The organism is Duganella sp. GW822-FHT06D06, from assembly GCF_058799615.1.
In genome coordinates this window covers 57672-115342 of sequence record NZ_JBXALQ010000016.1, presented here as the reverse complement: position 1 = coordinate 115342, position 57671 = coordinate 57672, and the positions used below count along the sequence as shown (strand labels likewise).

The 57671-nt window shown below is 64.2% G+C and carries 44 protein-coding genes (2 of these 44 cut by a window edge); 5 read left to right on the top strand and 39 right to left on the bottom strand.

The window, feature by feature from the left end:
• From AC1RMD_RS24490 to AC1RMD_RS24420, 15 genes are all read right to left on the bottom strand, one after another.
• On the bottom strand, nucleotides 1-668 hold the 5' portion of the coding sequence (locus AC1RMD_RS24490; protein ID WP_492930279.1) for a dicarboxylate/amino acid:cation symporter. Its footprint begins 619 nt before the window's first position; 668 of the gene's 1287 nt are visible here — the first part of the coding sequence; it begins with the start codon at nucleotides 666-668; its stop codon lies off the left edge, out of view.
• Nucleotides 669-677: 9 nt separating this feature from the next.
• The gene (locus AC1RMD_RS24485; RefSeq protein WP_492930277.1) at nucleotides 678-1520 is read right to left on the bottom strand and encodes a substrate-binding periplasmic protein; all 843 of its coding nucleotides are present in this window, start codon (nucleotides 1518-1520) and stop codon (nucleotides 678-680) included.
• Nucleotides 1517-1771 carry a hypothetical protein gene (locus tag AC1RMD_RS24480; RefSeq protein ID WP_492930275.1) on the bottom strand — a complete coding sequence of 85 codons (255 nt, stop codon included), beginning with the start codon at nucleotides 1769-1771 and terminating at the stop codon, nucleotides 1517-1519. Before AC1RMD_RS24480 ends, AC1RMD_RS24485 begins: the two co-directional genes overlap by 4 nt.
• Nucleotides 1772-1793: 22 nt before the next feature.
• Nucleotides 1794-2180 (bottom strand): DUF4280 domain-containing protein, encoded by a 387-nt coding sequence (locus tag AC1RMD_RS24475; protein ID WP_492930273.1) that lies wholly within the window; start codon nucleotides 2178-2180, stop codon nucleotides 1794-1796.
• Entirely contained in the window at nucleotides 2180-2902 is a 723-nt protein-coding gene (locus tag AC1RMD_RS24470; RefSeq protein ID WP_492930271.1) for a toxin-antitoxin system YwqK family antitoxin, read from the bottom strand. Before AC1RMD_RS24470 ends, AC1RMD_RS24475 begins: the two co-directional genes overlap by 1 nt.
• Nucleotide 2903: 1 nt before the next feature.
• Entirely contained in the window at nucleotides 2904-4895 is a 1992-nt protein-coding gene (locus AC1RMD_RS24465; RefSeq protein ID WP_492930269.1) for a type VI secretion system Vgr family protein, read from the bottom strand.
• Nucleotides 4892-7579 (bottom strand): type VI secretion system ATPase TssH, encoded by a 2688-nt coding sequence (tssH, locus tag AC1RMD_RS24460; RefSeq protein WP_492930267.1) that lies wholly within the window; start codon nucleotides 7577-7579, stop codon nucleotides 4892-4894. Before tssH ends, AC1RMD_RS24465 begins: the two co-directional genes overlap by 4 nt.
• Before the next feature lie 5 nt (nucleotides 7580-7584).
• Nucleotides 7585-8601, bottom strand: a complete 1017-nt coding sequence (gene tssG, locus AC1RMD_RS24455; protein ID WP_492930265.1) for a type VI secretion system baseplate subunit TssG — start codon at nucleotides 8599-8601, stop codon at nucleotides 7585-7587.
• On the bottom strand, nucleotides 8589-10340 hold the full coding sequence (gene tssF / locus AC1RMD_RS24450; RefSeq protein WP_492930263.1) for a type VI secretion system baseplate subunit TssF: 1752 nt from the start codon (nucleotides 10338-10340) through the stop codon (nucleotides 8589-8591). The genes tssG and tssF overlap by 13 nt, the downstream gene beginning before the upstream one ends.
• A 25-nt stretch (nucleotides 10341-10365) precedes the next feature.
• The gene (tssE, locus tag AC1RMD_RS24445) at nucleotides 10366-10824 is read right to left on the bottom strand and encodes a type VI secretion system baseplate subunit TssE (RefSeq protein WP_492930261.1); all 459 of its coding nucleotides are present in this window, start codon (nucleotides 10822-10824) and stop codon (nucleotides 10366-10368) included.
• Nucleotides 10825-10897: 73 nt separating this feature from the next.
• Entirely contained in the window at nucleotides 10898-11383 is a 486-nt protein-coding gene (locus AC1RMD_RS24440; protein WP_036623157.1) for an Hcp family type VI secretion system effector, read from the bottom strand.
• A 76-nt stretch (nucleotides 11384-11459) separates the two neighbouring features.
• Nucleotides 11460-12953: a type VI secretion system contractile sheath large subunit gene (gene tssC / locus AC1RMD_RS24435; protein WP_332851530.1), complete on the bottom strand. Its 1494-nt coding sequence runs from the start codon at nucleotides 12951-12953 to the stop codon at nucleotides 11460-11462.
• 51 nt (nucleotides 12954-13004) lie between these two features.
• On the bottom strand, nucleotides 13005-13538 hold the full coding sequence (tssB, locus tag AC1RMD_RS24430; RefSeq protein WP_026335101.1) for a type VI secretion system contractile sheath small subunit: 534 nt from the start codon (nucleotides 13536-13538) through the stop codon (nucleotides 13005-13007).
• Between the two features lie 254 nt (nucleotides 13539-13792).
• Nucleotides 13793-17764 carry a coiled-coil domain-containing protein gene (locus tag AC1RMD_RS24425; RefSeq protein ID WP_492930258.1) on the bottom strand — a complete coding sequence of 1324 codons (3972 nt, stop codon included), beginning with the start codon at nucleotides 17762-17764 and terminating at the stop codon, nucleotides 13793-13795.
• Nucleotides 17765-18403, bottom strand: a complete 639-nt coding sequence (locus tag AC1RMD_RS24420; protein ID WP_492930256.1) for a hypothetical protein — start codon at nucleotides 18401-18403, stop codon at nucleotides 17765-17767.
• 151 nt (nucleotides 18404-18554) lie between these two features.
• On the opposite strand from AC1RMD_RS24420, the gene AC1RMD_RS24415 reads away from it, so the two are divergent.
• Genes AC1RMD_RS24415 through AC1RMD_RS24405 form a run of 3 tightly spaced genes read left to right on the top strand, consistent with a single transcriptional unit; the run spans nucleotide 18555 to nucleotide 22415 of the window.
• Nucleotides 18555-20168: a transporter substrate-binding domain-containing protein gene (locus tag AC1RMD_RS24415; RefSeq protein ID WP_492930254.1), complete on the top strand. Its 1614-nt coding sequence runs from the start codon at nucleotides 18555-18557 to the stop codon at nucleotides 20166-20168.
• A complete protein-coding gene (locus tag AC1RMD_RS24410) occupies nucleotides 20165-20818 on the top strand; it encodes a polar amino acid ABC transporter permease (RefSeq protein ID WP_492930252.1) in 654 nt (217 codons plus the stop codon). The genes AC1RMD_RS24415 and AC1RMD_RS24410 overlap by 4 nt, the downstream gene beginning before the upstream one ends.
• 34 nt (nucleotides 20819-20852) lie before the next feature.
• Nucleotides 20853-22415, top strand: coding sequence for a hypothetical protein (locus AC1RMD_RS24405; RefSeq protein ID WP_492930250.1), 1563 nt, complete (start codon nucleotides 20853-20855; stop codon nucleotides 22413-22415).
• A 9-nt stretch (nucleotides 22416-22424) separates the two neighbouring features.
• On the opposite strand, the gene AC1RMD_RS24400 is transcribed toward AC1RMD_RS24405, so the two are convergent.
• The 8 genes from AC1RMD_RS24400 to AC1RMD_RS24365 all read right to left on the bottom strand — a co-directional run bounded on the left by AC1RMD_RS24400 (nucleotide 22425) and on the right by AC1RMD_RS24365 (nucleotide 28201).
• A complete protein-coding gene (locus tag AC1RMD_RS24400; RefSeq protein ID WP_492930248.1) occupies nucleotides 22425-22781 on the bottom strand; it encodes a hypothetical protein in 357 nt (118 codons plus the stop codon).
• A 139-nt stretch (nucleotides 22782-22920) separates the two neighbouring features.
• Nucleotides 22921-23268 (bottom strand): energy transducer TonB, encoded by a 348-nt coding sequence (locus AC1RMD_RS24395; RefSeq protein WP_116993399.1) that lies wholly within the window; start codon nucleotides 23266-23268, stop codon nucleotides 22921-22923.
• Nucleotides 23269-23334: 66 nt separating this feature from the next.
• Complete coding sequence (locus tag AC1RMD_RS24390; RefSeq protein ID WP_217945846.1) at nucleotides 23335-23673, bottom strand: energy transducer TonB; 339 nt, start codon at nucleotides 23671-23673, stop codon at nucleotides 23335-23337.
• A 102-nt stretch (nucleotides 23674-23775) separates the two neighbouring features.
• Nucleotides 23776-25524, bottom strand: coding sequence for a methyl-accepting chemotaxis protein (locus tag AC1RMD_RS24385; protein ID WP_492930246.1), 1749 nt, complete (start codon nucleotides 25522-25524; stop codon nucleotides 23776-23778).
• Between the two features lie 347 nt (nucleotides 25525-25871).
• Nucleotides 25872-26897, bottom strand: a complete 1026-nt coding sequence (gene dusA, locus AC1RMD_RS24380; RefSeq protein ID WP_492930244.1) for a tRNA dihydrouridine(20/20a) synthase DusA — start codon at nucleotides 26895-26897, stop codon at nucleotides 25872-25874.
• Between the two features lie 66 nt (nucleotides 26898-26963).
• The gene (locus AC1RMD_RS24375; protein WP_492930242.1) at nucleotides 26964-27203 is read right to left on the bottom strand and encodes a type II toxin-antitoxin system HicA family toxin; all 240 of its coding nucleotides are present in this window, start codon (nucleotides 27201-27203) and stop codon (nucleotides 26964-26966) included.
• Nucleotides 27204-27205: 2 nt separating this feature from the next.
• Entirely contained in the window at nucleotides 27206-27532 is a 327-nt protein-coding gene (locus tag AC1RMD_RS24370; RefSeq protein ID WP_492930240.1) for a hypothetical protein, read from the bottom strand.
• Nucleotides 27533-27619: 87 nt separating this feature from the next.
• Nucleotides 27620-28201 carry a helix-turn-helix domain-containing protein gene (locus AC1RMD_RS24365; protein ID WP_492930238.1) on the bottom strand — a complete coding sequence of 194 codons (582 nt, stop codon included), beginning with the start codon at nucleotides 28199-28201 and terminating at the stop codon, nucleotides 27620-27622.
• 35 nt (nucleotides 28202-28236) lie between these two features.
• Between AC1RMD_RS24365 and AC1RMD_RS24360 the strand changes: the two genes are divergently transcribed.
• On the top strand, nucleotides 28237-28704 hold the full coding sequence (locus AC1RMD_RS24360; protein ID WP_492930236.1) for a GNAT family N-acetyltransferase: 468 nt from the start codon (nucleotides 28237-28239) through the stop codon (nucleotides 28702-28704).
• Here AC1RMD_RS24360 and AC1RMD_RS24355 read toward each other — a convergent pair whose 3' ends face one another.
• The 16 genes from AC1RMD_RS24355 to AC1RMD_RS24280 all read right to left on the bottom strand — a co-directional run bounded on the left by AC1RMD_RS24355 (nucleotide 28705) and on the right by AC1RMD_RS24280 (nucleotide 54523).
• Nucleotides 28705-30942, bottom strand: coding sequence for a DUF3141 domain-containing protein (locus tag AC1RMD_RS24355; protein WP_492930234.1), 2238 nt, complete (start codon nucleotides 30940-30942; stop codon nucleotides 28705-28707).
• A 137-nt stretch (nucleotides 30943-31079) separates the two neighbouring features.
• Complete coding sequence (locus tag AC1RMD_RS24350; protein WP_492930232.1) at nucleotides 31080-34205, bottom strand: TonB-dependent receptor; 3126 nt, start codon at nucleotides 34203-34205, stop codon at nucleotides 31080-31082.
• A 572-nt stretch (nucleotides 34206-34777) separates the two neighbouring features.
• A complete protein-coding gene (gene typA / locus AC1RMD_RS24345; RefSeq protein ID WP_492930230.1) occupies nucleotides 34778-36610 on the bottom strand; it encodes a translational GTPase TypA in 1833 nt (610 codons plus the stop codon).
• Between the two features lie 141 nt (nucleotides 36611-36751).
• Nucleotides 36752-37675: a tRNA pseudouridine(55) synthase TruB gene (truB, locus tag AC1RMD_RS24340; protein ID WP_492930228.1), complete on the bottom strand. Its 924-nt coding sequence runs from the start codon at nucleotides 37673-37675 to the stop codon at nucleotides 36752-36754.
• 13 nt (nucleotides 37676-37688) lie between these two features.
• Nucleotides 37689-38105, bottom strand: a complete 417-nt coding sequence (rbfA, locus tag AC1RMD_RS24335) for a 30S ribosome-binding factor RbfA (RefSeq protein WP_116993391.1) — start codon at nucleotides 38103-38105, stop codon at nucleotides 37689-37691.
• Nucleotides 38106-38195: 90 nt separating this feature from the next.
• Nucleotides 38196-41066, bottom strand: a complete 2871-nt coding sequence (gene infB / locus AC1RMD_RS24330; RefSeq protein ID WP_492930225.1) for a translation initiation factor IF-2 — start codon at nucleotides 41064-41066, stop codon at nucleotides 38196-38198.
• 46 nt (nucleotides 41067-41112) lie between these two features.
• Nucleotides 41113-42678: a transcription termination factor NusA gene (nusA, locus tag AC1RMD_RS24325; protein ID WP_008445733.1), complete on the bottom strand. Its 1566-nt coding sequence runs from the start codon at nucleotides 42676-42678 to the stop codon at nucleotides 41113-41115.
• Nucleotides 42675-43163, bottom strand: a complete 489-nt coding sequence (gene rimP, locus AC1RMD_RS24320) for a ribosome maturation factor RimP (RefSeq protein WP_492930335.1) — start codon at nucleotides 43161-43163, stop codon at nucleotides 42675-42677. Before rimP ends, nusA begins: the two co-directional genes overlap by 4 nt.
• A 286-nt stretch (nucleotides 43164-43449) precedes the next feature.
• Nucleotides 43450-45690 (bottom strand): pseudouridine synthase, encoded by a 2241-nt coding sequence (locus AC1RMD_RS24315; RefSeq protein WP_492930224.1) that lies wholly within the window; start codon nucleotides 45688-45690, stop codon nucleotides 43450-43452.
• Nucleotides 45677-46450 carry an SMC-Scp complex subunit ScpB gene (gene scpB / locus AC1RMD_RS24310; RefSeq protein ID WP_492930222.1) on the bottom strand — a complete coding sequence of 258 codons (774 nt, stop codon included), beginning with the start codon at nucleotides 46448-46450 and terminating at the stop codon, nucleotides 45677-45679. The genes AC1RMD_RS24315 and scpB overlap by 14 nt, the downstream gene beginning before the upstream one ends.
• A 320-nt stretch (nucleotides 46451-46770) precedes the next feature.
• Nucleotides 46771-47796, bottom strand: coding sequence for a glucokinase (locus AC1RMD_RS24305; protein WP_492930220.1), 1026 nt, complete (start codon nucleotides 47794-47796; stop codon nucleotides 46771-46773).
• Between the two features lie 222 nt (nucleotides 47797-48018).
• A complete protein-coding gene (locus AC1RMD_RS24300; protein ID WP_492930218.1) occupies nucleotides 48019-48972 on the bottom strand; it encodes a VTT domain-containing protein in 954 nt (317 codons plus the stop codon).
• A 25-nt stretch (nucleotides 48973-48997) separates the two neighbouring features.
• Nucleotides 48998-50695, bottom strand: coding sequence for an ABC transporter ATP-binding protein (locus AC1RMD_RS24295; RefSeq protein ID WP_492930216.1), 1698 nt, complete (start codon nucleotides 50693-50695; stop codon nucleotides 48998-49000).
• Nucleotides 50692-51795, bottom strand: a complete 1104-nt coding sequence (locus tag AC1RMD_RS24290; RefSeq protein ID WP_492930214.1) for an ABC transporter permease — start codon at nucleotides 51793-51795, stop codon at nucleotides 50692-50694. The genes AC1RMD_RS24295 and AC1RMD_RS24290 overlap by 4 nt, the downstream gene beginning before the upstream one ends.
• Nucleotides 51792-52742 carry an ABC transporter permease gene (locus AC1RMD_RS24285; protein WP_492930212.1) on the bottom strand — a complete coding sequence of 317 codons (951 nt, stop codon included), beginning with the start codon at nucleotides 52740-52742 and terminating at the stop codon, nucleotides 51792-51794. The genes AC1RMD_RS24290 and AC1RMD_RS24285 overlap by 4 nt, the downstream gene beginning before the upstream one ends.
• Nucleotides 52739-54523, bottom strand: a complete 1785-nt coding sequence (locus AC1RMD_RS24280; RefSeq protein ID WP_492930210.1) for an ABC transporter substrate-binding protein — start codon at nucleotides 54521-54523, stop codon at nucleotides 52739-52741. Before AC1RMD_RS24280 ends, AC1RMD_RS24285 begins: the two co-directional genes overlap by 4 nt.
• A 492-nt stretch (nucleotides 54524-55015) precedes the next feature.
• Here AC1RMD_RS24280 and AC1RMD_RS24275 point away from each other — a divergent pair, with 492 nt between their 5' ends.
• Nucleotides 55016-57671, top strand: partial view of a TonB-dependent receptor domain-containing protein gene (locus tag AC1RMD_RS24275; RefSeq protein ID WP_492930208.1) — the 5' portion only. It continues 188 nt past the right edge of the window; the window shows 2656 of its 2844 coding nt (coding positions 1-2656); its start codon is at nucleotides 55016-55018; the stop codon falls past the right edge of the window.

The window sequence follows — 57671 nt, the reverse complement described above, 5'->3', positions numbered from 1 at the left end:
CAGACCAGCACGAACGGTATCGGCAGGTTGACCCAGCGCGTCAGCGTCTGGCAGGCGTGGTAGACGGTCTCCAGCGCCTGGTGCAAGCCGCCCGAGATGCGGCTCGGCACCTGGCCGGCGGCAAAGCCGAACAGCAGCGCGAACACCAGCGCCTTCAGCGTCTCGCCGTTGGCCAGCGAGGCGAAGATGTTTTGCGGAATCAGCGATTGCAGCACGTCCTTCAGGTCGGTACGGTGCGGCGGCGCCTCTTCCGCCCGCAGCGCCATCTGGGTGTTGCTGCTCTCGCCGTCGGCGCTAATGATCTTGCCCAGCGCGGCGCGGGTCTCGGCCGGCAGGTTGCCGCCCGGCCGCACCAGCAGCGAGCCCAGCGTCGCCAGCACCGCCACGATCAGCGAAAAGCCGATGAACACCACCACCACCCGCTTGAAGATGCGCGCCGCGCCGCCGTCGCGGTACAGGTTTTGCAGGCTGAAGATCACCGCCGATATCATGAACGGCAGCACGATCATCTTCAGCAGGTCGACATAGACCACGCCCACCGCGCCCAGGTGGCGCGACAGCGACGGTGCGGCCCAGCCCAGCAGTCCGCCGGCCAGCACGCAGCCGACCACCGTCCACGGGTTCAAGGCCCAGTGCTGGAAACGCTGCATGCCGGTTGGAGCGTCCACGTGGTTTCCTTATTTGATGGCTTTGAGCACGCTGCTGGCGGTGGGCTTTTCAGCCCGCTGCGCGATCAGCTCGTTGACGAAGGACAGCAGGGTCAGGTCGCGGATGCCGACCATGATGCTGAGCGGCGACTCCAGGTCGTTGAAGGTGACGGTGCGCAAGGTCAGCGCCAGGCTGGGGTCGTTGTTCACGATCTGCATCACCTCCAGCTCGTCGCGATAGGCCGCCACCACCTCGCCCTTCTTGGCGGCGTTGACGGCGTCGCTCCAGGTCGGATAGCGGACCAGCTTGGCCTTGGGGAAGTTGCGGCGGCCGAACTCCTCCCACGACGAATTGGCGATCACGCCGATGCTGCCGGTGAAATGGCGTATCACCTGCGGCAGCGGCTGGTCGCCGGCGATCTCGGCGAAGCGGATGCGGTTGATCAGCAGCGCGTGGCCGAGCCGCATGTAGGCGACGGAAAAGTGTACCGACTGGCCGCGCTTGAGCGTGCGCGCCAGGCGGCTGATGCCGAGGTCGGCCTGGCCGACGGCCACCGCGTCGGCCACGCCGTCGAAGGTCCTGGGGCTGCGGTCGAAGCGCACCGGCACCCCCAGCTCCTTGCCGATCAGCCTGGCGAGATCGACGTCGGTGCCGGCCAGCTCGCCGTTCTTGACCGAGAAGAAAGGCGGATTGTCGGCCGCCAGCATGGCGATCACCAGCTCGCCGCGCGTGACGATGCGGGCGATCTCCGGCGCCAGCAGGCGGCCGTCGGCCACCTTGACCAGCGGCGAGCGGTCCGGTTCGGCGGCCGCGCTGAACAGGCACAGGCACAGCCCGGCCAGCAACACGATGAATTTGTGCACGCGCTTCATTGCGCGGCCTTTTGCGCGGCGTTCACGCGCTCGGTCACGGGCGCGGCGGCCGCGGCGGCCTCGCCGGTGATCTTGCCCTTCAGCTGCTGGCGGGCGCGGCTGGCCGCATTGTCGGCCACCGCCGGCGCGGGCCGCTCGGCCATGCTCTGGCCGACCTGGTAGCCCAGGGCAAACAACAGCACCAGCATCGCCACGCCGGAGAAGATGGCCAGCGCGATCAGGCGGGGGGTAAGGCTGAATCGGTATTCCATGGTGGCGGTCGCGGTTAGGTGTTCAAGGAATGGAAACGGTGGCCTGGCCCGGCGCGTTAATCGCGATCACGCCGCCCCACATGCACATCAGCTTCGACGAATTGTTCAGCGCCGGCATATTGCCGATCAGGACGGTCGGCGAGCCAGGCACCCACGGCGCGGTGGTGGCCGGGATGCACGGCATCGGCGTCAGCACGCCCAGCGCCGCCGCCGTGGCCGCCGCCACCATCGGATTGGCCAGCGACTGGCACATGCCGAACGGCAGGATGTTCACCATCGGCTTGTTGTCCATGATGTTGGCGTCGGGCACGGCGGTCAGCACGGCGTTGGCCGGCAACACCATCAAGGTGCCCGGCGCCACGCCGAAACTACATTTGAGCATCGCGCCCATGCAGACCTGTTGTCCCATCAGCTCCCCCTCACCAGCTTGTGCAGCCGGTCCAGAATTGCGGGTGTGGCGGCGGCGTTGTCGGTGCGCTTGCCCTTGGGGTCGAAGCGCGCCGGCGAGCCGACCGGCTTGCCATCGCGGTAGATCACTTCCTCCATCAGCTCGCCGTCCGGCCAGTAGCGGCGCAGCGGTCCGTGCAGCAGGTTGGCGCGGTAGCTGCAGGTCTGCACCACGCCGCCCTGGGCGTCGTAGTCGGTCGACTCGCCGTCCATCAGGCCGGCCTTGTAGTGCGACTTGCGCACCCGCAGGCCTTCGTAGAAAAATTCCGCCGGGCCGTGGATCTGGCCGTCGAACATGTTCAGGCGCGCGGTCAGGTGGCCGGCCTCGTCGTAGGACAGCGACTGGCCGGCCGCCACGCCGTCCACCATCATCTGCCGCGCCACGCAGCGGCCGTTGACATAGGTTTCCATCAGGCCGTGCGCGACGCCGTGCTGGAACTGCGATTGCTGGATCAGCTTGCCGTCCGGCGCGAACACGGCCATCGCGCCGTGCATCTTGCCGGCTTCGAAGTGGGTCTTCATCAGGGTGCGGCCCTGCTCGCCGAACTGTTCGAACGGGCCGTGCAGCACGCCGTCGCGCAGCCAGGCGCGTTGCAGCAGCTGGCCGCCGTCGCCGTGCTCTTCGAGCAGCTGCGGCGCGGCGGCGGCGGGCGGATCTTGCGGCAGTCCGGTGTCGGTGGTCATGTCAGTTCACCTTGGCCATGGCGCCCTTGAGGGTCAGCATCGCGCCGGCCTCCACGGTCTGGGTTGCATCGGCCTTGCTGTTGATCACAGGCGCCTTGTTATCCATCTGCACGGCGGCCTGGTTGACCATCTTGGTGCCGGCCTTGTTGGTGAAGTCGGTGCCGGACTCGTTGGTCAGGGCGGTGCCGGCCTTGGCCGTCAGCGCCGTGCCCGCCGTGATGCCGTAGGTGGTGCCCGATTCCTCGGTCACCGCCGCGCTGGACTTGATGCTGATGTCGCCCGTCACCGTGATGGTCAGCTTGCCGTCGATGGTCAGCGCGTAGTCGCCGGTCACCTTGTGGGTGAACTTGGCGGCGTTGGTGTGGGTCTCGTCGCCGGTCACCGTGACCTCGCGCGTGGCCTTGACGTTGTGGACCTCCTTGCCCTTCTGCACATCGACGGTGCGATCGCCCTCCTGCAGCGTATGGATTTCCGCGCCCTTCTTCACCGTGGTGGTCAGCGCGTTTTCGATCTCGGTCAGCATGTCCTTCTGCGCGTGCAGATACAGCTGCTCGGCATCCTTCTTGTCCTCGAAGCGCAGTTCGTTGCCGGCCGCGCCCTGCTTGGACGACCAGGTGCGCATGATGGTCTGGGTCTGGTTGGCCGGCAGCTCGGCCGGCGTGGCGTTCTCGCCGTTGTAGACGCAGCCGGTCACCAGCGGCCGCTCGGGATCGCCGTTCAGGTAGGTGATCACCACCTCCTGCCCCACGCGCGGCAGGAACAGCGCGCCGAAGCCCTTGCCCGCCACCGACTGCGCCACCCGCATCCAGGTCGAGCTCTTGTCGTCCTTGGCGCCGACGCGGTCCCACGGGAACTGCACCTTGATGCGGCCGTACTTGTCGGTCCAGATTTCCTCGCCGCTGGGGCCGACCACCAGCGCCGTCTCGCAACCGACAGCGCGCGGACGCGCCGTCTGCACCGGCGGGCGGAACGGCACCGTCACCGGAAACGCCTCGAAGGAATTGGTGTACATATCGTCGCGCGCCGTGTGGTGCACGCGGCGCAATACAAACGCCGCATTCAGGGCGGTGACGAAATGCTCGGACAGCGTGAACTTGGTGCCGGCGCTGAACGGGTAACAGAAACTGTCGCCGCGCAGCACTTCGGCGTTGACCTGGCTGGCCTCCACGCGCAGCTGGGCGATCGCCGTGGCGGCCGCCGCCGCCAGGTGGCCGGTGGCGAACTCGTACACCGCGCCGCTGCCGCCGGCGGCGGTATGCGTGCCTTCCAGCGAGGTGCTGGGATTGATGAAGTCGTAGTCGTTGACGGTGGCCTTCTTCACCGCGATGGTGTTCTCGTGGGCGAAGCGCGACACCGTGTCGATGGCGTTGTTCATGCCGGTGCGCGGGAAGAAGCGCACCGCCGCCGCGCCGGCGCAGTCGGCGAAGTTGGACGAGGCGTCGCCCAGCACCATCGTGTGCGCGCTGCTGCTGAAGGTGAAGAAATAAAAGATGCCGGCCTGCTCCATCAGGCGGCAGATGAAGTCGAACGCGGTTTCGTCGTACTGCACGATGTAGTCGACCGGGTCGTAGGTCTGGGTCAGCTTGTCGTCGAAGGTGATGCTGAAGTCGCCCAGCACGGCCTTGATGATGTCCGCCACCGATTTGGCCTGGTAGATCTTGCGGTCGCGCGACAGCGTCAGCAGCCATAGCATAGGCACCACCTCGGCCTCGTAGGTGGCGAAGTCCTGGTCGAAGCCGCTCTGGATGAAGCGCGACACCATGCCGGTGATGTAGCGCTTGGTGCCGCCGGTGACGTCCAAGGTCACCGTCATGGTCTTGCCGACCACGGTGGCCGCGCTCAGGCTGGTGCTGCCGGAGCGCATGTGCAGGTTGAACTTGAACAGTTCCGATATGCCCTCGCTGCCTTCGACCGCGTCCAGCAGCAGGTCGTTGTCGCCGAACGGCGACGACACCGTCAGCAGGCCGCCGGGTTGTTCGAAGCCGGTCCTCATGGCTGGCCCCGCAGCGGATGGTCGCGGAAGGCGTAGGCGAAGTGTTCATCGGCACCCACGCTCATGTAGATGGCGGTGAAGGGCTTGAGCATGGACATGCGTTCCAGCACCAGCGACGACAGCAGCGGCAACACCGTCTGCGTCAGGATGAAGTCGATGTTGCGGGCGCCGCTGTCGACCTCGGTGCAACGGGCGGTGATCACTTCGGTCACGCGGTCGTCCCAGGTGAAGCGGGCGTTGTGGTTCTCGGCGAAGCGCGCCGCCAGCTTGGCCAGCTTGAGGTCGACGATGTTGCTGATCTGCTCGTCGCCCAGCGGGTAGTACGGCACCAGCACCAGCCGGCCCAGGAAAGCCGGACTGAACTGGCGCAGCAGGGCCGGCCGCAGTTGCTCGATCAGCTCGGTCGCATCGGGCCGCTTGCCGTTGGCGCAGGCTTGCGTGATGACGTCCTGCGCCGCGTTCGAGGTCAGCAGGATCAGGGTGTTCTTGAAGTCGATGGTGATGCCTTCGCCGTCCTCCATCGTGCCCTTGTCGAACACCTGGAAGAACAGCTCCAGCACGTCCGGGTGGGCTTTTTCCATCTCGTCCAGCAGCACCACGCAGTAGGGGCGGCGGCGCACGGCCTCGGTCAGCACGCCGCCCTTGCCGTAGCCGACGTAGCCGGGCGGCGCGCCCTTCAGGCTGGAGATCGAATGCGCTTCCTGGAACTCCGACATATTGATCGTGACCATATTGCGTTCGCCGCCGTACAGCATGTCCGCCAGGGCGAACGCGGTCTCGGTCTTGCCGACGCCGCTGGGGCCGACCAGCAGGAACACGCCGACCGGCTTGCTCGGATCGTCCAGCTCGGCGCGGAAGGTGCGCACGCGGCGGGCGATCGCGTCGAGCGCCTGCGGCTGGCCGACCACGCGGTCTTCCAGCCGTTCCTTCAGTTGCAGCACGGTGTGGATTTCGTCGGCCAGCATCTTGCCGACCGGGATCCCGGTCCAGCCGGAGATGACGCCGGCCACGATCTTCGAATCGACGCAGACCGGCACCAGCGGCTCGTCGTCCTGGATCGCCTCCAGGCCTTTTTGCAGGCGCTGCAACTGGTCGCCGCGCGAGATGCGTTCCTCGTCGGCCAGCGCGGCGTGGTCGGCGGCGGCGGCGGCGATTTCGCGCCGCAGCGCCAGGATCTCGCCGACGGCCCGGCGTTCCTCGGCCAGTTTCTCTTTCAGCCGCTCCTGGCGCGCCTGCAACAGCGCTTGCTGCATTTCCATCTTGGCGATGGCGGCGGCCCGGTCCTCGCCGCGCGCGTGCTGCTGGCGGGCGATGCGCAGCTCTTCGCTGTTGAGGACGATGTCGTGTTCCAGCGCCTCCAGCTGCGGCGGCGCGCCGGCCTGGCCGATGGCGACGCGGGCGCAGGCCGTGTCCAGCACGCTGATGGCCTTGTCCGGCAGCTGGCGGCCGGAGATGTAGCGGTGCGACAGGCGCACCGCGTCGGTCACGGCTTCGTCGAGAATCTCGACGTCGTGGTGTTTTTCCAGGGTGGCGACCATGCCGCGCAACATGCCGATGGCGGCGTCCGTGCTCGGCTCTTCCACCTTGACCACCTGGAAGCGGCGCGCCAGCGCGGGATCGCGTTCGACGTATTTCTTGTACTCGGCCCAGGTGGTGGCGGCGATGGTGCGCAGTTCGCCGCGCGCCAACGCCGGCTTGAGCAGGTTGGCGGCGTCGCCCTGCCCTTCGCTGCCGCCGGCGCCGATCAGCTGATGCGCTTCGTCGATGAACAGGATGATCGGCGTGGCCGAGGCGCGCACTTCGGCGATCACCGATTTGAGGCGGTTTTCAAATTCGCCCTTGATGCCGGCGCCCGCTTGCAGCAAGGCCAGGTCCAAGGTGCGCACCACCACGTTGGCCAGCGACGGCGGCACCGCGCCCGAGGCGATGCGCTGGGCGAAGCCTTCGACCACGGCGGTCTTGCCGACGCCGGCCTCGCCGGTCAGGATGGGATTGTTCTGGCGGCGGCGCAGCAGGATGTCGATGATCTGGCGGATCTCGGCGTCGCGGCCACGGATGGGATCGATGCGGCCGGCGCGCGCCAACGCCGTCATGTCCACCGTGTACTGGTCCAGCGACGGCGTGGCGCCGCCGGCGCTGTGCGGCGTGGGCATGGCGCCGGTCTGCGCGGCCGGCGCGGCGGACAGGGGCGCGCCGGTGATGCCGCCATCCTCGGACGACGCCGCCAGCAGCGAAGGCAGCTCCTGCTTCAACTGGTCGCGCGGAATCTTCAGCAGTTCGGGCGCGCTCTCGATCAGCATGCCGCGCAGGCTGTCCACTTCCAGCATCGCCAGCAGCACCGTGCCGGAACGCACTTGCTGGCTGCCCAGCAGCATCGAGCTCAGCAGCCACGCTTCCTGGAACAACGGTATGAAGTGCGGCGACAAGGCCGGCGTGCGGCCGTTGCCGCGCTTGAAGCCATCCATGCTGCGTTGTAGCTGCGCCGTCACCGCACTTTCGACGATGCCGAAGCGTTGCAGCACCACCACAAAATCCGGCGCCCGCTCTTCCAACAGCGTGAACAGCAGATGCTCCAGTTCGACGTTGTACTGCGTCTGCTTCACGCACAGCTCGGCCGCATGCCCCATCGCCCGCTTGCATTCGGGGTTGAGCTTGGACAGCAAGGTGCGGATATCGATTTCCATGGCGCTCAATCCTCTTCCGTCGACAGCAGGAAGTTCGCCGGCTGATGCCGCGCGGTCGAAGGGCCGGGGCTGCACAGCCAGGTGCTCAGCCCCAGGCGCGGCGGCAGCTCGGCGTTAGTGCTCAAGCGTGTCGCCGGCTGCACCGCCAGGTCCAGCCGCAGTCGCACCTGGATGTCGCTTTGCAGATGGCGCGCCACCAGCCAGCCCAGCAAGGCGTTGTTTTTTGCGCCGGGCAGCAAGGCGGCAAACTGCGCCGGTTGCAGCGGCGGCGCGTCCAGCGCCATGCCCGCGCCCTGGTCCCACGCCCGCGCGCCGAGGCAGGCGCCCATGCCCAGTCGGGCCGCCATCGGCGCCGGCTTGCCGGGATCGTGCAGCTTGGCGCGGTCGCACAGCGCCAGCGCGTGCCAGCCGCCGACGAACTGCTTGCCGCTGAAATGCACGCCCATGCGGTCGCGCACCACGGCCAGCAGCGACACCATCGAACGCGGCGCCGCGCCCTGCAAGCCGGCGTGGCGCAACCAGGCTTGCTGGCCGTCGGGACCGCGCACGCCTTCGGCCCGGCCCAGGCTGGACAAGGCATCCAGGCTGCGCACGATGGGCGCGTGATTGATGCTGTCCGTGCTCAGCGCCAGGTGGTGCTTGCGGCGGCTGCGGTACAGGAAGCCCAGCAGGCGCTGGTTGAAGATGTCCAGGAAATCCAGCCCCGACATGTCGCGCGCGCGGCGGCGTTCCATCAGCAGCTCGGTGAACGGCATCGGCAGCGGGCCTTGCGAGCCGGCCAGGGTCATCACCGGCGTCTTCAGCGTCAACGGCGGGCCGGGCTGTCTGCTTTCATTCAGACCGCTGACATCGCTCGGCGCGAACGCCAGGTCCACCTGCGCCGACAACCGCAACGCCTCGTCCATGCCGACCGAGGTGCCGACGTGCGCGCGCGCGGGTTCGCTGCGCTCCAGGATGCTGATCGCCTGGAACAGATCGAAGGCATGCGGGTCTTCCCGCAATAGCGTCATCAGATCAGACATTGGCGTCCACTCATGGCAGGCCACTGCATCCACGGTTCGCCGCCGCGCGTGACGGCCAGGCGGACGAAGGAATTGGCGGAGGTGTACAAGGCAAAGAAGCGCGACAGCACGCCGGCCAGCACCAGCGGCGAGGTGCCGACGAAGGCGTCGGCGTCGAACTCCAGCACGATGTCGGTGCCGCGGCAGTGGCCGCGCCAGGTGTCGGTGCCCAGCCGCGCGGTGGCCACCGAGGCCGCCATGCTCTTGACGCCGCGCACCTGCGCCTGGTCGCGCGCGCTGTCGCCGGCGAACAACATCAGCATCTGTTGCAAGGTATGGACGCCGGTGGTGCCGTCGACCAGCGAGCGGTGGTTCAACCTCAGCAGCGCCACCAGCGACCACAGGGCCTTCGCTTCCATCACCGGCGGCCGCTGGGCGCTGGGCTGGTACAGCGCGCGGATGTCGGTCGAGGTGGAAATGCCTTCGCCATAGAAACGGGTGCCGGGCGCGATCTGTTCGGCCAGGCCGCGATTGGTGCACAGCAGTTGCGCGTACACCACCGGTTCGTCCGGCGTGCTGTGGACATCGGTGCGGTCGACAAAGCTCAGGTAGACGTCGGTGCCGGTGATGCCCTTGCGCATGCTCACCTCGCGCCGCAGCGACCAGAACACCTTGGCGTCCTCGGCATCGGCCGCCGATTCGGCGAACACGCTGGGGATGATGGTGGGCCGTTCGGCGCGCGGGTCGGAGGCGGTGACCGACACCACCGAATGCACTTCCATCACCGCCTCGCGCTGGTAGTCCGGCACCAGGATGTATTCGTAGTGGCGGCGGTGCAGGCGGATCGGCTCGCTGGTGACGGGGAACAGGTTGACGGCGGGCACGCAGCCGAGCAGGAAGTTGTCGGCGCTCAGCTGCGACAGCACGCGCGCGCTGCGGTTGAACACGAAGCGCAGCGAGAAGCCCTCGCCCTGCCCCAGCAAACCGCGCAGGCCGCGCAGGTCGAAGAACTGGAACTTGCGCGGGAAGGCGAAGTATTCCTGCAACAGCGCGTAGGCCGGATGGGCGTGCGCCGGCTGCGCCAGGATCGCTTCGTTTTCGTCGAAGCCCACTTCGCTCAGGCTGTTGGGGCCGAGGCGGTGCAGTTGGCCGCCGCCGGCCAGCAGCTCGATGCGCTCCAGGCCGCTGATCAGCAGTTCGTGCAGCGGCATGGTCGTCATCAGGTCGCCGGACAGGTGCAGGCGCAGGCTGTCCAGTTCCAGTTCGGAGACGTCGAGGCCGGTGTCGCAGCGCAGGTCGAGGCGCAGGGTGCGCGTGTCTTCCATCTTGATCGCCGCCACTCTGAGCGGCCACAGCGTGCTGCTCCACGCCACCTGGAAGCGGCAGTTCTCGCCGCTGGCGGCGGTGGTCGACAGCATGGCGCCGCGCGCCACCGGCATGCCGGCCATGACCTTGCCTTGCGACGAGTCCAGCTTCATCTGCACCACCGTCATGGCCGGCACCGGCTGCGTCAGGCTCGGGCACAGGTTGTCGAGCATGGCGCCGGCGATGGTGGGGAAATCGCGGTCGAGGTCGCGGTGCACGCGGGCCGTCAGGAAGGCCACCGATTCGATCAGGCGTTCGGTGTGCGGATCGGCCGATTCGCCGCCGCTCAGCACCAGCCGCTGCGCCACCTTGGGATAGCGCGTGGCGAAGTCGGCCGACTGGGTGCGCAGGTAGGACAGTTCGCGCCGGTAGTATTCCAGGATATCGTCGCTCACGGCATGGCCTCCAGCTGCCCGACCGTCATGCGGCCGCCTGCATCGCGGCGGAACGGGCGTCGAGCGCGACGTCGAAGTTGACCCGGCACAGCTGCTGTCCCAGCAGCACCACGGCGGCGATCGCGGCGCGCGCGGCAAACGGTTTGGCCGGATCGGCCGTCACGTCCACCTTGACGTGCGACAGTCGCGGTTCGAACAGCGCCAGGCTGCGCTCGATCACCTGCGACCAGATGAACAGGTCCTGGTCCGATTGCGGCGACAGGCCCAGCATGTCGGGCAGGCCGTAGTCGAGCACGGTGGGATCGCCTTCCAGATAGGCGCGGATGGTCAGGGCGTTGCGCACGTTGAACAAGCGCATCAAGTCCAGTTGCAGCGAGTGCTGCAAGCCGCCGCCATCGAGCAATCTGCCGTCCGGCGAGGCGTGCAGCACGCCGGTCAACCGGTCAAACATGGGCACAAGCGACGCCGTGATGGCTTTAGACATAGTTTTCTATACGAGCAGCGCTCAGGATGGGACGACAGGCGGCGCGCCGGCAGGCGCCCGCCGCGGTACCGCATCAATCCGCTTTCATCGTCTCCAGGTTCCAGTTCCAGGTGCCGGTGCCCTTGGCGGTCGAATCCGACTGCTGCTGGGTGTAGTCGCACTTGATCTTGGTGAAGCTGATCGAGAACGAATCCGATGGAATGCCGCCGCCGCCGGAGGTGCTGATGTTCGAGATCATGGCGTTGGTCATTTCGTACGTGAAGAAATTCATGTACTTGCCGTTCTCCACGCGCCCCACGTGCAGCTTGGCGGAGCCGATCTTGGTGCCCTGGGTACAGGCCTTGTACATTTCCGTGGTCGACAGGTCGGACATTTTCGAGAACGAAATCTCGGAAAATACCGGCCGGCCGGAAGTGCGCTCGGTGTTCGATGCGTCCATTTGCAAGGGCATCGAGGCGCTGTGCGAATACGACAGCACGATCACCTTGTCGGCATAGCCGGTGACCATGCAGTTGCCTTTGATGGTGGTGCCCAAATCCAGAATAAGTACGTCAGACATTGCTGGCTCCAAATTTTATGGGCCCATCCGGCGGCTGCGCCGGATGGGCGGGGACATCAGTATGTACAGCCGGGCATCAACCGACGGCGGCCGGCAGTTCGGCCACCAGGCGGATCGACGTGGTCAGTTCCTCCATCTGGAAGTGCGGCTTGAGGAAGACGGTGGCCGAATAGGCGCCCGGCTTGCCGGGTTTCTCGGTGACGTCGACCCGGCCTTCGGCCAATGGGAAACGGGCCTTCTCGCCCTGCGTCGCGTTCGGGCTCAACAGCACGTAGCCGCTCAGCCACGAGTTCAGGTAGTTCTCCACGCTCTGCCGGGTCTGGAAGCTGCCGACCTTGTCGCGCATGATGACCTTGATGTAGTGCGCGAAGCGCGAGGCCGCCAGCACGTACGGCAGGCGCGACGACAGCGCCGCGTTGGCGTTGGCCGCGTCCAGGTTGTAGAGCTTGGGCTTGTTGACGGTCTGGCCGCCGAAGAAGGCGGCAAAGTCCGAGCCCTTGGAGTTGACCACGGCGATGAAGCCGAGGTCGTTGAGCTCTTTCTCGCGGCGGTCGGTGATCGCCACTTCGGTCGGGCACTTGAGCACGATGTCGCCTTCGTCGGTCTTGAAGGTGTGGGCGGTCATGCCCTCGATCTTGCCGCCGCCCTCGACGCCGCGGATCGCGGTGGTCCAGCTGTGCTTGGCGTAGGCGTCGGTGATGCGCAGGCCCAGCTGGTAGGCCGAGTTGGCCCACAGGTATTTGCTGTGGTCGCGGCCGTCGACGTCTTCCTCGAAGCTGAAGCTTTCCACCGGGTTGGTCTTGGCGCCGTATGGCAGGCGCGCGGAGTAGCGCGGCAGCACCATGGCGATGTAGCGCGAGTCTTCCGATTCGCGGAAGCCGCGCCACGAGGCCAGCTCGGCGCTTTCAAAGATCTTCGACATGTCGCGCGGCACGCCCAGCTCGGTGAACTCGGTCATGTCGAACAGCGACGGCGCGGCGGCCGTGATGAACGGCGCGTGCGCGGCGGCGGCCACCTTGGACAGGCGCTGCAACAGCGCCACGTCCTGCGGATGGCGGCCGAAATAATAGTCGCCGATCAGCACCGAATACGGGGCGCCGCCGAAGGTGCCGTACTCTTCTTCGTAGATCTTTTTGAACAGCACGCTCATGTCGTGGTCGACCGCGCCTTCCAGGTCTTTCAGCAGTTCTTTCTTCGACACGTTCAGCAGCCGCAGCTTGAGGGTGGTGCTGGTTTCGGTGCCGTACACCATGTCGTGCAGGCCGCGCCACGAGCCTTCCAGTTTCTGGAATTCCTCGTGGTGCATGATGGCGTTGAGCTGGTCGCTGAGGATGCGGTCGATCTCTGCCACGCGCTCGTTGATCATTGCGACCACGCCCTTGTCGGGGGCGGTCTTCATGCCTTCGTCCAGCACCTGCGTGGCGAACTGGCCCAGCAGTTTTTTGGCGTAGGCGTTTTGCGACGGTTCGATCGCCATCTTGCCTTCCTGGACGATGCGGTCCAGTAAGCTCAGCTCGCCGGCGGATTCCGTCGACTTGGCGCCGCCCTTGGCGGATTGACTAGTAGCCATGATTTAGCTCTCTCTTAGAAACGATGAGGGGAAGCACGCGTGGGCGCGCTATCAGGATGGGGTCGCTTCCGCGTCCGCTGCCGGCGCCGCGTCGGCGGCCGGTTCCTGGTCCTTGAGTGTTTTCAGCTCTTGCGTGTTCTGGATGATGTTTTCCAGCAGCGCATCGAGCTCATCGTTGCCATCGAGTTTGCCGAGCAGGTCGCGCAATTGCTGGCGCACTTCCAGCAGCTTGGCCAGGCGCGGCACTTGCGTGACGATGGATTCCGGATGGAAGTGGTCGAACTCGGTGAAGTTGAGTTCCACCTTGAGATTGCCTTCGCCCTTGAGCGTGTCCGGCACGGACAGGTCCAGGCGCGGGGCGATCTTGCCCATGACTTCGTTGAAGTTGTCGCGATCGATTTCGATCAGGCGTCGAGCCTTGAGCTTGGGCGGCGGCACCAACGGCTGGCCGGACAGGTCGGCCAGCAAGCCGACCACCAGGGGCAGCTCTTTTTTTTCAGTGGCGTCACCAATTTCGACGTCGTACGTGATTTGCACACGTGGGGGACGATTGCGTCCTACCCATTTTTGTAAGCTATCTGACATTCACATCCTCACATTATGGTGACTAGCGGCCGACGATACAAACTGCAAAAAAACAGGCGGACTGAGCACAAAGCTACTTCTCGTGTTACCACCCTACGTGGAGCCGCAACGTAATTGATAGGTACAAAGATTTCCGATACTCAATTGATATTAAATGTAAATTCTTTTGCTCACAAGCTTTTTCAAAATTTGGCACGTTATATTTTCACCACGGAGCTGACGAACATCAGTGTGACAAATTCGTGACGGTGTGCTCAGCCGGTGGGTGGCGTGCTCGGCGGTGGGGGGATTGCATCTTTGAAGTTTTGTAGTGCCGCGCTCGGATCGTGGGCGGGCAGTTTGGCGGCGGCTTCTTTTGCGGCGTTGAGTTTGTCGGCCAGCGCTTTGGCTGTGCTCGCTTTATCGGCGGCGGCTGCGGCGGCGCTGCCGGCGTCGGCGGCGGCTTTGGCTTGGGCGGCGGCTTCGGTCGCGGCGGCGACTTTTTCCGCGGCGGCTTTGGCGACGGTGGCGGCATCGCTTGCGGCTTTGCCTGCCGCGGCTTTATCGCGCGCGGCGGCGAGTGGGTCGAGTTGTTTTGCCGCGTCTGCCGGCTGGATAGATGGCGCTGCCACGCTGTCGGCAGTTGCTGGCATCTTGCCAGTCGCAGCATCTGCATCCGCAGGCATTGCGGCGCCGGCTTTCGGACGCGGCGCCGGTGCGGCGGGCGAAGGTGGTTTGGCAGCATCGATCGCTGGCGCGGGTGCCATTGTGGCTGGAGATGCTGTGGCCGGAGCTGCCGCTGCCGGTGCGACTGCCGATGCTGCCGCGACATCGGCGGCTGGCGCGGCAACAGGTTGGGCGGCGTCGGTTGGCGCGGAGGCTTTCGTTGCGGCGGCAGTTGGCGTTTCAGCTGCCGGCACGTCGGCTGTCGGCGTAGCGGCTTTGGGTGCATCCGCTGTTGGCGTAGCGCCTGCTGGTGTGTCGGCCTTCGGCGCAGCTGCGGTAGAGGCTGCGGCGGACGGCACGTCAGCGGTTGCGGGCTTGTCGCCGGTTGGCTGTTGGGCATCGGCAGCGGCAGTACTTGGCGCGCCGACTGCATCTTTATCTGCGGGCGCATTTGCCGACGCGCCTGCGGTCTCACCTGCTGATCCGGTTGGCGCTGCAGCCATCGGCGTTGCATCACCTGCGGCGGCGTCACCCTTCGCAGCATCGCTTGCGGCCGGCGCAGCGTCGGCGTCGGTTGCAGCGGTTTTGGCGGCGGGCGCGGCAGCGTCGGTTGTGGCAGGCGCAGCGGCATCAGTTGCGCCTGTGGCTGCCGCAGGTTCGGCGGCAGCGGGTGCAGCGGTCGAGTCAGCGGGCGTGGCGGCATCGGTTGCGGCGGACGCTGCGGCATCGGTTGCGGCGGCGGCGGTTGCGGCTGCGGCATCGGCGTTGGCTGACGTGCCGCCGTGCTTGACCACTTCCGCATCGACTATCGCTTCCGCCTTGATCGCCTCGCTGCGCGCCGCGTTGACTTGCGCCTGCACCGCTTCCACCTGCGCCACCGTCTGGTTGATGCCGGCCTGCGCCTCATCCTTCATCGCCGTCGTGCGCGATGCCGCGTCGTCCGCCGCCGCGCCCACCTCCTTGTCGCTGGCGACCACCTGCGCCGCCAACGCCTGTTCCGACTCCTTGGCCGCGTTGGCCGCCTGCTCCGCCTTGTCCGCCTGCGCCTTCACGTCGGCCAGCAAGGCGTCGGTATCCGGCACATACGGATCGGTCGCCGTCTCCGATTCTTTCTGCGCATCGTCCAGCGATCCGGACATGTCCGCCAATGCCGCATCGGAGTCCGCCGCCACGCCCTCCGCATCCTGCTTCATGCCATCGAAGCTAGCCTGCACCTGCTCCGACACCGGACTATCCACGATGGACTCGCCCGCACTCTGCGCGCCGGACGCCGTGTTGTCGGCCGCCGTCTGCACCTCGCTCGCGCCCTGCCGCGCTTCGTCCGCCGCCTGCCGCACGCGATCCAGCAGATCATTGGCCGACTGCTGCGCATCGCTCTTCCAGCCGTTCACCTTGTCGGCCACATCGGCCGCGCTCTGCACCTGCGATTGCACCTGGCTGAACGTGCCCGCCACATCGTCATAGAACTGCGCATACGGCGCGATCCGGTCGCCCACCGCGCGAATGTTCAAGCCGGAGATCGCCTGCGACGCCTGGTCCACATACGACAAGGCCTGGTCCGCCGCCTGCCGCACCTGCTGGCGCGCCGCGCCGCTCACCGTATCCACCTGGCCGCGCGCCGACGTCAGCGTAGCGGTCAGCTTCTGCAATGGCTGCATGGCCTGCTGCTTCACCGACGTCAACGCCGCACTGAGCTTGCCCAAGCCATCCTGCGCCATCGCCGCCGCCTTGCCGACCTCCGACTTGCCCTGTTGCAGCACGTTCTGCAACGGCGCGCCTGCGGCCTGGATCTGCGCCTCCAAGGGTTTGAAAGTACGGTCCAGCAGATCCGACAGCTCCTGCTGCAAGCGCTTGACCAGCGGCTCGCATTGCAGCTTGGCCAGGCACTGCTCGGCGGCCGCGCGCACCTTGTCCAGGATTTGCTGGAGGGCCGCGCCGGCCTGGTCCAGCTGCTCCTGCAGCAGCGGCGGGATTTTCTCGGCGGCGTCCGCCACTTGCTGCAATGCCGCCTGCATCTGCTCCAGCAATTTCACCAGCGCGTCGATCGCTTCCTGCACTTTGGCGATGGCCTGGTCCAGCAAGGGATTCAACGAGTCGACCAGCGTGATGGCCTGCTCCATCAAGCCGGTGGCCAGGTCGCCGGCGGCCTTCACCGCCGTGCGCGCGCCGGCGATCGCCGTCTGCACGCCGGGGATCATGGCCTTGACGCCGACGAACAGCGTGCGCGCCATCATCAACGGCGGCGCCTTCATCATGTAGCGGGTGCAGATTTCTATCGCGCCGGTGCACAGGGCGTCGGCCTGATCGAGCTCGCTGGAGGCGGCGTCGAGCGTGCTGTTGGCCTCGGAAACGAATACGGGAATGTTGTCCTTCACCTGCGTCAGCATGGCGATGGCGTCCGCGATCATGGTGCGCACCGGGACGAAATTCTCCGGCAACTGCCGTAAGACGGTCTTGGCGTTCTCCGCCTCCCCGTCCAGCTCGGTCATCAGTTGCAGCACCTTCTCCACCTCGGCGCGGATCGCGTCCAGCACTTCCTGCAAGGCTTGCTTGATGGCTTCCACCCGCCGTTCCAGCGCGTCCAGCGGCTCCAGCGCCTTCTTCACCATGCCGTCCACGGTGGCGGCCGCCGCGGCCAGCTGGTCGATCACGGCGTCGACCTGCGCGCGCGCGGCGGCCAGCGGCTTGATCAGGATGTCGCCCAGGCGGCTCAGCTGCGCCGAGGCTTCGTCGAACAAGGCGTCGCAATTGCGCGCCTCGTCGCCCAGGGCGCTGTTGAGCTGGTCCACCAGATCGATCTGCGCCTGCAACGGCGCCAGCAGCGCATTGCCTTTCTCGTTGAGCAGATCGGATACGCCGCTGATGGTTTGCGTGGCCTGCGCGGTGGCGTCCTGCATCGCCGCATCGAGATCGCCGACGTTGCCGTCCAGCGTATCGCGCAGCGCCTGGACCTGCGCCAGGCTATCGTTCTGCAGCTGCCCGGCGCGCGCCAGCACGGCCTGCACCGCGTCGTTGCCGGCGCCCGGCCCGCCCTGCATCGTCGCCAATTGCTGCAGTTGTTTGGACAGCGGCAACAGATCGCGTCCATATTGCTCGACCATGACGCCGGTGCGCTTGGCCAGCTCGGCCAGCGCCTGTCCTCGTCCCGGCAGGCTGTTGAAGAAAGTCATCTGCGCGCCGAAGTCCGGCACCAGGCCGGACAGCTCCGGCAGCAGCGTGCTCATCGCTTCGACCGCGCCGTTGGCCGAGTCGATGACCGTCTGCACGCCGGCCGTCTGCGCCAGCAGGCGCTGCGGAATGGCGGCGGCGTCGTTGGCCAGCTTGCGCAGGTCGCTGGCGGCCTGCTCCAGCACGCCGGTGCAGCAGTCGATGATGGGCTGCGGATTGAGCAGGTCCGGGATGGCTTTCATCTGCTCCGCCACCTTCTGCATGTCCTGGTTCAGCGAAGTGGCGGTGGCCGTGACTTCGGTGGCGAAGATCTTGCCCTGGTCGACGATGGTGTCGGCCGCCTTCTGCACCGCCGTGGCGATGTTGACCGGGCATTGCGGCAGCACTTCGATGGAGTGGTCGATGACTTTCATCTACAGCGCGCCCAAGGTGGAGGTGGTACGCGAGGTGGCGTCGCCGAGCGCCGTCTTGATCGCCGCCACCTTGCTCGGCGCCGGCTCCAGCGACAGCGAGGCCGAGCCCACCGTCGAGATGGTCGCGTTGACCTGCGCCAGCGCCTGGTTCAACTCCGGCAGCACTTCGGCGCCTTCGATGCGGATGTCCTCCAGCACCGGCAGCAGGTCGGGCACCACCGGGATCGCCGGCAGTTCGCTCAGTGCCGGCAAGGCCGACAGCGCGGCGACCGACGCGGCGGCGCTGGACGGCGCCACCAGCCGCCCCGGCTGGGCTTGCCTGCTCAGTTCTTCCAGCACGATGACGGCGCCGCTCATCAGGCGGCCGGCCAGGGCGTTCAGCCAGCCATCCGCGCCCCCGTGGGAACTCGACAGCGAGGGGCCGGAACGTTGCAGTATCCATTTGAGTTCGGCGCGCGCGGCCGGTTCGCCCAGCCAGAAGCGCAGGTAGGTGCAAGCATCGTCGGACGACGAGAACCGCCGCCGCGCCCCCGGCGTAGTCGCGCCGCTGTGCAGCAATGACTGCCCGGCCTGGCCGCCAGATTCGTAAAACGTGACGCGGCTGGAATGGCGCCATAAGCTGGCCAGGGGATGCAGCATGGATGTCTCGGGAGGACAAGTGTCGGATGACAATAACATGAGCAGCTTGATAACGCAATCGGCCGCCAGCCCCCGCCACGCCACAGTCATTGCGCGATGAGGCTGCCTTGAGGTAGCATGAACCCCGGTCTGCGGCCCAGAGAAAACGACAATGTGGAATAGCGCTTTTTTAAAAGTACTGGGTCTCATCGGTCTGCTGCTCGTGGCGCTGGCGGCGCAGGCGGCCGGCAACAGCCCGGCGCTGGACAGCATCCGCAAGAAAGGCGTGCTCCGGGTCGGCGTCAAGACCGACTTCAGCCCCTTCAATTCCCTCAACGCCCAGGGCGAGGTGGTCGGCTTCGAGAGCGACATCGCCGAGCTGATCGCCCAGCGCCTCGGCGTGGCCCTGAAAAAAGTCAGCATCACCACCGAGAACCGCTTCCAGAAGCTGGAGCTGGGCGATGTCGACATCCTGATCTCCACCGTCGGCGACACGCCGGCGCGGCGCAAGATCGCCACCGCCATCGAGCCGGGCTACAACGAGACCAGCGTCAACGTGCTGTTCAAGCCGGGCGACGCGGTCGACGCCTGGTCCAAGATACGCCACCAAACCATCTGCGCGGTGCAAGGCAGCTACTTCAACAAGCCGATGAGCGAGCGCTACCTGCTGGAGCTGCAAAACTACAAGACCGTGCGCGACGCCCAACTGGCGCTGCGCGACGGCCAGTGCTCGGGCTTCCTGTACGCGACGGCGGCGCTGGCCAACACCAGCAAGCTGCCCCAGTGGCAAGGCTACACGATGCCGCTGCCGAACGCGCTGATCACGCCGATGGCGATCTTCATCTCGCGCAATGAGCGCGGCGGCGAACTGGATCTGGCGCTGGGCAATATCCTGGCCGAGCTGCACCGCACCGGCTGGCTGCTGGAGGCCAACAACAAATGGGGCATCGCCTCCACCTCCTGGCTGACGGCGCAGAAGGCGATCTGGTCGGAACGCGACCAGGGCGGCCTCTACAAGTGCGTGCGCAGCAACAGCGGCAACTGGATCGCCGCCTGCCGCAGCGCCGAGAACGTCTCCAGCACCGAGGCGGCCGGCGTGCAGGCGGTGGGGTTGTGGATCAAAGAGCAGCTGGGGGTGGACCTGAACTTCGTCTACGACCCCTACGACCGCACCCAGTTCCTGCAAGGCATAGGCTACACCATGCTGCTGATTACGGCCGGCGTGGTCGTCAGCCTGGCGCTGGGCGTGGCGACCGCGGTCACGGTCGACGGCCACAGCGGCTGGAGCACGCAGGCCATCCACGCCATCATGGCCTACGGCCGGCTGACGCCGCCGTTGCTGATGATGTACCTGATCTTCTTCGGCTTCGGCAGCTGGACCATGCACCAGTTCGGCGTCAAACTGCCGGCGTTCGCGGTGGCGGCGTTCTGCTCCGGCTACTACACGGCGGGCATGGTGATGCGCGCCTTCCTCGAGGCCGCCGCCCATGTGCGCACCACCGAGGCCGGCTACCGGCTGCGGCTGAACCACCTGGCGCCCACCGCGCAGTACGCCAGTTGGCCGGTCAAGCAGGCGCTGATCAACCTGACCAAGCAAACCATGATCGCCTCGGCCATCGCCATCCCGGAGCTGCTGAGCGCGAGCAGCCTGCTGATCGCCGAAAAGGGCAATATCTTCGTGACCATGACGGTGCTGCTGATCACCTTCTACCTGATCACCAGCCTGTGGACGCGCCTCTTCAACTACGTGGAAAAAACCTGGCTGCCGACGGCGGAGCGACCATGAACAACGAGACCCTGAGCTTCCTGTGGACGTGGACGCCGTTCCTGCTGCAGGGCTTCCTGTGGAATATCCTGATCGCGGTGTGCGCCGTCGCGCTGGGCTCGCTGATGGGCGCCGGCCTGGCCTGGCTGCGCGTGACCCGGCACGGCCGCACCGCCGTCATCGCCGAGCGGGTCTCGACCTTCTTCCGCGGCGTGCCGACGCTGGCGCTGATCTTTTACGCGGTGTTCGTGTTGCCGGCCGAGTTCACGCTGCCGGGCAGCGGCGTCACGCTGCATATCCCGCAGTGGGTCAAGGCGGTGATCGGCTTGTCGGCGGCGCCGCTGTCGTTCACCTCCGAGAGCCTGGTGGTGGCGCACCGCGCCTGGAAGCGCGGCGACATCGGCGCGGCGCTGCTGTTCATCCCCACCTGGATCAACGTGTTCCTGATTTCCTTCATCGCCTCCAGCGCCTCGTCGCTGGTCGGCGTGAGCGAACTGGTCAGCCGCTGCAACACGGTGATCGCGGCCACCGGCACCAGCGTCATGGTGCCGGTGTATATTTACTGCAGTTTTTATTTTGTCATCACTTCGCTGGTGTTCACCGCGCTGATCGGCCGCTTCAAGACCTCGGCCTTCATGGCCGGCATCCATCGCAAACTGACCCACGGCTGAACCGTTTTCCGACTTTATCGAGGAGCTTTTCGTCATGCCACTCACTTTCAAAGAAGAGATAGAGCTGCAAGCGGCCTTCATGCACATCAAGCGCGAGCGCAAGGAGTCGCTCAAGGCCATGTTCGGCGGCACGCAGCTCAAACCCAAGAGCCGGCTGGAGGACGCCAAGACGCTGGCCAAGGAAGCCAAGGAGTGCAAGAAGAAAATTGGGGCGATCCCGGGCGTGGCGGTGCCGCATTTCAGCATTCCGCAGCTGAACATCGACCTGTTCAAGGGACTGGACCTGCGCGGCCTGGTGGACTTCCGGATCCCCGCCATCGGCCTGCCGAACTTCGACATCAACCTGATACCCGACATCCGGCTGGGCGCCATCCCCGGCTTTAATTTGCCGACCGTGCGCTTGAACCTGAAGGGCTTGATCAAGTTCAAGGACCTGCTGCCGGATATCTCGCTGCGCGCGCTGGTGTTCAAGATCGGCCTGACGTTCCCCGAGCTGAACATGCCCTCGCTGCTGTTCGACCTGAGCAAGATACTGAACCTCGATTTCGACGTGGCCTTCCCGCGCATCCGCGACCTGTTCCCGGATTTTTTCAAGATCGACCTGAACGTCAGCCTGCCGCACCTGGCGATCCCGGACCTCAGCCTGCCCAACGTCAACCTGCCCACGCTGGACCTGCCCAGCATCAACCTGGGCGAGATCGACTTCAGCAAGATCCACATCCCCGGCTTCGACTTCCCGACCATGCTCAAGGTGCCGGGCTTCGACAAGGTGCTGCGGCTGCTGTTCGAGCTGTTCGATTCGCTCGACATCGGCGTCATCCTGACCGAGCTCGGGGTGGAGTTCATGGCCGACTTCATCAGCTCCGCCTTGCCGCTGGTGCAGCAAGTCAAGGCCGGCGCCAAGGCCGCCAGCAACTGGGGCACGGCGGCGATGGACTGGCACAAGGCGCAGAAGACCACGGTGCAGCGCGGTTTCCTGCTGCCGGGCGACGCCCGCGACGCCTGCGACGCGGTGGCCGCGCTGCTGCGTACCAGCCGCAACGAGCACGCGGCGCTGGCGGCGATCCAGACCACGCAGCTGGCGGTATCCACCGCCGGGCTGTTCGCCGACCTGGGCGGCGTGACCGGCCCGGCGGTGGCGGCCGCCAGCGCGATCGCCACCACCTGCCAAAAGATCATGATCATGGGGGCGCGCTACAAGGAGATGAAGAAGGTCAACCTGGTCCTGAGCACCTCGTCGATGGACGCGCTGAGCTCGAACATCTTCCTGGTGTCGCCGCTGCTGGGCTGCTACTACCTGGCCAACAACAGCACCAGCAGCGTGCTCAACATCCTATGCAACAACATCATCGAGGATGGCTGGATGGCGCAGTGGGAACAGAACAAGCGCCAGCACCTGGATCCGCTGCTGACGGAGTGTGCGCGCTTCATTTCCGAATCGCGCTACGTGCTCGATCCGGTACGGCAGAACAAGGGCATGTTCGTCGAGAAAAGCGGCATGGACAAGCTGAAGGAAGGCCTGACCCTGTACCTCAAGAAAAAGGCCGGCATGGCGCCGGCGCACGCCCGGGTGGCCACCCACAAGTACGTGGGCTGAGGCTTCCGATCAACGGCGGTGGTGGCCGTGGCCGCGGTGGCCGCGGTGGCCGCCGCAGCACCAGCGGCCGAACGAGAAGTCCAGGCCGATGCTGACCGGCGGGTAGTAATAGGCAGGCGCAGGCGCGTAGTACACCGGCGCCGGCTGGATGTAGGTGGTGGTGTAGGCCGGCTGGTTGACATAGACCACGCGCGAGCTCGGCGCCGGCGCTTCCTCGTAGTAAGTGGTCGACGGCGCGGCCGATACGGTGTGCCACTGGTAGGGATCCTGCACGACCCGGGTGCTGGTGGCGTAATAGCCGGGCTGCTGGACGGCGCAGCCGGACAGGGCCGCCACTGCGGCGGCAACGGCGATGATGGTTTTCATGGCACTCCTCCTAGTTTCAGAGTGTACTATATAAGCAAGTGCGCGGCCGCAGGAGCCCGATTACAGCTTGTTACATCGCTTGCGACAGACGAAAAAAAGGAAGCGCATGCGCTTCCATTTTTTGATACTGCCGGGGGAATTAGTCCAGCTTCCAGGCGTAGTCGACCTTGGTCCAGGTTTCGGCGGGGGCGCCGTCCTTGGTGCCCGGCTTGAACTTGCAGGCGCTCAGCGACTTGATGGCCGCCTTGTCCAGGTTCTTGAAACCGCTGCTCTTGTCGATCTTGGAGTCGGCCACGCTACCGTCGGCCTTGATCAGGAAAGACATCGACACCGTGCCCTGCTCTTCGTTCATCAACGACGCTTTCGGGTACTCGGCCTTGCAGGTTTTGGCATCAAAACTGGCCGGGACTTCGGCAGCAAACGCTACCGGTGCGCTCGAAACGAGCACTGCTGCGATCACACTTAACCAACGCTTATTTGTAGACATGATTTCCCCAAGTGTAGATATCCGGCACTCAGGCCGCGCGGAGCCGCGCAGCCCGGTTGACACTGATTACAGCTTCCAGCTGTAGTCGACTTTGGTCCAGGTCTGGGCGACTGCGCCATCCTTGGTGCCCGGCTTGAACTTGCAAGCGCTCAGGGCTTTGATCGCAGCCTTGTCCAGATTCTTGTAGCCGCTCGACTTCTCCAGCTTGGACTCGACGACGTTGCCGTCGGCAGCGACCAGGAAGGACATGGTGACATCGCCTTGCTCTTCGTTGATCAGCGATGCTTTAGGGTATTCAGCCTTGCAGTTCTTGGCATCCAGCGATGCTGGCACTTCGCCGGCGAAGGCGGTCGAAGCGGCGGACAGGATGACGGCGGCGAATACACTGGTCGAAAACTTATTCATTTCACAATTTCCCAACTAAATTATTATTAAAAACTGGTTTATCGAATCCCACAGCGGACCTACATGCCGCGCAAAAGCGCGACGGCAGACTGCGGCAAAGTTTTAAAACTCTTCCCACTCATCGCTGCTGGCTGCGCTAGCTGCCGAGGCGACTTTCTTCGGTTTGGCTGCTGCCGAAGGCGCCGGCGCGGAGGCCAGTTTCTTGACAGGAGCACGGGCAACGATCGGCTTGATCACTGCCTTGGCGGCGGCAGGCTGGTACACCGGAGCCGACACGCGCTCCTCGCCGTCCACCAGTTTGAAGATGCTGACCACGCGCGACAGTTCGGCGGCCTGGTCTTGCAAGCTTTGTGCGGCGGCGGCGGCTTCTTCCACCAGCGCGGCATTTTGTTGGGTCATGCTGTCCATCTCGATGATGGAGTGGTTCACCTGCTCGATGCCGGCGCTCTGTTCCTGGCTGGCGTTGGCGATCTCGCTCATGATGTCGGTCACGCGGCGCACCGAGGCCACCACTTCGTCCATCGTCACGCCGGCCTGGCCGACCAGCTTGGTGCCGGCGCCGACTTTTTCCACCGAGTCGTCGATCAGCATCTTGATTTCCTTGGCGGCGCCAGCGGAACGCTGGGCCAGGTTGCGCACTTCCGACGCCACCACCGCGAAGCCGCGGCCTTGTTCGCCGGCGCGGGCCGCTTCCACCGCCGCGTTCAGCGCCAGGATGTTGGTCTGGAAGGCGATGCCGTCGATCACGCCGATGATGTCGACGATCTTCTTGGCCGAGGCGTCGATCGAGCTCATGGTGTTGACCACTTCCGACACCACTTTGCCGCCCTTGATCGCCACGTCCGACGCTGCCGAGGCCAGTTGATTGGCTTCGCGGGCATTGTCCGCATTCTGTTTCACGGTCGAGGTCAGTTCTTCCATCGCCGAGGCGGTTTTTTCCAGCGAGCTGGCCTGCATTTCGGTACGCGACGACAGGTCGATATTGCCGGCGGCGATTTCACGCGAGGCGGTGCCGATGGTTTCGGTGCCGGAACGGACCTGGCCCACGATGTCGACCAGGCTGTTGCGCATTTCCTTCATCTCGGACAGCAGGCTGTCCCTGTCGTTGCCGTTGGTGTCGATGGCGATCGACAGGTCGCCCTTGGCGATGCTGCCGGCGATCGAGGCGGTGTAGTCAGGTTCGCCGCCCAGCTGCTTCAGCAGGCCGCGGGTGATGATGTAGGCGGCGGCCACCGAGATGGCGACCGCCAGCACGCCCAGGATGATCATGAAGCTGCGGGCGGCCGAGAAGCCGGCGGCGGCGTCGGCCTGCACTTGCGCGTTCAGTTTTTCTTCCAGCGTGCCCAGTTGATCGAGCGCGGCCATCCATTTTTTCTGGGCCGGGCGGATTTCCTTGATCAGGACCTTGGTCGCTTCTTCGGCCTTGTTGGCCAGCCACAGTTCGGACGCCTTGGCGATGGCCGGCATGGCGATCGCCTCCTGCTCCTTGACCGTTGCCAGCAGCGCTTTTTCTTCAGCGTTGGCTTCGGTGGCGAACTGCGCGCTCAGTTTATTCTGTGCATCGGCGTACTTGGCCGCCAGATCCTTGATGCGGTTCATGTCCGGTTCCATGTCGGCGGCATCGGTCATCAGGGTCAGGATGCGCAGCGAGGTCACGCGGTCGCCCACGTTGGAACGCATGTCGACCACCAGGCGCGACACGACGTTGTTCACCGAAATCACGTGATCCAGACGATCCTGAATCTGTGCCATGCGGAAGATACCCACGGTGGTCACCGCCACCAGGAATAAAAGAACCAGCGCGAATCCAAGACCCAGGCGCGTTCCGACTTTCATTTTTGCTAAATTCATTTCGTCTTCTTCGTAATTGACACAGTTGATAAGAGTGCCCTGGAAAGTCTCGTCTCGTGCACGACACCATCCACCCGGCCCTTGCTGCTAGGTAATATCTATGACAGTAGCAAACAATGACTGCGAATGCAAAAACTTGCCGCTCCACCGGCAGCCTGCATGTAGTTTTACCGCACTATACAAACGTGAAATAAAGGTGGATATGTGTGTATATTCAGGAATTATAGATGCAAATTTTGCTTCAAAGCAAGCAAAACCTGCCTCAAAAATACGCAAACGAACTTTCTGCGTGGAAATACCAACAGTCCGATATATTGTTTGCCAGAAACGCCAGTTTGTGCTGTGAACTACGCAGCAATACGTAGGCGGGCAGCAGCTTCGCGCAGCAAATCGGCGTCGCCGAGGGCGAGTTTTTTGGAGTCAGACAGAACCTGACGGAATGCACGGGCGCCGGGCAGTCCGGTCATCAGGCCCAGCATGTGGCGGGTGATGGTGTTGAGTTTCAAGCCGCGGGCGCCGTGCTGGGCCAGTTGGGCTTGAATGTAGGGAATCATGGCTTCGAGCACTTCGTCGCGGGTCTTGGGGGCGCGCGCGTCGCCGTAGTAGCGCTGGTCGAAACCGGCCATCACGAAGGGGTTGTGATAGGCCTCGCGGCCCAGCATGACGCCGTCCAGGTGCAGCAGATGCTCGTCGATCTCGGCTTCGGTCTTGATGCCGCCGTTGATAATGATTTCGAAGTCAGGAAAATCGCGCTTGAGCTGGTAGGCGAATTCATACTTCAGCGGCGGCACTTCGCGGTTCTCTTTGGGCGACAGGCCCTTCAGGATGGCGTTGCGCGCATGCACGATGAAGGTCTTGCAGCCGGCCTCGGCCACGGTGCCGACGAAGTCGCGCACGAAGTCGTAGCTTTCGGTCTGGTCGATGCCGACCCGGTGCTTGACGGTGACGTCGATGCTGACGGCGTCGCGCATGGCCTTGACGCAGTCGGCCACCAGTTGCGGCTCGGCCATCAGGCAGGCGCCGAAAGCGCCCTTCTGCACGCGCTCGGACGGGCAGCCGCAGTTGAGGTTGATTTCGTCGTAGCCCCACTTCTCGCCCAGCTTGGCGCTGGTGGCGAGGTCGACCGGATCGCTGCCGCCCAGTTGCAGCGCCACCGGGTGCTCTTCATCGTTGAAGCGCAGGTGGCGTTCGACGTCGCCGTAGACCAGCGCGCCGGTGGTGACCATCTCCGTGTACAGCCAGGTGTGCTGGCTGATATGGCGGTGGAACACGCGGCAATGGCGGTCGGTCCAGTCCATCATCGGCGCGACGGACAGGCGGCGGCTCGCTTTCACGGGCGCGGTGTCGGTGGTCGGCAGGTTGATGATGGTCATGGCGGCAACTATGGGAATCGCTTGGGGGTCGTCATTATACAGCGGAGTGTGCGGCCGCGCCCTTGCCTAGTAACGCGCTGCATAAAATGCCTTCTTTGTTACCCCAGCCTGACGCGCCATCGATTCGATCAACATCTGACTGAACGGTGCTTTGGGACAGTCCACCGTCACCTTCCACAACCGACCGTTTTCCTCTTTAACCCATTGCTCATGCGAAGAACCCTTTTGGTCTCGGAGCTTGAAATTAAGGTTGGCCAGGATTTTCTTAACGTCCTTGCAGGTGAGGGGTGGATAGATGCTGCTCAAGATCAGGCTGGAACCAGCGGTAACGGTTCAGTGTATGCTTTCTCGTTGCCACCGGTACTGCCAAGCAAGCGGCGGCGTGCAACGCCCAACCAGTATTTGATCCAATATTTCGCTGGTGCGCGCCGCGCAGTAAGCAGCTCTCGGGCGTAGGTTCGATCCTCGCCGACCAGCGCGTCGCGAACATACTCTTTAATCTGGGACTCAAGGATGCGCCGAGCGTCCTCTAAGGTCTCGGCTTGGGCGGCAAGAGAAAATTCAAGATTTATCAGCGACCACTGCCCGTCCATCTTCTCACCGTAAATACGTAACAACAGACGTGAGGTTTTCATAGCACTTCTCCGAATTTCACTTGCTCGATAGTATATCAATTTGCCTTGCTTGATACTCTCGGGCCTTGTCATGAGTCAGAGGATGGCCTATGAGAATGTCGCAAACGGCAGCGTCACCAGGCCGACCAGGTAGCGCGCCGGGGTCTGGCCGGGATTGGCGTAGCTGATGTGCTGGTCTTCGCGGATGGCCAGGCAGTCGCCCGCCTCCAGCCGCCAGTGCCGGTCGCCGGCGCTGATGTCCATCACGCCGTCCAGCAGCCAGACTTGCTGGTGGACGTCGGCGTCGCGCACCACCTGTTCGTAGGTCACGCGCTGGCCCGGCGGGAACACCACCTCCACCAGCTGCAGCGGCGAACGCGCGGCCGGCGACAGCTGCCGCCGCACGTAGCCGGAGGCCGGATCGGTCCACACCGGCTGCTCGGCCGCCCGTTGCAGCGGCGACGGCGCGGCCGGCTCGCCCTGCCCCGCTTCGAACAGGGCGGCCAGCGTGACGCCGAGCGCGCCGGCCAGCTTGTCCAGCACGGTGGCGGTGGCGCTGCTCTCGCCGCGCTCGATCAATGAAATATTGGAGCGGCTCACGCCGCTGCGCTCGGCCAGCGCGGTCAACGACAGCCCGCGGCTGTCGCGCAAGGCCAGCAAGCGGCTGGCAATGAGTTTGTTGATATCCATAAAATCCATTATACTGGATTTTACCATCCATTAAAATGTCCACCACCATGCACATCGCCTTTGAATCGCCCGACCAGCCCGAAGTCATCGCCCTGATTGCCGACCTCGACGCCTATCAACTGAGCTTGTACCCGCCGGAAAGCGTGTACGCGCTGGATTTGCCGTCGCTGATGCAGCCGCATGTCCGCTTCGCGGTCGCGCGCGATGCGCACGGCGCCATCGTCGGCTGCGGCGCCATCGTGCTGACGCCGGAGTACGGCGAGATCAAGCGCATGTATGTGCAGCCGGCCGCGCGCGGCCAGGGACTGGCGCGCGGCGTGCTGGCCTTGCTGGAACAGGCGGCGCTGGACCACGGCTGCCCGCAGCTGGTGCTGGAATCCGGCCCGTCCCAGCCGGAAGCGTTGGGCCTGTACGAGCGCCACGGTTTCCAGCGCTGCGGCCCCTACGGCGATTACCCGGACGATCCGCTGAGCGTCTTCATGCGCAAGCCACTCGGCCGCTGATCAGGCCTTGGTTTTCTTGCCCACCACCGCCAGCTTCGGCGTGCGCGTCTCGAACATCGCCGCGATGCGCTCCAGCCGCGCGGCGCCGTCGCCGGTCAGGGTGCCGGTGGCGCCGGCCACCTGGCGCACGATGGCCAGCGCCGTCGCCCGCGCCTTCGGATCGTCCGGCAGCAGCAGCGGCAGGTCGCGCACCGCCGCCTCCTCGTCCACCTGCAGCATCAGGTATTGCTCGCGCAAGATGGTCTTGAAGTGGGTGACGCTGAGCTCCTTGTCGTCCGAGGTGCGCAGGCGCAGCTGGCGGATGGTGGCGAAGGCGCGCTCGTCGGCGGCGCTCATCTCCGGGCTGCGGTAGATATACAGCAGGCCGCGGATGATGGCTTCGGTGACGCCGCCTTCGGCCGTCTTCAATGCCGCCGCCGCGCGGTGCGCGTTCAGCATCGACTCGCGCGCGATGTCGCGGCCGATGCGGCGCGGCCGGCCGCCGTCGGTGCGCAGACCCACCAGCGCCTGCAGCAAGGGCGAGCCGTACATATCGAGGAAGAATTTCTCGGTGGCTTGGTCGCGCTGGTCGCGGTAGCGGTCCAGCGCATCGACGATCTGCCGCGACATCGCTTCCTGCATCTGCAGGAAGACGTTGTCCGCCGCCACCGGACGGCGCTCGGCGCGCACTTTGGCGGCCATCTCCGGGATGCCGTCGAGCAAAGGATTCTTGCTGGAGAACATGCGGTAGCGCAGGCGCAGCGGATGCGTCTCGCGCTGCTGTTCGGCGCTAGCTTCGGTGACCATGGACTTGACCAGCGGACTGGCGAAAGTACGGTACAGGCCGGTGTTGATTTCCGACACGCGGGCCACGGTGGCGAAGCGGCGTTCGTCTTCGATATCGTTGCCGCCCAGCGCGCGCAGCACATCCAGGCCGCGCCGCTCGAAGCGCATCACGTAGTCGCCGGCCCCCATGTCGCCGGCGGCGATTTCCGCCTGCAGCATTTCCTCGTCCTTGTCGAGGAACACCGCCTCGTACAGGCCGGGCGGCATGATGTCGATCATGTCCATCGCCGCCGTGAATTCCTCGTGCTCCTTGTTGGCCACCGAGGCCGAGACGAAGATGCCCAGGTGGCCTATGCTCTGGTGCATCGAGTAGATGATGGTCTGGCCGCCGGCCACCAGCGCGGCGTCGTCCTCGTACAGGTCGAGCACCCAGCCCAGCGCCTGCTGCGGCGGCGTGATGTCGTCGCCCCACGAGCAGAACACCACGATCGGCGACTTGATGTTGCGCAGGTCGATGCGGTGGCCGTTGCTGTCCATCAGCGCGGCGTCGCTCAGGCGGTTGCCGACGAACAGCGAATCGGCGATGTACTGCATTTCGCCGGCGTTCAGCAGCACCGGATTGCCCCACCACTTTTCAAATTCCAGGAAGCGCTCGGCCTCGGTGTCGATCTTCGAGTAGACGTTGTAGTTCTTGCTCCACAGCGTGTTCGACGGATTCATTTTCTCGAAGTTGGCGACCAGTTGCGCGCCGTCGAAAATGCCGTTGCCGAGGTCGCCTGCCAGCGCCGTCATCCAGGTGCCGCCCAGCACGCCGCCCAGGTAGCGCAAGGGGTTCTTGCCGCGCACGCCGGCCCAGTACGACAGCGGCGCGCCGGCCAGCACCAGCGGCCCGACCAGGTCGGGATTGAGGGCGCTGGTCATCATGATCTGCCAGCCGGCCTGGCAATTGCCGATCAGCGCAGGCTTGCCGTCGGCCAGCGGGTGCAACGCGGCCACCTTGGCGATGAACAGCGCCTCGGCGCGGCACACGTCCTCGATGGTCTGGCCCGCCACCGGCTGCGGCAGGAAGCCGACGAAGTAGCACGGATGGCCGGCCTTGAGCACCACGCCGATCTCGCTGTCCTGCTTCATGCCGCCGATGCCGGGGCCGTGGCCGGCGCGCGGGTCGAACACGATGAAGGGCCGCTTGTGCGGATCGGGTGTGACGCCGTCCAGCGGCGTGATATACAGCAGGCCGTAATTGACCGGACGCTCCAGGTGGCGGCCGTCCATGATGGTGTCGAACTCAAAGCTCAGCACATGGGGGGCGATCTGCTCGTGGCGGTGGTTGCGCTCGTCGCCGCGCTCGCGCAGCACATCCATGAACAGCACGCTGCGCTGGCAGGCGTCGACCCAGTAATCGGTCGCCTGCTGGGCCAGCGCAAAGGGATTGCCGGGCCATTGCGGCCACGGGTTGGTCTTGTCGTCGCTCACGGCACTTCCTCCATGCGGTTTATGCTGCCATGCATCAAAGTACCCCAGCCCCAACGAAAACGCAAACGAAACCCACGTTACGGCGGCGCATAAAAAAACCGCAGCCGAGGCTGCGGTTTTGTCAGGCTGCGCGCGGATCAGAACTTGTGGTTGTATTCCACGGTGAACTTGGCCGAACGCGGGGTCTGGAAGGTGGTGAGCTGGTTGTAGCGCGGATCGATGACCGTGCTGTCGCCGGCGTCGTAGGCGGTTTCCTGCGACAAGGCGCTGCGGCCGTTGAGCGCATTGAACACTTCCAGCTTCAGCGACAGGCCCTTGGCATAGGCAGGCGCATAGACCAGGTTCAGGTCCAGGCGCTTTTCCCATGGCAGGCGGCCGAGTGTACCGCGTGGCACGGCAACGCCGCCGCAGCTGAAGTACTCTGGGCCATAGCCGGGACCGCCATACTCGATGCCGTTCGGGTAGGCCGGGTCGACGCCCTGGTCGGCGGCGTCATTGGTACCCAGGCAAACCACCGGGCGACCGGACTGGACCAGCAAGTTGCCGCCGACCGACCACTCGGGCGTGAGCTGGTAGAAGCCATACGCCTTCAGCTGATGCTTGCGGTCGTTAGGCAGCAGGCCATCGTTGCCCGGAGCGAACTCAGGGAAGTCCCAGGCGGCCGAGGTGCCGACGTCCTTCTGGCCGGTGTCGGAACGGGTCTGGCCTTCCATATTGCCTTTGCTGCGCGACAGCGTGTAGTACAGCTTGCCGTACCAGCCGTTGCGCAGCGGGTGTTCCAGGAAGAAGTCCAGCGCGGCGTAGCTGCGGCTCGCTTCCGGTTCGCCGATTTCGGCGGCCGTGAAGTGCGCCATCTGGCCCTTGCCGGTCACCAGCGGATTGCCGCTGGCGTCGTGGCCGTCGACCCATACCGACACGTCCTTGCCCGGATTGTAGATGAAGCAGTTCATGAACAGCGTGTTGTGCACTTCGATGCCGTGGGCCTGCGCAAACGCATACAGCGGACGGGTGTCGCAGCTGTCGTCGATGCCGGCGCCCAGCTTGCGGAAGGTGCCCTTGACGCCGAAGTTCAGGTCCGGGCTGTAGGCCTTCTCGAAGCCCAGGGTGATTTCATCCTGGTAGTTCGGCTTCAGGTCGGCGGCCACCACGGCGCGCGGGTTCTTCAGCGTACCGTATTCGCCGTCCACCGAGACCGGCACGTTGATGGCGCGCGCGCCCAGCGGTGCGCCGGTGCTTGGATCGACGCCGGTGTAGGTGAAGTCCTGGGTGGTCAGGGTCGAGCGGCTGGCGGCACGGGCCGCAACGCCGGTTGGCAGTTGCAGGAAGTAGCGGCCGGCGCTGCCGAAGACCTTCAGCGAAGCGTCGCCGTTCACGTCCCACGAGGCGGACAGGCGCGGCGCGATTTCGTTCTTCATCTCGATGAACTTCTCGCCGTCGCCGTTGGTGTTGCTGTAGGCGTCGTTACGGATGCCGGCGGTGACCAGCAGCTTCGGCGTCACTTGCCATTTGTCCTCGAAGTACTGGGCGGACTGGGTGGCCGAGGCGTCGGTGATCGAGCTGAAGACGCTCTGGCGCGCATAGTAGCCGTCCACGCCGGAACCACCGAAGTTGGCGACCACGCCAGGACGGGAACCCGACAGCGGCACCGGCTGATTGGCTTTGCCGATGCCGACGAAGCGGTAGGTCCACGAGGAGCCGCCGCTGGTCGAGTAGCCGGCGCCGATGGTTTCCATCTTGCTCGAATCGATACCGGCGCGCAGCAGGTGGGTGCCGAGTTTATATTCCAGGTCCAGACGGCCGGATTTGACTTCGTCCGAGCCAGGACCGGCGCGGCTGCCGGAGAACACATTGTAGTTGCGATACAGGCTGGACGGCACCTGCGGCCACTGGTTGGCGGCGGACGTGACGCCGATGCTCGGTGGCAGGCCGGCCGAGCTGCCTGAGTAGGCGCCGCCGACCTCATAGCTGGTGCCGCGCTCGGTTTTCATCCTGCCGTACAGGCCGTTGATGGCCAGGTCTTCGGTGATCTGGCCGGTGTACTTCAGCATGTTCAGCACGGCGCCTGGCGTGTTGTTCGGGTAGGCCGGGTCGGTGGCGCCGAGGTTCTTGCCGGTGGCCGAGTTGTACAGATTGCCGGTCGGAGTGCCGTCCAGCATCGCCGCGGCGTTCGGGTTGTTCGGGTTCAGCGTGAAGCCATACTTCTGGTAACGGGTGCGGTTGCTGTTGCCGGCGCTGGTGAACTCCAGTCGATGGTCATCGGTGATGTTCCAGTCCAGCTTGCCCAGCCAGCGGTTGTCCCAGCTACGGTTGGAGTTGAAGCCTTGCTGGCCGATGGTGATCGGGTTGGTCACCGTGGTGACGCCGATGTACGAATCCTTGGTGATGGTCTGGTCGACCGAGACGAACATGAACAGCTTGTCCTTGATGATCGGACCGCCGACGTAGGCGCCGTACTCGTTGGCCGTGATGCTGCGGGTATCGTAGCGATTGTCCAGCTTGCCATCGGTGGTGACGTTGTTCTTGTCGCCGGTGACCGGGTAGTACAGGTTCTGGCGCTTGGCGCGCAAACCGTTGGGCTGGACGCTATAGGTGGCGCCGGCTTCCCAGGTGTTGGTGCCGCTCTTCGACGTGATGCTCAGCACGCCGCCGATGGAACGGCCGTATTCCGCGCCGAAGCCGCCGGTCAGCACCGACGCCTGCTGGATGGCGCCGAACGGCAGTTCAAACGCGCCCAGCTGAGACAGCGAATTGGTGATCGGGAAGCCGTTCAGGTAGAACGCATTCTCCGACTGGCCGCTGCCGCCGAAGGAGGCGGTGTTGCCGTAGGCCGAGTCGCCCTTGGTGGTGTTCGGCGCCAGCAGCACGATCGAGTTCAGGGTTTGCTGGACCGGCAGCTTGGCCAGGTCCTTGGCGGTGAACACGGCGCCGTTGTTGGTGTTGGAGACGTCGATGCGGTTGCGGCGGCCGGTCACCTGCACCGCCGCAACTACGGCGCTGAACGAGGCATTGCTGCCCTGGCCCGCCAGCACGTCGATCTCCATGCTCTGGGCGACTTTGCCGTCGCGTACCAGCTCGACGCGGTAGTGGCCGGCCGGGATGTTGGTGGCCGAGTAGCGGCCGCCGGCGTCGGCGCTGATGCTGCGCTTCAGTCCGGTCTCCGTGTTGGTCATGGCGATGGAGCTGCCCGCGGGCGACTCCACCGTACCGAAGATAATCCCCGAAGCATTCGACTGCGCCATGGCCGGCTGAACCACGCCGGTCATGACGACCGCCGTGCCAAAGGCAATGGTTAACGCGCGAGCGATAACAGTTTTTCTTAACATGTGATTTCCCAATTTTCCGATTTGAAAAAAGCTTGGTTGACGGCCGGTACGTGGGTTAGCACGTCCGACCGCCACCAGCTCTGTTTTATATTTGCCCCAACTTTTTCCAGTCACGGAAACGCCTGTTTGACGCCCCCGTTGAAGCTCGCTTGCGATAAGCAAGGCAAGCTCAAGCATTGATAAAACCACGGGGCCTAAAAAAGTGTCAATTGCGCATGCTACGTTTCATCACCAAAACAACGTTTATTTTTATGTCATATTGTAACGCACCATTTTGGTGCAAAACTCCCTATGACGGGGCAGGCAAAATCTCTGATTTGCGAAACTATATTAACTAAATTGGATTATCTGCCGCATAAAGATATATTGATTTCTCATATCACTGAATTATGCTTTGCCGGCCGCGTCCCGAAAATCGCCGGTTTCATAGGCGGAAATGACAAAAAGCCGCCCAGTTTGCACTGGGCGGCTTTCACGCCGTAACGGCGGTTTGAACTGCTACGTAAGCGGAATTACGCTTCGCGCGATGCCTTCTTGCGCTCGTGTTCCTTCAGGAAACGCTTGCGCAGACGGATCGATTTCGGGGTGATTTCCACCAGTTCGTCGTCGGCGATGAATTCGACTGCGTATTCCAGCGACATCTGGATAGGCGGCACCAGGCGCACCGCTTCGTCGGTACCCGACGAACGCACGTTGGTCAGCTGCTTGCCCTTGATCGGGTTGACGACCAGGTCGTTGTCGCGCGAGTGGATGCCGATGATCATGCCTTCGTACACCGGGTCGTTGTGGACCACGAACATGCGGCCGCGATCCTGCAGTTTCCAGATGGCGTAGGCGACGGCGGCGCCGTCGTCCTGCGAGATCAGCACGCCGTTGCGACGGCCGGCCATTTCGCCACGGGTGTTGTCCACTGGCGCGTATTCGTCGAACACGTGCGACATCAGGCCGGTACCGCGGGTCAGGGTCATGAATTCGCCCTGGAAGCCGATCAGGCCACGTGCTGGAATCTTGTATTCCAGACGCACACGGCCTTTGCCGTCCGATTCCATGTTCTGCAGGTCGCCACGACGACGGCCCAGTTCTTCCATCACGCCGCCCTGGTTGGCTTCTTCGACGTCAACGCTCAGCTGCTCAAACGGCTCGTGGCGCACGCCATCGACCATCTTGAACACCACGCGTGGACGCGACACGGCCAGCTCGAAGCCTTCGCGACGCATGTTTTCGATCAGGATGGTCAGGTGCAGTTCGCCGCGGCCCGACACTTCAAAGATGGTGTCGTCGTCGGTCGGCGCTACGCGCAGGGCGACGTTGGCTTTCAGTTCGCGGTCCAGACGGTCGCGCAGCTGACGGCTGGTGACGAACTTGCCTTCGCGGCCGGCCAGTGGCGAGTTGTTGACCATGAAGTTCATGGTCAGGGTCGGCTCGTCGACGGTCAGCATTTCCAGCGCATCCGGGGTGTCCGGCTGGCAGATGGTCGAACCGATGCCGATTTCGTCGATACCGTTGATCAGCACGATGTCGCCGGCGACGGCTTCGTCAACCAGCACGCGCTCCAGGCCCTTGAAGTTCAGCACCTGGTTGATGCGGCCCTTGATCGGGGTCGAGTCAGGACCGTTCAGGACGATGACGTCCTGGCCGGACTTGATGCGGCCGCGCGAGATACGGCCAATGCCGATCTTGCCGACGTAGGACGAGTAGTCCAGCGAGGTCACTTGCATCTGCAGCGGGCCGTCTGGATTGTCGTCACGGACCGGCACGTGCTTCAGGATCGCTTCGAACAGCGGGGTCATGTCGCCTTCGCGGGTTTCCGCGTCCAGGCTGGCGTAACCGTTCAGTGCCGATGCGTACACCACCGGGAAGTCCAGCTGCTCGTCGGTGGCGCCCAGTTTGTCGAACAGTTCGAAGGTCTGGTTGATCGCCCATTCAGCGCGCGCGCCCGGACGGTCGATCTTGTTGACCACGACGATAGGCTTCAGGCCCAGCGCCAGTGCCTTGCGGGTCACGAAGCGGGTCTGCGGCATCGGGCCTTCCTGGGCGTCGACCAGCAGCAGAACCGAGTCCACCATCGACAGCACGCGTTCCACTTCGCCGCCGAAGTCGGCGTGGCCTGGGGTGTCGACGATGTTGATGTGGGTGCCTTCGTACTCAACCGCGCAGTTCTTCGACAGAATGGTAATGCCGCGTTCTTTTTCGAGGTCGTTCGAGTCCATCACGCGGGTTTCAACTTGCTGGTTTTCGCGGAAGGTACCGGATTGACGCAGCAGTTTGTCCACCAGGGTAGTTTTACCGTGGTCAACGTGGGCGATGATGGCGATGTTGCGAATTGCGCGTTTTGTAGTAGACATGGTCGTTATATTTGCTGAAAAACTGCGGGTGCGTACTTATCGTACGAGAGTGGCCAATTTCTGGAACCGCGTAGTATAGCATGTTGCGGTGCAACTCCCTCCGAAATCCTGAATATTTTCAAAGAGTTGCTTTATTGGGGCTTAGGGTTGGACAAAGGCGATCAAACGTTCCGGCGCCAGGATGCTGTACTCGCCCAGCATGGCGGTGCCGAGCAGCTTGTCGTCCAGGTAGACCCGGACCCTGCCCTCCTCAGCCGGCACAGTCACGGGCTCCTTGCCCAGCGCCAGGCGCTGGCCATTGAGGAAGCGCTTGGCCAGCTCGGCGTTCAGCCGCACCGCCGGGAAACTGGCCAGCAGCGCGTCGACCGGCGCGAGCAGGCTGAGCGGCGCTGCATGCGCGTTCAACTGCTCCAGCGTCAGCATGCCTTCCGTGGTCAGCGGACCGACCTGGGTGCGGCGCAGCGCGTTCAAATGGGCGCCGCAGCCGAGCGCATCGCCGATGTCCTGGCCCAGCACGCGGATGTAGGTGCCCTTGCTGCAGGTGACCACCAGCTTCAGGAACGGCGCCTCGTAGGACACCAGCTCCAGCTTGTGGATGATGACGTTGCGCGCTTCGCGCTCCAGGGTGATGCCGGCGCGGGCGTACTCGTACAGCGGCTTGCCGTCGCGCTTCAAGGCCGAATACATGGGCGGCACTTGCGCGATCGGACCGCGGAATTTTTCCAGCACGGCGTGGATCTGCTCCAGCGTAACGTTGACGTCGTGGCTGGCGATGACTTCGCCCTCGGTGTCGCCGGTGTCGGTGGTCTGGCCCAGGTGCACCGTGGTTTCATAGGTCTTGTCGGCTTCCAGCAAGTCCTGCGAGAACTTGGTGGCCTCGCCAAAGCACAGCGGCAGCAGGCCGGTGGCGAACGGATCGAGGGTGCCGGTGTGGCCAGCCTTCTTGGCGTTCAGCACGCGCTTGGCCTTGATCAGTGCATCGTTGCTGGAGAAGCCAACCGGCTTGTCGAGCAGCAGCACGCCGTCGACCAGGTCGCGGACTTTTTTAGGATGGTTTTGCTTCATCGGTGCAGCGTGCTTACTCGCCGTCCTTGTTCTCTTCGGCCGGCGCCTGGTCGTCGTCGAGCGAGCGGGTGCTGTTGGCCTGGTCGATCAGCAAGGACAGTTCCATGCCGCGCGCGGTCGAGGTGTCGTGCACGAAGTGCAGCATCGGCAGCGTGTGGATGTGCAGGCGCTTGCCCAGCTGGCCGCGCATGTAGCCGGCCGCGGCGGACAGGCCGTCGACGGTGTTCTTGACCTGCTCCTTGCTGTCTTTCAGCATGGTGAAGAAGATCTTGGCGTGCGCGTAATCCGGGGTCACCTGCACTTCGGTGATGGTGATCATGCCGACGCGCGGGTCCTTCAGCTCGTAGGCGATGATTTCGGACAGGTCGCGCTGGATCTGGTCGGCCACGCGCTGACCGCGCTGGGGTATGTTTTTACTATGTTTAGCCATGATATACGGTACTGCTTTCCATAAACGCCAAGTGGACGGTAGCAAGTATGCTCCCGTCCACCCGGTTAAAACTACTCTAATCGCAACTGATTACAGCGTACGAGCGATTTCCTGAACTTCGAACACTTCCAGGGAGTCGCCCACCTGGATGTCGTTGTAGTTCTTCAGCGACAGACCGCACTCCAGGCCGGCGCGTACGTCTTTCGCGTCGTCCTTGAAGCGTTTGAGCGAGTCGATCTCGCCGGTCCACACCACGATGTTGTTGCGCAGCAGGCGTACCGAGGACGAACGCTTGACCACGCCATCGGTGACCAGGCAACCGGCGATGGCGCCGACTTTCGAGACCAGGATGACCTGGCGAATCTCGACCTGACCGATAACGGTTTCGCGCTTCTCCGGTGCCAACATGCCCGACAACGCCGATTTGATCTCGTCGATCGCATCGTAAATGATGTTGTAGTAGCGAATGTCCACGCCGTTCGACTCGGCCAGCTTGCGCGCCTGTGCATCGGCACGGGCGTTGAAGCCGATGATGACCGCTTTCGAGGCGACCGCCAGGTTGACGTCCGATTCGGTGATGCCGCCGACCGCTGCGTGCACAACCTGTACCCGCACTTCGGAAGTCGACAGTTTCTGCAAGGAGCTGACCAACGCCTCTTGCGAACCCTGCACGTCGGTCTTGATGATCAGCGGCAGGTTCTTGACTTCGCCTTCGGCCATCTGGTCGAACATGTTTTCCAGCTTCGCAGCTTGCTGCTTGGCCAGTTTCACGTCGCGGAACTTACCTTGACGGAACAGGCCGATCTCACGGGCTTTACGCTCGTCAGCCATGACCATGACTTCTTCACCGGCTTGCGGCACTTCGGTCAGGCCCTGGATTTCGACCGGGATCGAAGGACCGGCTTCGTTGATCGACTTGCCGTTCTCGTCCAGCATGGCGCGCACGCGGCCGAAGGAGGAGCCAGCCAGGATCACGTCGCCGCGCTTCAAGGTACCGGACTGCACCAGGATGGTCGCGACCGGGCCCTTGCCCTTGTCCAGACGTCCCTCGACCACCAGACCGCGCGCAGGCGCATCGATCGGGGCTTTCAGTTCCAGCACTTCAGCTTGCAGCAGCACTTGTTCCAGCAGGGCGTCGATACCGACGCCGGTCTTGGCCGATACCGGCACGAATGGCGATTCGCCACCGTATTCTTCCGGCACCACTTGTTCCGCAACCAGTTCCTGCGTTACACGGTCGACGTTGCCGCCCGGTTTGTCGATCTTGTTGATCGCCACCACCAGAGGTACGCCGGCCGCTTTCGCGTGGGCGATCGCTTCCTTCGTCTGCGGCATCACGCCGTCGTCCGCCGCCACCACCAGGATGACGATGTCGGTCGCTTTCGCACCGCGGGCACGCATCGCCGTAAAGGCTTCGTGACCTGGCGTATCGAGGAAGGTGATCATGCCGCCTGGCGTGTTCACGTGGTACGCGCCGATGTGCTGGGTAATGCCGCCGGCTTCGCCGGACGCCACTTTGGCGCGGCGGATGTAATCCAACAGCGAGGTCTTGCCGTGGTCGACGTGACCCATGACGGTGACCACCGGAGCGCGCGGCAGCGATTCGAAGTGAGCGTGCTCACCCTGGTCGGCCAGCAGTGCTTCCGGATCGTCCATCTCGGCGGCGAACGCCTTGTGGCCCATTTCCTCGACCAGAATCATCGCGGTTTCCTGGTCCAGCACCTGGTTGATGGTGCACATCTGGCCCAGCTTCATCAGTTGCTTGATGACTTCGGAAGCCTTGACGGACATCTTGTGCGCCAGTTCGGCCACGGTGATGGTTTCCGGCACGTAGACGTCTTTGATGACGGCTTCGGTCGGCGCCTGGAAGTTGGTTTCGCGGTCATCGGAGTGCGAGCCACGACGGCCGCCACCCTTGCCACCACTACGCCAACCGTCACGGCCGCCGGAACCGGAGTTGCCACGGCCCTTGTTGGCGGTGCTGCCAGGTGCGCCGCGTTTCTTGGCGTCGTCCTGCCAGGTCGACGAGACATTGGCCGACTTGATCGACTTCTTGTCGGCGGTGACCGGCTTCTTGTCGCCAGGCTTGTCGCCCGGTTTGGCGACGGCGCCGGTGGCCGGCTTGTGCAGCGTGCCTTCGGCAACCTTGGCCTTGACCGGTACCGGCACTGGTTCAGGGGCTTTGATGGCGCGGCGTGGCGCGTTCATCATGGCCTTGATCTGGGCCACTTCGTCCGCCACGGCTTTGCGCGCCAGCTCGGTGGCGGCCGCTTTGTCGGCGGCTTCCTTGGCGGCGACGGCGGCCTTCTTCTTGGCTTCGTCGGCAGCGGCTTTCTTCTTCTCTTCGGCGGCGGCGTCGGCCACCACCGGCGCAGCGCCGGCAGCGGTGGCGGTCGCGGCGGCAGCGGCCTTGGCGGCGGCTTTCTTCGCTTCGGAGTCGGCTTCCTTCTTGGCTTCGGCTTCGGCGGCGGCGGTGGCTCGCGCTTGCGCTTCCTTCTCCGATTCCAGCTTGGCCAGGCGTTCCTGCTTCTCGCGCAGTTCCGCTTCCTGGCGTGCGATCAGTTCTGCTTGCTTGCGTGCGTCTTCTTCACGGCGAGCGACTTCAGCGGCGTCAACCACCGGGGCGGCAGGCGCCACCGGCGCGGCGGCGACCGGCTCGTCGCGCTGGACGAAGGTGCGTACCTTCTTCACAGCGACCTGAATCGTGCGGGCCTTGCCATTGGCGTCGGCCTGCTTGATTTCAGTGGTTTCTTTGCGCGTCAGCGTGATCTTCTTCTTTTCGGTATCAGCCGATGCACCGTGGGTACGGCGCAAGTGATCAAGCAGCTTATCCTTATCATCTTTCGACAATGGATCTGACGTCGAACTTTTTTCGACGCCGGCAGAACGCAGCTGCGTCAGCAGCAAATCTGCAGGCATCTTCAGTTCGGTGGCAAATTGGGCTACGTTGTTACTCGCCATTCAGTCCTCTTTTCTATGTGTCGCGGAGATGATAAAGATACTCAAATTAAGCCTTTGCGGATTCGGCAAGACTCCATGCCTTGGCTTGCAAGCCTTTGGCACGATCGTCGTACTTTGAGTCAACCAACTTCATCTCATCGTCGGTCACATCTTCAAATTCACTCTTAATCAGTTCTCGTGCACGGTCGGCGGACAGGGCCAGGATGGCGCCAAATTCGTCGTAAGCCAGTGCAGCAAATGCTTCTACAGTCTTGATACCAGCCAGGCCCAGCTTGCCGGCGGTGATGCGGTCCATGCCTTCCAGACCGACCAGCGCCTCGTCCATGCCTTCCAGGCCTTCTTCCGAAGCGATCGCTTCGGTGACCAGGGCGTCACGGGCGCGGGTGCGCAGTTCGTTGACGGTATCTTCGTCGAACGATTCGATTTCCAGCATTTCGGAGATCGGCACGTAAGCGATTTCTTCCAGGCTGGCAAAGCCCTCTTCCACCAGGATGTCGGCGACTTCCTGGTCGACGTCCAGTTTTTCCATGAACAGTGCACGCACCGCCGCGGTTTCCTGGGCTGCCTTGTCGGCCGATTCTTCGGCCGTCATGATGTTGATCTTCCAGCCGGTCAGGTCGGAAGCGAGGCGCACGTTCTGGCCGGAGCGGCCGATCGCGATCGCCAGGTTTTCCTCGTCGACCACGACGTCCATCGCATGCTTCTCTTCGTCGACCATGATCGACGAGACGTTGGCCGGAGCCAGCGCGCCGATGACGAACTGCGCCGGATCTTCGGACCACAGCACGATGTCGACGCGTTCGCCGCCCAGCTCGCCGGTCACGGCCTGCACGCGCGAACCGCGCATGCCGACGCAGGTACCGATCGGGTCGATGCGCTTGTCGGCCGTGTAGACGGCGATCTTGGCGCGGACGCCGGCGTCGCGCGCCGCCGATTTAATTTCCAGCATGCCCTGCTCGATTTCCGGCACTTCCAGCTCGAACAGCTTCATGATGAAGTCGGGAGCGGTGCGCGACAGGATCACTTGCGGACCGCGCATATTGCGGTCGATACGCAGGATGAAGGCGCGGACGCGGTCACCGATACGCAGGTTTTCCTTCGGGATCATCTGGTCGCGTGGCAGGCGGGCTTCGATCTTGCCCGACTCGACGATCGCATCGCCGCGTTCCATGCGCTTGATGGTGCCGGTGACGAGCGAGTCGCCGCGTTCCAGGAAGTCGACCAGGATCTGTTCGCGCTCGGCGTCACGCACGCGCTGCAGCACGACCTGTTTGGTGTCTTGCGCAAAGCGGCGGCCGAATTCGACGGATTCGATAGGCTCTTCGATGTGGTCGTCCACTTCGATGTCCGGGATCTGTTCCTTGGCTTCGAAGTGCAGAATCTCTTGGTCCGGCAGTTGCAGGCCAGCCTCGTCGGGCACGACGTGCCAGCGGCGGAAGGATTCGAACTCACCCGACTCGCGGTCGATCGAAACGCGGATATCGACTTCACCTTCATAGCGTTTCTTCGTGGCTTGCGCCAACGCGAACTCCAACGCGCCGAAAACCACATCTTTATCGACGTTTTTCTCACGCGCCAGCGCGTCTACCAATAACAAAACTTCGCGACTCATGCTTTGCGTCCCTTAAAAACCACCTGTGGCACCAAGCGTGCCTTATCCACATCGGCGAGCGTAAACTCCAACAGCGCCGGACCATCAGTACCTTCAAATTCCAACGACAAATTATCGCCCTGGGGTTCATGCAGAACGCCCTGGAACGATTTCCGGTTGTTCGTACCCGGCATCGCGGTGCGCAGTTTGACGATTGCTTCGCAACCGGCAAAGCGCACGAAATCTTCCAGCTTGCGCACCGGGCGATCCAGCCCTGGCGACGAAATCTCGAGACGCTCGTAATTCACGTTCTCGACCGTCAGCACGTGCGACAGCTGGTGGCTGACCGTAGCGCAATCCTCTACGGTAATCGGGCCTTTTTCTTCGGCGTCGGCGGCAGTGAAATCGATAAAGACGCGCAGCACTCCGCGCTCGGCCCGTTCGACATCAACCAGCTCATAGCCCAGACCGGCGACGGTCTTTTCAATTAAATCCGGCAGCTGCAAGAAATTCTCCAAATCAAGGCCTGTTTCCAACTTATTAAAAACAGGCCGTTCAAAACGGTTCACCAAAAAAAAAATGGGCATCTGCCCATCTTCTTGTAATACCAGCCAGATGAAAGCATTCTTAGGGAAGTAACCCGAGAAGAACTTTTACTAGGCTGGTTATTATAACCTTATATGCGCTGCGCTGCAATGCCGCACGGGGCGGAAAAGCAGGTACGCAACAGTTCACAAACGGCTACAAGCCTTACAAACAGGGGCTTGCGCCCCGTGTCGCCAAGCGCGGGACTTAACCCTTGCGGCGGCGCGGCATGCCATGATCGATGGCGCCGCCACGCGGTGGCTGGTTGCGGCGCGGCGCGCCGGCATTGCCAAAACCAAAGGTGGTTTGCAGCGGATCCGGCTGACGCGGACCGCGGCTCGGCCCCTTGGCCGATTGACCGCCGCCCTGACCCTGGCCGCCTTGACCGCCTTGGCCGCCCTGGCCGCCTTGCGGACGACCCTGGCCTTGCGGACGGCCGCCCTGGCCCTGCGGACGCGCCGGGCCTTCGCCCAGCGGACGGCCGCCGGCGTAACCGCCGATGCCTTGCGGACGACCGCCTGGACGGCTGGACGTCTGCGCGCCGGCCGGACGACCCTGACCATTGCCGCCTGGACGACCGCTACCCTGGACGCCGCCTGGACGCCCCTGGCCACCGCCACCCGGACGACCCTGGCCGCCACCGAAACCACCCTGGCCACGGCCATTGCCGCGCGGGACCTTGGCGAATGGCATGGCGTTGTCATTGCTGAGGTCGGCGCGGTTGAAGTTCGGTTCGTCGTGATCATCCTCGTCATCGTCGAAATCGCGATCGTCGCGCTCGGCGTTGCGGCCGCGCTGCGGACGCTGTTCAGGCCCCTTGTTCTGGGCCGGCTTGGCTTGCTGCGGGCCCTTGCCGCGCGGCGCGGCCGGCGCATCGCCGCCCTTCTTGTCGACCCCGTACGCGCTCAACATGTCGCGCACGGTGTTCTCTTCCAGCTCTTCCCAGCGGCCGCGCTTGAGGCTGCTTGGCAAGCTCATCGCGCCGTAGCGGGTACGGATCAGGCGCGACACGGTCAGGCCGATCGCTTCGAACATGCGGCGCACTTCGCGGTTACGGCCTTCGCCGATGATCACGCGGTACCACTTGTTGATGCCTTCGCCGCCGCCGTCGGCGATCTTGGTGAACTGCGCCAGGCCGTCTTCCAGCTCGACGCCGGCCAGCAGTTTCTGGCGCATGCCCTCTTCCAGCACGCCCAGCGTACGCACCGCGTACTCACGGTCGACGTGGTAGCGCGGGTGCATCAGGCGGTTGGCCAGGTCACCGGAGGTGGTGAACAGCAGCAGGCCTTCGGTGTTGAAGTCCAGGCGGCCGACGGCCAGCCATTTGCCGGCCTTCATGGTCGGCAGGCGATCGAATACCGATGGACGGCCTTCCGGATCGTCCATCGAGACGATCTCGCCGGCAGGCTTGTGGTACACCAGCACGCGCGGCGGCTTCTTGCTGACGCGGCGCTGGATCAGCTTGCCGTTGATGCGCACCGCATCGGTCGGCAGGATGCGCTGGCCGATGTGGGCCGGCTCGCCGTTGACCGACACGCGGCCGGCAACGATCAGGTCTTCCATGTCGCGGCGCGAACCCAGGCCGGCTTCGGCCAGGACTTTGTGCAGCTTAGGCGCGTCGTCGTCCGAGGTCAGGTCGCGGCGCACCACTTTCGGTGCGGCGTGACGGCCCTTGGCCGGCTCGTCGCTGTCGAAGGCGTCCGAGGTGACGTAGGAGAATGCGGCATCCGCATCGTTGGGCTTGGCGCCGCCGGCGTTCGGGCCGCCGCGCTGCGGCTTGCCGTTCTTGCCTTTGGCGCCGGCGGCATGCGCCGGCTTGCCGTTGCGTTGGCCGTCGGGACGTGGACCGCGCTCGTGGCGTGGCTTGCCGCCTTCGACCGGCGCTGCGCCGTCGACAGCGGCAGCGGCTTCGCCTTCGGCGGCGGCCACCGGTTCCGGACGCGGCGGCATCAGGGCTTCACGCACGGCGCGCTGTTCGCGCATCTGGCGTGGGCCACGCGGGCCGCGTGGACCGCGTGCCGCGCGCTCGCCTTCGGCAGGAGCGGCTTGCGCTTCAACTGCTGGAGCCGGGACTGCGGCTGGGGCGGCTTGTGCCGCCGGTGCGGCGTCCGCTGCCGGCGCGGCGGCCGGCTTTTTAGCGCGCGGCGCCTTGGCTGGCGCTTCCGCTGCCATTGGCGCGACGGCTTGCGGCGCGGCCTCGACCGCGTCGACCGCCTTGGCGGCCGGCTTGGCGCGCGGCTTTTTCACCGGGGCCGGCGCATCGGCGGCGACGGCGACTTCGGCTTCCGCCTTGGGCTTGCGCTTGGCCTTGACTGCGACTGGCGCATCGCCGGACGCGGCGGCTGCCGAATCGGCTTCGATCTGGGCTTTGGTGCGACGTTTAGGTTTGGCGGCCACTTCGGCCGGCACTACGTCGTTGACTGTCTCTGGGGAATTAGGTTTGTTCATTATTCGTTTCTTGGTTGTGCTCAGCGTCAACCGTTACATCGGGCGCGGGTTGTGTTTGTGCTTCGTGGCCGGCTTCCGGGCTAGTCGCGGCTTCTGCTTCGGCCACTGGCAACTCGCTATCCGTACCATCTGTTTGTTGCGCGGCATTGTGTGCCGCAAAGTTTTCCTGCAAGGCCGCTTCCAGCGCTGCCATGTCGGGGCCACCGCCTTGCGTATCGCTGATTTGCTGCAAAGGAGGCAGCTGGGACAGCGAATTCAAGCCCAAATCATCTAAAAACTGCTTGGTGGTGCCCAGCAATGCCGGGCGACCGACGACGTCGCGGTAACCGATGGCGTCTACCCAACCACGGTCTTCCAGCATCTTGATCGTCTGCGAATTGACGGCTACGCCGCGTATTTCTTCAATATCGCCCCGCGTCACCGGCTGCCGGTAGGCGATGATCGCCAGTGTTTCCAGCGTCGCCCGCGAGTACTTGGGCGGCCGTTCCGGGTTCATGCGGTCGAGGTACAACTTCATCTCGGGGCGGCTCTGGAAGCGCCAGCCGGTCGACAGGCTGATCACTTCAACCCCCTTGCCGGCCCAGTCCAGCCTCAATTCTTCGAGCAATTCCTTGATCGTATCGGAACCGACTCCGGGTCCGCGCGGCCGGTCCTGGTCATCCACCTCGACAAACAGCTTCTTCAGACTGTGGATCGACAATGGCTCACGAGCGCATAGCAAAGCGGTTTCGAGGACTCTTTTAGCCTCTGCTGTATCCATAACAATCTTGTGGTTGCATTTTCATGCAAGAAAGAATTCAATCACATTCAGTGAGGCAATAGCGGCATCTACGATGCTACCTGCAGGTATAACTCGCTGAAGCTGTTTTTCCGACGCCTGGGCCGATGTGCGCCAGGCGGGAGAGAGAGACATGCCGGCAATGGCCGAGGCCCTTGCTTTCTACGTGAAACGTGGCCGGCGAGCGCAGTTTTCGGGCGAAAACACACGTGACCGATCAAAGACATTTCATCCAACCAGCCGAATTGTACCTGATAAAACGGCAAAAAGCGCATTTCGCCGTCATCGAAATGTAACTAGCCTTACGCGGCAGCAAGTCTTTCCGACAAGATTGCGGAAACACCCACAAATGCGGGGTATTCGGCGGTGATGACCCAGGTCGGCACTTCGGACAGGTAATGGCAGAAACGGCCCTTGGCTTCGAAGCGGGCGCGGAAGCCGGAGCGGTCGAAACGCTCGCCCAGGCGCGGGACGATGCCGCCGCCTATATAGATGCCGCCCTGCGCACCCAGGGTGATCGCCAGATTGCCGGCAACCGTGCCCAGCATGCAGCAGAACGCTTCGATGACTTCGTCGCACAGCGTGCATACACCTTCCAGCGCGCGGCGCGAGATTTCGGCGGCGCTCAGCTTTTCGGCCGGCATGTCGGTGTGGTCGGCCAGGGCGCGGTAGATCAGCTCGATGCCGGCGCCGGACATCAGGCGCTCGGCGGAGACGTGGTCGAATTCTTTCCAGGCGAATTGCAGGATGGCGACTTCGGTGGCGTTGGCCGGCGAGAAGGTGACGTGGCCGCCTTCGCTCAGCAAGGCGGTCCAGCCGTCCTTGCCCGGGATCAGGCCGGAAACGCCGAGGCCGGTGCCGGCGCCGATCAGGCCCAGCGGGGTGCCGGCGATGCCGTTGCCGCCGCCGACCTGGTGCTTCTGGGTGGCGGACAGCTGCGGCAGCGAGCTCGCCAGCGCGGTGAAGTCGTTGACGACGACCAGGATGTCGAAGTTGACTTCGCGGCGCAGCGCCTCGATCGAGAATTCCCAGTGGTGGTTGGTCATGCGCACCATGTCGCCGGTGACCGGATTGGCGATGGCAAGCGCGCCATTCCGGATGCCGGTGACGCCGGCCTGGGCAACGGTCGGCGAGGCCAGATAGGCAACCAGGGCGGCGGCCAGGGTTGGATAGGCGGCGCAAGCCAATACTTCGATCGCCTCAATCTTGCCCGGGGCGGTTTCCAGCGCAAAGCGCGCGTTGGTACCGCCGATGTCCGCCAGCAGACGCGGGCCACCAGGGAAAGCGGTGGTCAGGGAGGGAAGCGTTTGGAGGGACTGAGCTGTCATGATAGATCGAAAATAGTTGAGGCCTAAGCTTAAGGTATTTTCACTCCGCGAGGCAAGCGAAGTTTGTAGTTTTAGTACACATGCGGCAGCTTTGCCACATGAGATTACGAATTGGAATTTTTTCTGCGTAGTATGACTACGATTTTTGAGGCGGCAGCAAACAGTGGTAACGCTTCCATTTTCGGGCAAAAAAAACCGCCCGAACGGGCGGCGACTGCGGGATCAAACCGAGGCCGTGTTGCCCTCGTTTACCTCGCGCGGCGTGCCGAAGGCGGCGTTCCAGGCGTCGAGGCCGCCGTGCAGCGGCTGGGCGCGGGTGTAGCCGTGGCCGATCAGTTCCTTCGCCACGTGGGCGGCCGTGACGTCGTTGGGGCAGCTGCAATAGACGATGATGTGGTGGTTCTTGTCCAACGCGATCAGTTCCGGGATCGGCTCGCCGCCGTTGAACAGCAGCGCGCCCGGCACGGCCGGCTCCAGCATCTGCGCCGTCACGCTGCGGGCGTCGACCAGCACCGGCGCCTTGCCCTGCTCCAGCAATTTCTTCAGCTCGTCGATGGTGACGCGGTCGATCTCGACCGACTGGCGGAACCGCTTGCGCTCGATATATTTAAAACCGATGAACAGCAGCAGCAACACGCCCAGCACGATCAGCGCGGTGGTGCCCATGGTGCTGAGGATCTCCAGCACCTGGTCGATCTGGGTGTGGAAGCCGGCGCCGATGGCGATGCCGGTGCCGCTCCAGACGATGGCGCCGGCGACGCTGAAACCGAGGAAGACGCCATTGCTGGTGCCCATGGCGCCGGCCAGCGGCGGCGCGATCGTATTGAAACCGGGAATGAACTTGGCCACCACCAGCGCCTTCGGGCCCCAGCGGTTGAAATTGTCTTCGGTCTGGCTGACGCAGTAATCGGGCGACAGCGAAATCTTGCACAGCAGGCGCAGGATGCGCTTGCCGTAGTGGCGGCCGGCGCGGAACCAGAAATAGTCGCTGATCAGGCAGGCGATCACGCTCACCGACAGCACGGCCAGCCAGTTGCTGTCGCCGTCCACCGACAAGGCGCCGGCCACGATCAGCAACGGGAACGCGGGAATCGGCAAGCCGATCTGCTCAACCAGCACGATGCCAAACACGATCAGTACGCCGTACTCTTGCAATAGAAGGATTAAATTCGCCATATAGATATCTTATCTTAAAATCCGCTTAACCGTGCCGGGGGATCGCCGCCAGCAGCGCCCGCGTGTAGGGGTGCGCGGGGTCGCGGTACAGCTGGTCCGAGTCGGCCATTTCCACCACCGAGCCCTGGTGCATCACCATCACCTGGTCGGCGATGTATTTCACCACCGACAGGTCGTGCGAGATGAAGATGTAGGACAGCCCGAACTCGTCCTGCAAATCCTGCAGCAGGTTCAGCACCTGCGCCTGCACCGACACGTCCAGCGCCGACACCGACTCGTCGCACACCAGGATCTCCGGCTTCATCGTCAGGCAGCGCGCGATGGCGATGCGCTGCCGCTGGCCGCCGGAAAACTCGTGCGGATAGCGCTGGAAGGCAGATGCGGGCAGCCCGACCTTTTCCAATAGCCCATGGGCGATGGCGGTGCGCTCGCGGTCGTCGGCGCCGATGCGGTGGATGCGCATCGGCTCCAGCAGGATCTGCCCCACCGTGAAGCGCGGGTTCAGCGACGCATACGGATTCTGGAAGATGATCTGGATGCGGCGCTTGTAGGCCTGGAACTCGCGCGCCGTCATCGCCAGCAGGTCGCGGCCGTCGAACATGGCGCTGCCGCCGGTGGCCTGGTGCAGCCGCAGCAAGGCCAGGCCGACGGTGGTCTTGCCGGAGCCCGATTCGCCCACCACGCCCAGGGTCTTGCCGCGCGCCAGCGTGAACGACACATCCTTCACGGCCTGGAACTCGCGCCTGCCGAACCAGCCGTCGCGCAGGTAGAAGCTCTTGCTCAGATTGTTCACCACCAGCACCGGCTGGTCGTCCGGCCGGTAGCCGCGCTGGCGTTCCAGCGGATGCGGCGGGTGCGACGGCGTCACGCCCTGCCCTTCGGCCAGGTAATCGGCGATCACCGGCAGATGCCATGGCCGCGCGTCCAATGAGGGACGACAGTGCAGCAGCGCCTTGGTGTAGCCGTCCCGCGGCCGCTCCAGCACGTCCTGCGCGGGGCCGGCCTCGCGCACCTCGCCGTGGCGCATGACGATCACGTGGTCGGCGATCTCCGCCACCAGCCCCAGGTCGTGGGTGATGAACAGCACCGCCATCGCGTGGCGCTGTTGCAGGCGCGCGAGCAGCTCCATGATCTGCTTCTGGATCGTGACGTCGAGCGCGGTGGTGGGCTCGTCGGCGATCAGCAGCTTGGGTTCGCAGGCGATGGCCATGGCGATCATCACCCGCTGCTGCTGGCCGCCGGACATCTGGCTGGGATAGGCGTCGATCTTGACGGCAGGATCGGGAATGCCGACTTCGTCCAGCAATTCCAGCGTGCGGCGGCGGGCCTGCGCCGCGCTCATGCCCATGTGCAGGCGCAGCACTTCGCCGATCTGCGCGCCGACCGTGAAGACCGGGTTCAGCGACGACATCGGCTCCTGGAAGATCATCGCGATCTCCTTGCCGCACAGGGCGCGGCGCTGGTCGGCGGACATGGCCAGCAAGTCGCGGCCGTCGAAGCGGATGCGGCTGGCGGGATCGATGACGGTGGTGTCCGGCGGCAGCAGGCCCATCACCGCGAGCGAGCTGACCGACTTGCCGCTGCCCGATTCGCCCACCAGCGCGACGGTGGCGTTGCGCGGCACCCGGAACGACACGCCTTTGACCGCTTCCACCGTGGTGCGGCGGTCGACGCGGAAGGCGATGCGCAGGTCGGCGATCTCCAACAGGTAGTTGTCGCTCATCGTTTCACCTTGGGATCGAGGGCGTCGCGCAGCGCGTCGGTGAACAGCGAAAACGCCGTCACCAGCAGCGCCATGGCGATGGCGGCGGCGCTCAGCTGCCACCAGCGGCCGAGTATCAATTCGTTCTGCGCTTCGTTGAGCATGCTGCCCCACGACACCACGCCCACCGGCACGCCGAAGCCGAGGAAGCTGAGGATGACCTCGGCCTTGATGAAACCCACCACCAGGATCGACATCTGCACCAGCGCCACGTGGCTGACGTTGGGGAAGATGTGCGTGAACATCTTGCGCCAGTGCGAGGCGCCGATGGCGTCGGCGGCCAGCACGTATTCGCGCGCCTTGTGCTTGATGTACTCGGCGCGGATCAGGCGGTACGGGCCGGTCCAGCCGGTCAGGCCGAGGATCAGCACGATGGTCAGCACGCCCTTCTGCTGCAACACGGCGGCCACGGCCAGTATCATCAGCACCGAGGGGATGGCGGTGAAGATGCTGTAGAACCAGTTGAACAGATCGTCCACCACGCCGCCGAAGTAGCCGGACAAGGCGCCGAACAGCGTGCCCAGGCTGACCGCCAGCAGGGCCGCCACCAGGCCGACCACGATCGAGGTCTCGCCGCCCTTGATGGTTTTCTTGATGATGTCGTGGCCCCATTTGTCGCCGCCGAACGGCAGGGTCGCCAGACGACCAGCGCCAGCAGGGCTGGCGGCGGCATCGCCCGCCCGCCCGCGCAGCTGCGCGAGATCGTCGGCCAGCGGATCGGTCACGCCGTACATGTCGAGGGCGCCCTCGCCGGCCAGCTGCGCGCGCAAGGCGCGGATGTCGTCGGCCAGCGGATCGAAGGGATTGTCCGGCAAGGCTTGCGCGGCCTGGACCGGCGCCAGCGGCGCCGCAGCCACGGCGCCGACAAAGCCGGGCGGCGCATAATTGACGCCGACTTCCCGCTCCCAGTCGGCCGCGATCAGCCCGCTGGCGGACAGCGCCAGCATCGACAGGAAGGCCGCCACCACCGCCAGCGACACCATCGCCACGCGGTCCGCGCGCAGGCGCCGCCAGGCCAGGCGCCACAATCCTGGCGAAACGTTGTGCACGACGGCCGTCATGTCAGCTGCACCCGCGGATCGACCGCCTGGTACATCAAGTCCGTCAACAGGTTGAACAGCATGGTGGCCGCCGCCACGTAGACGGTGATCGCCTTGATCACCGGGAAGTCGCTGCGCTCCACCGCCAAAATCACCTCGCGGCCGATGCCGGGAATGCCGAAGAAGCGTTCCAGCAGGAAGGCGCCGATCAGCAACGCCGGCAGGTTGGCCATCACATGCGTGATGATGGGGATGGCGGCGTTGCGCAGCACGTGCACCCACATCACGCGGCGTTCGCTCAGGCCCTTGGCGCGCGCGGTGCGCACATAGTCCTGGCCGACCTCGTCCAGCACGAAGCTGCGGTACAGGCGCAGGGTCGGCGCGATCGACACGGCCAGCCCGATCAGGATGGGCAAGCTGGCGTAGCGCAGCAGGTTCTCCCAGAAATGTTCGCCCCAGCCCTGCACCGGGAACAAGCCGAGCTTGTAAGCCAGCCCGTACTGGAACACGATGATGTACACCAGGATGCTGATCGACATGCCGACGGTGCAGGCGATCATCACCGCGCGGTCGGTCAGCGAGCCGCGCACGAAGGCCACCGTCAGCGCCAGCGCGATGCCCAGCACGGTCTCCAATATCGTCAGCGGCAGCAGCACCGTCAGCGACGGCCCCAGCCGCGTGGCGATGATGTGGGACACCGGCTCGCCGGTCGCCCAGCTCAGGCCGAAATCGAAGCTGGCGATCTGCTTGACGAAGATCCACAGCTGCACGTAGGACGGCTCGTCGACGCCCAGCTGGTGGCGGATGTTGGCGATGCTCTCGGCGTTGGCCATCTTGCCGGCCAGGATGAAGGCCGGATCGCCGCCCACCCAGTTGAACAGCACGAACACCAACAGCACCACGCCCAGCATGGTCGGCAGCATCTGCCACAGGCGACGCACAATATAAGTCAACTGCGATGCAATCATTCCCGATCCTTGCGCTCGATATCGATGTACTTCCATTCCTGATGCAGGATGGGATGCTTCTTATACCCCAGCACGCCCGGTTGCGCCAGCATGCTGCGGTAGCGCGAATAGGCCGGCATGGCCGCCGCCTGCACCTCCAGCAGCCGCGCCATCTTGCGGTACAGCGCGTCGCGCTGCGGTCCCGGCGGCATGCGGTGGCTGGCTTCGTACCATTGGTCGAACTGCGCGTCCTGGTAGCAGCCGTTGTTGTTCTGGTTGATGTTCTTGCCATAGAACAGCTGCATGAAGTTGTCGCCGTCCGGGTAGTCGGCCATCCACTGATAGGTACGGGTTTGCAGCTTGCACAGCAGCTCGGCCTGCTGGATGTCGCTGAAAATCATGCGCCGGTTTTCCATGCGGATGCCGAGCCGGTTGTAGGTCTTGCGCCACAGCTCGGCCGTCAGCACGCCGGCCGCCTCGTTGCGCGAGGTGTAGCGGATCAGCAGCGGCTTGCCGTCCGGCAGGGTACGCCAGCCGTCCGCGCCTTTCCTGTAGCCATGGCGGTCCAGCAGCTGGTTGGCCAGCGCCGGGTCGTAGCGCAGCAGCCCCTGGTAGGCGGGATCGTGGCCGGCCACCCCGGGCGGGATCGGGAACGCCAGCCGCCGCGCCTCGCCGTTGAGCACCAGATGGATTTCCTCGTCGACGTCGTGCGCCATCGCGATCGCGCGCCGCAGGGCGATCTTCTCCTTGCCGAAGCCACCCACCACCGGGTCGCGCATATTCCAGTAGTAATAGGTCAGCACCGGATCGACGATGCGCGACAGCTGGATGCCGCGCGCCGCCAGCTCCGGCCGCAGCCTGCCGTCGACCAGGCCCTTGGGCGACAGCGGGCCGTCCAGCCAGAACAGGTCGGCCTCGCCGCTGGTGAAGGACAGCCAGCGCGACTGGTCCTCCAGCTGGACGCTGATCTCGATGCGGCCGATCTGCGGGATCTTCTTGCCCTTCATCTGGCGCACGATGCGTTCGTCGTCGGCACGGTCGTCGGCGCTGGGCGCGAAGTCCCAGAATTCGGCGCGGTGGCCGGGGTTCTCTTCGAGCACGATGCGGCTGCCGCGTATCCACTGTCCCAGCCGGTAGACGCCGGTGCCGACCGGGTGGCCGGCCACCTCTCCCTTGCTATCGCCGTATTTCTCCACCACCTCGCGCGCCACCGCCGCCAGCGGTTCGTAGGCCAGGATCATGCCCAGGCTGAAGTCGGTATGCGTCAGGTGGATGCGCAGCGTGTAGCGGTCGACCTGCTCGAAGCCGGGCAGCGGCGCGTCATAGTCGAAGCGGCCGGTCTTTTTTGCCTGCGCGGCCAGCGCGTCCAGGCCCACCACCTTGCCCTCCAGCAGCCAGCTGTTCGGCGAGGCCAGCTTCGGGTCGAACAGCCGCTTCCACGAGTAGACGTAGTCGGCCACGGTCAGTTCGCGCGGCTTGCCGCCGAAGGCCGGGTCGGGCGTGAAGTGGATGCCCGGCTTCAGCCGGATCAAGTAAGTCCGGCCGTCGGCCGACACTTCCGGCAAGGCCGCCGCAGTCTGCGGCGCCAGCTTGACTGGCCGCGCCAGGTAATCGTAGGTGTACAGGGTCTCGAAGATCGCCTCGGTGATGTGACCGGTGTACAAGTCCCGTCCCAGCGCCGGATCGAAGCTCGCTTCGGCCGCCGGCAGGATGTAGCGCAGGGTCTTGACCGGCCCGGCCGCCGGCGCCGACAGGCACCAAGCTGCGGCTGCCACTGCGGCGGCGAATTTAATGCACTGCATACGCTTCCTCAAGCCGCCCATAAGTGCCGAAACAATACAACAAATCTTCCGCATCCGAAATGTCGGCCCGATAGCGATTAATCAACAACCGTTCCATGCAGGGCCACGCCTGTCGCATAAATGTAACGTTGCATTTCGGAATGAATACAGGTTCACGGAATTGCAGTGCACCAACTTGTTGCACGCAGCCGACGGACCCGCAAGATATTCGCTTCTTTTTTGATAGCTAGGCAATGTTCCACGCCTTTTATTTGCCGCGCGCACCAAATTAGAGCGTTTTTCAGTGCATTTTTGGCGCACTGTTGCTATCGCGTAAAGAATAACCTTTAGCTATCGTTTTGAAAGTTTGTCCGTTGACAGCAAATGTCGCCGGGTGATCTGATGACCGAATGAAAAGAACGTTAGTGTTTTTTTCGAACGGCGAGCTATCGCCGATAAAAAAAATAATTCACACCCGTGTGTTTCATCGTTTTTAATTGGGAGCAGAAAATAATGATGGTTGAAACTGTATTGTCCCGTTCTGTACGCCTGATCTGCGCCAGTGGCCTGGCGATCGGCATGCAAGCGGCTGTTGCTCAGACCACGCCGGAGGTATCGGTCCAGCGCGTAGAGATCACCGGCTCCAGCATCAAGCGCATCACCGCGGAAGGCGCGCTGCCGGTCCAGACCCTGTCCAAGCTTCAGATCGAGCAGAGCGGCGCCAGCAGCGTGGCCGACCTGATCGCGACGCTGCCGTCGATGCAAGGCTTCACCACTTCCTCGATGTCGGTCAACGGCGGCGGCGGTGGTATCCAGACCGCGTCGATCCACGCCATCGGCGAAGGCTACACCCTGGTGCTGCTGAACGGCCGCCGCCTGGCGCCAGCCACCTCCGGCTCCACCGTCAACCTGGCCAGCATCCCATTGGCCGCGGTCGAGCGCGTCGAGATCCTGACCGACGGCGCCAACACGCTGTACGGTTCGGACGCGATTGCCGGCGTGGTCAACTTCATCCTGAAGAAAAACCAGACCGACCTGATCGTCGAAGGCACGTTCAACTCGCCCAAGAGCAGCGGTGGACAGAGCTCCAACGTGTCGATCTCCAAAGGCTGGGGCGAAATGGACAAGGACGGCTTCAACATCCTGGTCTCGGCCGCCCACGACGAAAGCCGCGCGCTGTACGCCAAGGACCGCGACTTCTCCAAGAGCGGCGTGATCCCGTTCATGGACAACGGCAAGCAATACAATCTGTACCAGCTGAGCTCGAACTCGATTCCGGGCAACGCCACCGTCAAATACAAGAACGCCGCCGGCACCGCCACCAGCAAGGCGTTCGGTCCGAACTTCCTGGAAACCGGCAAGTGCAACGGCCCCAACCTGTTCAACGTCGGCAACCGCTGCCTGTTCGACTACGCCGCCACCGTGCAGGACACGCCAGGCCTGAAACGCGATTCCCTGTTCGGCTCGCTGAACTACAAGATCAACAACGACACCACCTTCTTCGCTGAAGCGCTGGGCTCGTCGTTCAGCAACACCGCCCAGTACGCTCCGCCGGCACAGCCGCTGGGCATCCCGGTCGGCAGCGCGCTGTACAAGAAATCCATCCTGCCCTACCTGGCCCGCTTGGGCATCGACCCGGCATCGGTCACCAGCGTGGCGATGAACCTGCGCCTGGTGGACGCCGGCGGCCGCGCCGACGAATACAAGACCGACGCCCGCCACCTGGCGTTCGGCGTCGACGGCACCTTCAAGGGCTACGACTACCGCGCCGCCTACACCCACTCGGAAAACACCCAGAAGGATACGGCCGCAGGCGGTTACATGAGCCTGAACGCCTTCGACGCGCTGGTCAGCAACGGCAAGTTCGATCCGTTCGCACCGCCGGGCACCTCGCAAGCCGCACTGGCCCCGGCCGTGCTGCACAACCTGCTGAGCGAAACCAAATCGGCGATCGACGTGTTCCAGGTCAGCGGTTCGAGCGAACTGTTCAAAATGCCGGCCGGCATGGCCCAGCTGGCAGTCGGCGCCGACTACACCAAGCAGCACTATACGGAAGCGCCGGACGCCTACTCGCAAGGCCAGAACAAGCAGCAGCCTGACTTCACCGACGCCATCGTCGGCGGCGGCGCAGGCGCCCTGCCGATCGACGCCACCCGCAAAAACTGGGGTGCGTATGCCGAGTTGCTGCTGCCGGTCCTGAAGAACATGGACCTGACCGCATCGACCCGCTACGATGATTTCAGCGCCGTCACCAACGACAAGAACTTCGACACCGCAGGCAATCTGATTGCTCCGGGCAAGCAAGGCGAAAGCGCCAGCAAAGCCACCTACAAGCTGGCGCTGCGCTGGAATCCGGTCGATTCGCTGTTGATCCGCGGTTCCTACGGCACCGGCTTCAAGGCGCCTACGCTGACCAACATCGTCAAGCCGCTGGTCAACGGCGGTTCGTCGCAGTTCCACGCCTGCCCGATCACCGCGCCTACCGATCCGCGCTTCCCACTGTGCAACCCTGGTTCGTCGGAATACAATCTGCTGACCGGCGGTAACGGCGCGACCGGCGCCGGCTCGCTCAAGCCTGAGGAATCCAAGCAGTTCACCGCCGGCTTCCGCCTCGAACCGATGGCCAGCCTGTCGATCGGTTTCGACCTGTGGGACGTCAAGCTGACCAACCAGATCCAGACCCTGTCGGAAGACACCGTGTTCGGCAGTCCTAAGGTTTACGACAGCCTGCTGCGCAGCTACTACGACCCGATCCAGAAGCAGAACGTGCTGGCGGCCGCGCTGACCCCGTTCAACCTGGCTTCCTCGCACTTCCAGGGCATCGACTGGGATCACACCTACAAGAGCGCTACCCCGTTCGGCAAGCTGAACGTGCAGTGGACCGGTACCTTCATGACCAAGGCGGAACAGGAAACCCCTGAAAGCGGCGTCGAGAAGAACATCGGCCGCTTCAACTCCTACTCGGACGTGACCTTCCGCTGGATCTCGAAGCTGACCGCCTCGCTGCGCGTGAGCGACCGCTACACCCATGCGCTGACGGCCAACTACCACTCGGGCTACACCGACCAGGTGTACAGCGAAGACGACAGCGTGGTCAACGTGCTCAACGCCGACGGCAGCCAGGGCGACACCGTGGCGTTCAAGCGCCAGGTATCGTCGTACACCACCT

What these genes read in the sequence shown, in the direction of transcription:
- AC1RMD_RS24485 (WP_492930277.1), bottom strand. Translation starts at nt 1,520, where the DNA reads ATGAAGCGCGTGCACAAATTCATCGTGTTGCTGGCCGGGCTGTGCCTG.
- AC1RMD_RS24480 (WP_492930275.1), bottom strand. Translation starts at nt 1,771, where the DNA reads ATGGAATACCGATTCAGCCTTACCCCCCGCCTGATCGCGCTGGCCATC.
- AC1RMD_RS24475 (WP_492930273.1), bottom strand. Translation starts at nt 2,180, where the DNA reads ATGGGACAACAGGTCTGCATGGGCGCGATGCTCAAATGTAGTTTCGGC.
- AC1RMD_RS24470 (WP_492930271.1), bottom strand. Translation starts at nt 2,902, where the DNA reads ATGACCACCGACACCGGACTGCCGCAAGATCCGCCCGCCGCCGCCGCG.
- AC1RMD_RS24465 (WP_492930269.1), bottom strand. Translation starts at nt 4,895, where the DNA reads ATGAGGACCGGCTTCGAACAACCCGGCGGCCTGCTGACGGTGTCGTCG.
- tssH (WP_492930267.1), bottom strand. Translation starts at nt 7,579, where the DNA reads ATGGAAATCGATATCCGCACCTTGCTGTCCAAGCTCAACCCCGAATGC.
- tssG (WP_492930265.1), bottom strand. Translation starts at nt 8,601, where the DNA reads ATGTCTGATCTGATGACGCTATTGCGGGAAGACCCGCATGCCTTCGAT.
- tssE (WP_492930261.1), bottom strand. Translation starts at nt 10,824, where the DNA reads ATGTCTAAAGCCATCACGGCGTCGCTTGTGCCCATGTTTGACCGGTTG.
- AC1RMD_RS24440 (WP_036623157.1), bottom strand. Translation starts at nt 11,383, where the DNA reads ATGTCTGACGTACTTATTCTGGATTTGGGCACCACCATCAAAGGCAAC.
- tssC (WP_332851530.1), bottom strand. Translation starts at nt 12,953, where the DNA reads ATGGCTACTAGTCAATCCGCCAAGGGCGGCGCCAAGTCGACGGAATCC.
- tssB (WP_026335101.1), bottom strand. Translation starts at nt 13,538, where the DNA reads ATGTCAGATAGCTTACAAAAATGGGTAGGACGCAATCGTCCCCCACGT.
- AC1RMD_RS24425 (WP_492930258.1), bottom strand. Translation starts at nt 17,764, where the DNA reads ATGAAAGTCATCGACCACTCCATCGAAGTGCTGCCGCAATGCCCGGTC.
- AC1RMD_RS24420 (WP_492930256.1), bottom strand. Translation starts at nt 18,403, where the DNA reads ATGCTGCATCCCCTGGCCAGCTTATGGCGCCATTCCAGCCGCGTCACG.
- AC1RMD_RS24415 (WP_492930254.1), top strand. Translation starts at nt 18,555, where the DNA reads ATGTGGAATAGCGCTTTTTTAAAAGTACTGGGTCTCATCGGTCTGCTG.
- AC1RMD_RS24410 (WP_492930252.1), top strand. Translation starts at nt 20,165, where the DNA reads ATGAACAACGAGACCCTGAGCTTCCTGTGGACGTGGACGCCGTTCCTG.
- AC1RMD_RS24405 (WP_492930250.1), top strand. Translation starts at nt 20,853, where the DNA reads ATGCCACTCACTTTCAAAGAAGAGATAGAGCTGCAAGCGGCCTTCATG.
- AC1RMD_RS24400 (WP_492930248.1), bottom strand. Translation starts at nt 22,781, where the DNA reads ATGAAAACCATCATCGCCGTTGCCGCCGCAGTGGCGGCCCTGTCCGGC.
- AC1RMD_RS24395 (WP_116993399.1), bottom strand. Translation starts at nt 23,268, where the DNA reads ATGTCTACAAATAAGCGTTGGTTAAGTGTGATCGCAGCAGTGCTCGTT.
- AC1RMD_RS24390 (WP_217945846.1), bottom strand. Translation starts at nt 23,673, where the DNA reads ATGAATAAGTTTTCGACCAGTGTATTCGCCGCCGTCATCCTGTCCGCC.
- AC1RMD_RS24385 (WP_492930246.1), bottom strand. Translation starts at nt 25,524, where the DNA reads ATGAATTTAGCAAAAATGAAAGTCGGAACGCGCCTGGGTCTTGGATTC.
- dusA (WP_492930244.1), bottom strand. Translation starts at nt 26,897, where the DNA reads ATGACCATCATCAACCTGCCGACCACCGACACCGCGCCCGTGAAAGCG.
- AC1RMD_RS24370 (WP_492930240.1), bottom strand. Translation starts at nt 27,532, where the DNA reads ATGAAAACCTCACGTCTGTTGTTACGTATTTACGGTGAGAAGATGGAC.
- AC1RMD_RS24365 (WP_492930238.1), bottom strand. Translation starts at nt 28,201, where the DNA reads ATGGATATCAACAAACTCATTGCCAGCCGCTTGCTGGCCTTGCGCGAC.
- AC1RMD_RS24360 (WP_492930236.1), top strand. Translation starts at nt 28,237, where the DNA reads ATGTCCACCACCATGCACATCGCCTTTGAATCGCCCGACCAGCCCGAA.
- AC1RMD_RS24350 (WP_492930232.1), bottom strand. Translation starts at nt 34,205, where the DNA reads ATGACCGGCGTGGTTCAGCCGGCCATGGCGCAGTCGAATGCTTCGGGG.
- typA (WP_492930230.1), bottom strand. Translation starts at nt 36,610, where the DNA reads ATGTCTACTACAAAACGCGCAATTCGCAACATCGCCATCATCGCCCAC.
- truB (WP_492930228.1), bottom strand. Translation starts at nt 37,675, where the DNA reads ATGAAGCAAAACCATCCTAAAAAAGTCCGCGACCTGGTCGACGGCGTG.
- rbfA (WP_116993391.1), bottom strand. Translation starts at nt 38,105, where the DNA reads ATGGCTAAACATAGTAAAAACATACCCCAGCGCGGTCAGCGCGTGGCC.
- infB (WP_492930225.1), bottom strand. Translation starts at nt 41,066, where the DNA reads ATGGCGAGTAACAACGTAGCCCAATTTGCCACCGAACTGAAGATGCCT.
- nusA (WP_008445733.1), bottom strand. Translation starts at nt 42,678, where the DNA reads ATGAGTCGCGAAGTTTTGTTATTGGTAGACGCGCTGGCGCGTGAGAAA.
- AC1RMD_RS24315 (WP_492930224.1), bottom strand. Translation starts at nt 45,690, where the DNA reads ATGAACAAACCTAATTCCCCAGAGACAGTCAACGACGTAGTGCCGGCC.
- scpB (WP_492930222.1), bottom strand. Translation starts at nt 46,450, where the DNA reads ATGGATACAGCAGAGGCTAAAAGAGTCCTCGAAACCGCTTTGCTATGC.
- AC1RMD_RS24305 (WP_492930220.1), bottom strand. Translation starts at nt 47,796, where the DNA reads ATGACAGCTCAGTCCCTCCAAACGCTTCCCTCCCTGACCACCGCTTTC.
- AC1RMD_RS24300 (WP_492930218.1), bottom strand. Translation starts at nt 48,972, where the DNA reads ATGGCGAATTTAATCCTTCTATTGCAAGAGTACGGCGTACTGATCGTG.
- AC1RMD_RS24295 (WP_492930216.1), bottom strand. Translation starts at nt 50,695, where the DNA reads ATGAGCGACAACTACCTGTTGGAGATCGCCGACCTGCGCATCGCCTTC.
- AC1RMD_RS24290 (WP_492930214.1), bottom strand. Translation starts at nt 51,795, where the DNA reads ATGACGGCCGTCGTGCACAACGTTTCGCCAGGATTGTGGCGCCTGGCC.
- AC1RMD_RS24285 (WP_492930212.1), bottom strand. Translation starts at nt 52,742, where the DNA reads ATGATTGCATCGCAGTTGACTTATATTGTGCGTCGCCTGTGGCAGATG.
- AC1RMD_RS24280 (WP_492930210.1), bottom strand. Translation starts at nt 54,523, where the DNA reads ATGCAGTGCATTAAATTCGCCGCCGCAGTGGCAGCCGCAGCTTGGTGC.